The organism is Methanomassiliicoccus sp. (genome assembly GCA_033485155.1).
In the GTDB taxonomy this organism is placed as follows: domain Archaea; phylum Thermoplasmatota; class Thermoplasmata; order Methanomassiliicoccales; family Methanomassiliicoccaceae; genus UBA6.
This window is the reverse complement of sequence record JAWQJJ010000001.1, coordinates 454,731-512,401: the sequence shown is the minus strand read 5'-3', so window position 1 is coordinate 512,401 and position 57,671 is coordinate 454,731. Positions and strand designations below refer to the sequence as shown.

Here is a 57,671-nt window from a genome sequence, read left to right as displayed (position 1 = left end):
AGGGATAAGAATTCAAATGAAGGTAGCCGCTAGAATGCACTATTATGCTCCATATTGAGCGAAAAAGTGGTATGGGTGCCCATCGCCCGGCATCCCCCCTTACTTGTTGAGCACCGCCCTGAGGATGTCCCGGTCCTGTTTGTTGAGCCCTTTGAATAGGAACAGGGCGATGAAATAGAGCGCCGCCCCCAAGCCGATGGAGACAAACAGGCCGAGGTCCGGAAGGAGGAGGAGAACGGCAGCCATGCCGATGGCGGCCCCCACCGGCCGGGAGACAATCTCTACGAGATCGATCCTGAACACGTGCCGGCACAGGAACACGAAGGTGATGGCGACCATTACGAAGTAGGAGACGGTGAAAGCGATGGCGGCCCCCACCTCATGGTAGAACGGAACGAGGAGAAAGCAGAGGGCGATGTTCACCACCGCCGCGGCGCAGTTGGCCACGGTCAGCAGGCGGATGCGCTTGGCTGAGGCCAGGACGCTCCCCATTCCCACGTCGAAGAAGCTCAAGGCCACCGCCGGCATAAGAACAGCGAAGACCACGCCCGCCGGGGCATACTCCGGACCGTAGAAGAATAGGATTATCTTGTTCGCCAGGATGATCCCGCCGACCCCGATGGGCAGACCGAGGATGAACATATACTTCATGACCTTCTGTTGGGTCATCTGGGTCAGATCCTTCGATGACCTCAGGGTACGGGAGACCACCGGGACCAGGGATACGATGAGCGTGGTGGGCAGCGCCACCAGGGCAGTGACCATATTGAACGGCAGGTTGAACATCGCCGTGGAGCTGAGGGCCAGGGCCGTTCCGCCCCCCAGCCACAAAATGATCGACTGTAGGAGGACGGCGTTGACCGAGAAAAGGGAGTTGATCGCCAGGTCTAGGGTAGCATAGGGGACCGCCTTCCTGAGCTGGGCCTTCGAGTCGTCGATGCTCAGCCTCCTGGACGGCCGGACCACGAAACGCGAGCAGACGATGAGGCCGAGGACGAACTGCAGGACCGCCCCGGCCACGGTGACCAAGACGACCGCCGGCAGACCGAAGCCGAGGACCAGCAGTAGGATGGCCAGGGGGATGGTGAACATCCTCTCGGCGATGGAGGTCCACAGCACGTAGTGCATCTGCTCATAGGCCATGTACATCGAGGTGAAGGTCTTGTATAACCAGTTGAAGTAGGTGGCCACGGCGATGGCCATAATGGCGTAGATCACGTCTGGCGGGAGGCCCTCGAACAGAGTGACCGCCAGGGTGACGAACAGGGCCACCGCCCCCAGCATCACGCGCAAGAGGAGGGTACTGGTGAGGTACCGTGGCGCGATCTCCTTGTTGGGAGCGACCTCCACCACCAGCTGGAACCCCAGGTTGAAGTCTGCTATGAAGAAGATGAGGGTGGATAGGGAGAAGGCAAGGGTGTAGATACCATACCTCTCGGTTCCCAGATACCTTGCCAGAAAGATCGAGAGGATAAAGGTCGAGATAAGAGTGGTAGCCTGCACTAGCGCCATGGCCAATGCGTTCTTGGTGATGTCCCTAGCCAACCCCATACCATTACCTAAGACAACGAGTGAAGAGCTTGGAAGCGGCCGTATTTAGATTGAGGGGTCAAGCAAGCAGGCAACTGGAGACTATGGGCGCAGATACAGCGGTCCGGGCAATCGAGCGAGTGGCCGCCATGGCCGGGGTAGCATCATCCATCGTTCGCGCTCATTAAAAAAAAATGCAAGAGAGGGGGTGCGGCGGTGCTCGCAGCCCCCATCCTTCTTCACGGCTTATTACGATGATCGAAGCTCAGATGGCCTCATCGTCCTTCTCCCCGGTGCGGATGCGGATGCACTGCTGGACCGGGTAGACGAATATCTTGCCGTCGCCGATCTCGCCGGTGCGCGCCGAGGCGATTATGGCGTTCACGAAGGGGTCTACTTGTTTGTCCTCGACCACCACCTCGATCTTGACCTTGGGTAGCAGGTCGACGCGGTACTTACCGGCCCGGTTGATAAGCTCGATCCCCTTCTGCTCCCCGCGGCCCTTGACATCGGTCAATGTCATCCCGGTGGCTCCGGCCTCTTCCAGCGCCTTCTTTACGGAGTCTGCTCTCTCCGGCCTTACGAACGCTTCGATCTTCTTCATGGAAACACCTAGCTGTATGCGGTTTCCCCGTGCTGGATAAGGTCGGCTCCGATACGCTCTTCTTCCTTGGTCATCCTCAGCGGGGTGATAGCCCCAATCACTTTCAGGACAATGAAGGTTATTGCGAACGAGACCGCCCAAACCACGCCCACGGCCAATGCCTGCACGCCCAGCAGATAGGCGTCCCCGCCGTAGAGCAGACCGTTGTGGACCACGGCGTCGTTCACCGAGGAGGTGGCCAGCAGGCCGATCATCAACGCGCCGAAGGTGCCGGCTACGCCGTGCACGCCCCACACGTCGAGAGCGTCGTCGAAACCCATCCTCTTTCGCAGCAGGATGCCGCCGTAGCACAGCACGCCGGCACCAAAGCCGATGGCGATGGCTCCGCTGGTGTCCACGTAGCCGGCGGCGGGAGTGATCGCGGCGAGACCGGCGATGGCCCCGGAGATGAGACCGAGCACCGACGGCCGACCGAGGTGCAGCCAGGAGATCGTCCCCCACACCACCGTAGCGGTGGCCGCGGAGATCTGGGAGACGACGAATGCGTTGATGGCGACCGATCCGGCGCTCAGCGCGCTGCCCCCGTTGAACCCGAACCAGCCGAACCATAGAAGCGCCCCGCCCAGGACCACGGTGGGGATGTTGTGGGGGTTCTCCGATATCCCGTGGGACACCGAAGCCCTTTTACCCAGTATCAGGGCAGCGGCCAGTACCGACACCCCGGCGGTGATGTGGATGACGATACCGCCGGCGAAGTCCAGCACTCCGAGCGTCTGCAGCCATCCGCCGCCCCATATCCAGTGGGCGACAGGATCGTAGACAAGGAGGGACCACAGGATGACGAAGAGCACGAACGCCTTGAGCCGCAAGCGCTCCGCGGTGCCGCCGATGATGAGCGCCACGGTGATTATGGCGAACATACCCTGGAACATCATGAACAGCAGGTGGGGTATCGATGACGCCATGGGGGCCGGGGTCAACGCATCGACCCCGTGCAGCATCACGTAATCAAGTCCACCGATGAAGCCTCCGTAGTCGCTGTTGAAGACCAGCGAGTACCCCACGATCACCCAGAGCAATGTTATTACTCCGGTGATGAGCAGGCTCTGACCCAGCATGGACAGTACACTGCTCTTGCGGAGCATGCCTCCGTAGAAGAAAGCCACGGCGGGGACCATTAAAAGGATCATCGCCGTCGAGATCAAAACCCAAGCAATATTGCCAGCATCGAACACCATCGCTAACGAACCTCGTTCCCGGACAGACATAATGATAAAAATCACTTTCTGTTCCAGATGAATGTATATTCAATTTCTAAAATTCTGCACATTTGAAATGTAGGCTCTTTATGTTACAGAAGTACTCGCTTTTTAAAATAATAGAAAAATAGGGAGCCCACTCCAAACTCCCACGCCGCGCTTATTTTCTCTGTGGATCTCGACGGCCATCCTTGGATTTCGAAGCGCCGATGATGCGATATGCCGAACCTTGATGCAAGACTATAACTTCATGGTCGATTTCGGGTAGCTGGTGGGGAAATGAGGCATAAGTCTAGCCCATGCACCGATTCCAACAAGGCTTCGAAAAAAGGCTTGTCGGCCATCAACGGTCTTGACGGACCGAGCATATCGCCGCGCCTAAGGGTGGTAATCAGCTGCATGAGCTACGAGACCCTGAAGGTGGTTAAGCCCATAGGGGACCTCAGGGCCGAGAAGATCTACCTCATCTGCTGGAACGGCATTGGGTCGAACAGGAGATGTTCGGTGTTCAGTGATTTCTACGATGAGATCGTCAAACGGCTCCACAACATCGGGTTCGAGGCCGACGACATCGTGGTGCGGAGGATCGACGTCTATCAGTTCAAGAAGGTGATGGGCGAGCTGATGTCGATCATGTCCAGGGAGCGGGGTTTGGGCAACGACGTCTATGTCAATCTTTCGTCAGGGACGATGGAGTACGTGGCCGCGGCGACGGTGGCGTCGATGATGGTCGACGGAGTCAAGCCGTTCATCGTGCACTCCCAGCTCAACCAGAACTACGTGACCCAATTGGACGAGCTGTACCACTCGCAATATATACAGTTCAGCAAAAAGACAGAGCTCACCGATCCGGTGGAGCTGCCCTCGTTCCGCATCAGCCCTCCGCCCCGGGATCTCGTGATCGCCCTGAGGAGGTTCCGGATCAGGAGGGAGAACAAGCTGTCCACCAAGTATGCCGCCATGATCCAGGATCTCAAGGAGGCCGGGGTGTGGACCTATGATGGGGAGGCGATGGAGAAGTTCAAGGCTACGGACTCCCGGCGAGATAAACTGGCCCAGGCGGAGAAGATGTACTATTCCCGGCACTTTATCGACGGATGGATCAGGCAGGGCTGGGTCGACGGGAAGAACGGCCGGGGCAGCGAGCTGAGGCTCACTGATTCGGGCGAGAACGTCACCGACATATTCTATCTGGACGCCTAACTGGAATAACGGATATAACAAACATAACGCTACTATTTTTATCGTTGAACCAGGGCTTCTCGGCGCAATGCCCGGGGGCCGTCCCGAGAGCCGCTCCACATCTGGTGGGGAGGGTGCCGGCGGCGGTGATCGATCGCCCCCCGGCAGGTTCCGGTGTTCGGCGGGAGAGGTCGTTAGGCTTTTCCCGGCGAGCGATGTTATCTAAAAGGTCAGGCATCCCGGAGAAGTGACCTCTATGTTCGACCGCTTTCCGGCTGAATGCTCCTGGCCACTCGCAGGGCCAGGGCGGCGGTGGTCAGCATGGTGGGCAGACCCTGCGATCTGGGGAGAAGAGATAGATCGGCCACCCACAGTCCCTCCGGAAGGTATGATGGACGCATGCCGCTGACGTCCTCGCGACGCAGGGGCACCGTGCCCCCGAGATGACCGCCGTGCAATATGCCGTTGATGAAGGGTTCCTCCACGCCGGCGCGTCCCATCATATCCTTCACCTCGTCCGCGGCCCGGCGCAGGTATGACTGGTCCTCCGCGCTCACCGGCTTCTCCACCCTGCCGTCTTCCAGTACCCTGCCGTTCGCGGACTCGGCCAGCTTGACCATTACCCCTACTCGGTCCTGGAGGCCGACGTTTCTCCAGGGACGGTGGAACCAGTGCGAGAGGACGTCGACGTACGGTGAGATGATGTGCCTTTCCCGCTGGGCGAACCAGGCCATGGGCGGCTCCTCGAGCTGCCTCGCGGCCTTGCTCCTGCCACCCACGGTGAGGACGAGATCGGCCCACAACGTATCGCTGGGGGCGATACCCGAGGCCCTGAGGATCTGGGCGGTGCCTATCCCCCCGGCGGCGAGGACCACGACGTCCGCCTTCATGGTGCTCATCCGGCCGTCCACCTCCGCCCGCACGCCGACCGCTCTTTCGCCCTCCACCAAGACCTGCTTGACCGCCGATCCGGTTTGCACCCGGCATCCCCATCTTGCGGCCTCGTCCAGGAACCGGCGGGAGTCCCATCTCGCGCCGGTGGGACAGCCGACCTCGCACAGCCCGCAGGAGATGCACCGGGAGATGTCCAGCCCCTTGGGGGTCGGGCGGGGGTCCAGGCCCATCTCCGAGGCCGCGTCGAACATCCGCTGGGTGGTCGGTCGCCAGCGCTCCCGGGGAAGCGTCGCGATGCCGATCTGACGCTCGAGGCTCTCGTACTCCGGCGAGAGGTCCAGACCGATCTCCTTCAGTCCCGCCTCCGCCCGCACCAGGTTGCCGCAGGAGACCACCGAGCATCCGCCGACGGCCATGCCCCGCACCAGCAGCAGCTCCTTGCTCGACCGCGTGGTTCGGTAGGCGGAAATGAACCTCTCGACGTTAGCCTCGCCGCCCAGCAGGCCAGCACGCCTGAGGGGTTCGGTCCACCCCACCAGTCGGGTGAACGGCTTGAACCGCTCGCCGGCCTCCAGCACCACGACCTCCGCGCCCGTTCTTGACAGCTCCCGGGCGGCGGTCGCTCCGCCCGCTCCCGACCCGACCACGATGGCCTTCATGTCCCCTCCTTCAACGTTATCGATGCCAGGCAGCACGGGGCGCCCCCGGTCATGCGCTCGGTGAACCGCATCGACGCCATCGGGTTCAGCCCGCTCACCACCCCCTCGTCCACGGCGCTGAGCATCAGGCATGCATCATGGGAATATACCTGGGAGAGGGCGCACCGGCGGACCGCCATCCGTCGTCCGTCCGGGGTGTCGAGGACCGAGAATTCGATGCCCAGGATGCGGTACATCACCGCCGCCGCTCGCATGAGGTCCTCGGAGGAACCGCCGACCCCGAGGCTCGCCTTCGCCTCCCGTCCCAGTTCCATGCCGGTGTCGTTCAGCGCACTCCGGGCGGCACGGATCGCCTCCTCCCGGCCCAGGGCGTCGATCAGCGCCCGCACTCTGATCTCGTGTCCTCCGGCCATGGCCGCCCGGTGGCCCTCCAGGTCCTTTGCTCGGGCCTTGGTGCCCTCGGGCGGATGGGAACCGGCGCTCCGAAGAAGGGCGTCCAGCGTGGCGTTCGTCCTCGCTTCGATCCTCTGGACCTCCCGTGACATGAGGAAGCGGGGCATCCACCGCGAGGCGATGGTCAGCCGCAGGCTCATGTCTCCCTCCCCGCCCGACCCACGTGCAGCGCCTCTGGTGCCGACGACTGGCCCGAGTACAGCGACTCGATCACCGGCTGGTACCGCAGGACCAGCCTAGGCCTCCGGAGCTTCATGTTGGCAGTCAGCTCGCCCCTCTCCACGGACAGGTCGTTGGGTAGCACGGCCCAGGCCCTGATCTGCTCGGGGCGTGCCAGTTGCTCGTTCATGCTGACGATGGCAGCATCGATGTCGTCCACCGCCGGGCGTCCCCCGACCCACAGCAGGGCGACCCCGTACGGGCGGCCCTCGCCGACCACCATCGCCTCCTCCACTCCGGGAAGAGAACGCATCATCGTCTCCACCTTCAGAGGGTTGACGTACTTGCCGTAGGCGGTCTTGATCAGCTCCTTCTTCCGACCCTGAAGTACGAGGCTACCGTCGTCGGCAATGTGCCCGGTATCGCCGGTGAGCAGCCAGCCGTCGTGGAACGGATCCTCCTCGAGGCCGTCATAGCCCCTGGTGACCTGGGGTCCGCGGACCAGCACCTCGCCGTCCTCGGCGATGGCGACCTCCGTCCTGGGCAGCGGTGTGCCGACCGTGCCGATGACGTTGCATCCCCGGCGGTTGATTGTGACCAGCGGTGCCTCGGTCAGGCCGTAGGCGTTGTGCACCTCGATGCCCAGCACCCGGAGGTCCCGCAGTATCGCCGGGCTCATGACCCCCGAGCCGGAGATCAGGTAGGCACAGCGGTCCAGTCCTGCACGCCTCAGGGCCTGCCTCCCGATCGCCGACGCCAGGAGCTTGGAGGTCGGCTTGGATGGCCTTGCCATCACCCTCATGGCGTTGGGGTTGTCGACCAGGCCAGAGTGCAACTTCTCGAAGAAGCGGGGTACGGAGAAGAAGACGGTGGGCCGCACCTTGGGAAGTGCGTTCCGCAGCTCCCTGAACTCCTCGAGGAAGTAGAGGTCGACGGCCGCCGGAGCGTAGAACGGCGAGTAGGTCGCCAGGATGCCCTCGACCACGTGGTTCATGGGCAGGAACGATAGGTAAACGACCTGAGAGTTGCGCGCCTCCCACGGCGGCAGGGAGGCGGTGGATTCGGCCATGTACCGCAGGTTATCGTGATCGAACAGCACACCCTTGGCCGGACCGGTGGTGCTTGAGGTGTACCGCAGCGTGGCGATGTCCCCCAGCCCCGCCGGGGAGCGTGCCCTTTCCTCATCAACGCCCCGGTCGAGGAATTCCTCCCAAGATAGGGCCCGGGATCTCATTTCCTCGGGCACCGAACGGCAGAACGAGATCATGGGAACAGAGGTCTGCATCTCGCGCGCTCTTTTGAGCACCTGCCCTGAACCGATCAGCAGGAGGCGGGCCCCGCTGCTGGCGACCTGCTCGTCCAGCTCCCGGGGCGGGGAGGTGTAGTAAAGGGGAACGCTGATTCCGCCCACCATGCCGATGGCCACATCGAGGGTCAGGTACCGAGTGCTGTTCGCGCCGACGATAGCCACCCGGTCGCCCTTGCCGATGCCCATCTCGTGCAGGGCAGCTGCCGCCCGCAGCATGTCCCCCCGGACCTCGGCGGCGGGACGCTCCCTGGTCTCGCCGTCCACAATGTCGAACATCCGCACCGGCCTCCGCTTGCTGGTCAGGCGGAACAAGACCTGCTCGTGCACGGTCCGGTCACTGCGGTGCAGGAACCCGGTGTAGGTCCCGAACTCCAGCAGCTTCGGGAGCAGGAGATGCCAGTCCACCGGGCAGTGGCCGAGGAGGTCGTCCGCGTTCGTCCTAAGGAACTCCCGCCGCTCCTGCAGGTAGCCGGCCAGGGGAGCGAGGTCCTTGGCCGGCCCTTTGGCCCCCGTGCCCTGGAGTATCGGCAGGTAGACGGGACGGGGGAGGGACACCCCAAGATGCTCAAGGGCCCAGGAACGGGTGGCATTGACGAGCTCCCTCACGGTCGGCAGCGTCGCCGGATCGCCCACGGCATGGAAGGTCCTCCCTTCCGCCCGGGGATCGAGGGAAAGGCGGGCGATCATTTCGGCAACGTGATCCACGGGGACGAGGTTCACCCGCTGGGAGGGGGATATGGGAAGCACCTTGACCTTGCCGGCGAGGTAGAGGCGCAGGGGATAGTACAGCGTGTTGAAAGTTCTCACATAGCCGTCGTCCGAGGCCCCGACGACCATGCCCGGGCGGAAGATGGAGATCGGCAGTTCGTCCATCGCCCCGCGGACGACCGTTTCGGCTTCGTACTTGCTCCGCTCGTAGTTGCTCAGGAAGCCGTATTGATCTGTGAGCTCGTCCTCTCGCACCGCGCCCCTCCGCCCCCCGGCGACGTAGGCGGTGGAAACGTGCGCGAAGCGCTTCAGCCCGTGGTCACGGTGGACGGCGAAGGCGAGCTTGAGGACGTTCCGGGTCCCGTTGACGTTGGTCTCCCTCAGCTCGTCCAGCGGAGCGTGGAGGCGGATGTCGGCGGCGCAGTGGACGATGATGTCCACCTGCCGGGCCAGCTCCGCGTACCTCGATGGCTCCAGTCCCAGGTCCTCCTTGCACACGTCCCCGGCCAGCACCTCGACCCTCGAGCCGAGCGCGCTGGCGACCTCCGGGCGGTCCCCCCAAACTCGGGCCAACCGGTCTCTCGCTTCCCGGTCATCGCCCCCCCGCGCCAGCACGGTGATGTTATGGCCGGAGTTCGCCAGGAACCACCTGGCGACGTAGGTGCCGATGAAGCCGGAACCTCCGGTGAGCAGGATCACGGTCCCACGCTCCACCCCTTCTCCCTCAGTAGCTCGGCGACCCATCCGCTGGCGCTCTTCGCCCGGATGACATGCTCTTCGTGCGCTTTGGCCAGTTGGGCGCGCACCTCCCCGGGATCGTTCAGCAGGCGGTCGGCCTTAGCCCTTACCTGAGGCCACAGGCCCTCGGCCGAGCGCTCGAAGAAGAACTCATCCTTCATCCCGATCTCGTCGTACAGGTCCGCCAGGCGAACGTCGTGGGCGATGGCGATCTGGGGGACATGCCCCTCGAGGGAGAGCGCTCCGGCGTGGTAGCGGGAGGTGACCAGGAGGTCCAGGGACCGCAGGACCGAGGCCATCTGGGAGGCATTATGCTCCGTGGCCGAGAAGATCCTGGCGCGTTCAGGACATTTCATGCGGGCGAGGATGTCCTTGGCCAGGTCATCGTCGACCGACTCCATGCACAGCAGCGCCACGTTCCGGTCATGCTCCTTGACGAACCGGTCCGCCAGCTCGGCGAAGCGCTGGGCCAGCTCGGCGGCCGCCCGACGGCGCTCCCTGCTCCACGCGAAGTAGTAGGGCCACTTGTAGCACCTCGACCGCCGGCCCCACGGCCTGGGCACGACAGGGAAGAGGAAGAAATCCACCGCCGCGATGCCCACCGTCCCTCCTGGCAATGAACGTTCCAGAATGTCCGCGTCCCGGGGGTCCGTCCTCATCAGCAGCGCGGTGTCAGCGGCGACCTTGATCGGCGCAGTGACCCCCCACGCCCGCATTCGCTCCGCCCCGGTGCGAGTGCGCATGATGATTAGATCGGTCAAGCTCCCGTCCCGTCTCACCTTATCCACGCTCTCCTCGGTGCAGTGGCCGGAGTCGACGGCATAGGCCACACAGGGCTTTCCGAACTCGTGCGCGCACCTCGTGGCCCACAGGTAGGCGTCGAGCAGCGCCTTGGTGAAGGTCTCGATGTAGCACGAGCCCTCCACCAGGACGACGAGGTCGCTCTCCTTCACAAGCCGGCGCACCGTGCGTCGATAGGTCGTCGGCACGCGGACGATCCTCAGATCATCGGCCTCTCGAAGATAACGGCGCAGCCGATCGACGTCCAGGCTTGGGACCGTAAGCACGGCGTCAGGTATCAGCGCGCGCATCTCCTCTATGGTAGCGAGGAGCTTGGCCTCCGCGCCGGTGTTGTTGGCGCCGTTGTAGCCGAAGAGCAGAACCCTTGGACGCTTGATCTCGCTGACCGAGCTCATGGCGATCCCCTCCCGGCGGGCCATGGGTACGTCGCTTCCGCCGTCATTGAGGGCAGCACATCGATGCGTCGTGCAGGTCTCGATATCCGGTCAGCACATAAGGCAGGCATCGGCATCAGCTCTTGCAGCCGTCGGCCTCGGGCTTCAAGGCCCACACCATGTACCGGGTGTGCTCGGACAACTGATCCTCGTACTCCTGTCGATAGTTACCTGCGGTCCGCCCGTAACGGAAGAGGAAGTACTCCATCCAGGTGTGGCTGTAGAAGGAAAGGTACTCGCCCATCAGCACCCTGGGGTCCTTCTCCGTGATCAGCCCGTGCCTCATCATGATGGCGAAATTCTGTTCCCAGAACACACTGGCGGCATCGAGGACGGCTTTTCCGAAGAACTCCTTGATGCGGTCGTTATGGTACAGCTCGACGAAGATGATCCGCATTATCTTCTCGATGTAGGGCGTCTCCATCCAGCTGAGGACGACCTCCTGCGATCGGGCGAGAAAGCCTTCCAGGCCATCGGAGACGATCAGCTGCTCGTTGTACGCGCCCACCTCCCCGCCGATCTCACCCAGCCTTTGCATGGGGTAGCTGAGGATCTCATCGAGGATCCGGTCCTTGCTCTCGAAGTGATAGTACAGCGACGCTTTCTTGATACCGACCGCGTCCGCGATCTCCTGCATGGTGACCGCGTCGAAGCCTTTCTGGGCGAAGAGATCGACCGAGACATCGAATATCCTGGACCTCGTGCTCTTCTCCCCGGACGCGTCGGTCGGCGTCCCCTTGTTCCCGTTGCTCTTTCCGGCCATGTTCACCACGCCACTCCTGCTCCCTACCACCCGGCAGGTGATCTGTTCGAGAGTATGATGCGTCCTCTACTTATACCTACCGTCCGGTAGGTAGACAGGCGGCCACGTCCGAGGCCAGACATCTTCCGAGGATTACTGCCAGCGTGCCGATCGACGGGAAGATGAGCTTAAATGAAGTAGACGAAGGGCTCGGTCGGGACCTCGCACCGTCACGAGAACAATTGCTGCCCCGGATAATCGGGGGCGGCGATCCTGGGTCCGCCCTTCACTCTGCCTTGTATCCGGTATCCTTGATCTTCTGGCGCACCTGCTCCACGGTGGTCTTCGTCTTATCCAGCGACACCTTGACCTTGGCGCCCTTGAGGTCCACGGCCACCGCGGACACTCCCGGCAGAGTCTTGAGACCTTCCTCGACCCTCTTCGCGCAGCCGCCGCACTTCATGCCCTTGACGTTGATCGTTACCTCTTCCATGTGACCTTTCCTCGCGGCATTAAGCGACTCTGAACCATATTATCGTTGCCCATTTCACTTCGCTGTCTCGCCCTCGTCCGAAGCTCCGATCCGACCCCGATCGTGTTTAGAGGAATAGGTACGTTTCACCAGAGGGGCGGCGGAAATGCCGTGGGCGAAGACGCTGAGGACCACGGTCAGAAGGCCGGTGGTGACGACCGTGAGCATCCCCGGGATGTTCTCATACCCGCCGATGGCGATGATGACCAGCACGACCGACGCCAGCCCCCGCGGGCCGAACCATCCCATGAACAGCTTGTCCCGGACCCTCAGCTTCGCGCCTATGAGCGATATCCAGACCGGCAGCATCCTCACCAGGGTGAGGCTGAGCAGCGCGTACACCACTATCGTCCAGGTAACGTTGGGCACCAGTTCCACGAAGACCAGGCCGAGGATGAAGAAGACCCCGAGGCTCAAGGCTTCGCCCTCCACCTCGGCGTACTCGACCAGCTCCTCGGTGATCCTAGAACGGTAAGCGGCCACGGTCAGGCCGGCGACGTAGGCGGCGATGAATCCACTGCCTCCGACCATGTCCGCCATGAAGAATGAGAGCAGCGCGAGGACGATGAGGGCGATCGGACGGCGCCTCTGGTTGATCCAATTGTTATCGATCGAACGGTTGATGAGCGCCGCTCCAATGAAGCCGATGAGCGCTCCGACGAGAATGCCGAACCCTATCTGCTCGACCGAGAAAACGACCCAGGTCCCCAGCGATATTTGCCCGGCCTGCTCCTGGGCCAGAGAGATGAACAGGGCGAAGAACGGGATCGATCCGCCGTCGTTCAGGCCACTCTCCACGTCCAGCGCCTCGCGTATCCTCTCGGGGACGTGCTCGTCGTGCAGTATCGCCTGGCCCAGAGCTGCGTCGGTCGGGGCGAGGATGGCACCTATCAGTCCAGCCTCCCCGAACGAGAGGCCGGTGAAAGTGGCGAGCGCCAGGACCAGGCCCAGGAAGATGGAGAGGGGCAGCCCAATGAGCAGAAGCCTCACCGGCAAACGGTTCCGGCGGACAGCCTTGAAGTTCACCGAAGCGGCATCGCTGAACAAGGCGATGGATAAGGACAACTCGGCGTAGATGATGATGAGCTCACGGTTCTCGTTGAAGTGAAGCACCCCCAGAGCCAGGGGGCTCACCGCCAGACCGACCATTAGGAAGATCATCGGCGGGGTCAGGATGCCACCCTTGAGCCTTCCGGCCACCAGGCTATAGGCCAGCAGCGTCCCGAGCAGGACGGTCACGAGAAGGAAGGACTCCGACATCCATGATTATTAATTAAGGCCATGGTTATTCAATATTATGCAGCTTCGGACGATCGCCCTGGCACAGATGCTCAGCACGACACGCGACCCATTTTTTCGGCGATTATGACCAAGAGCAGCCGGGCATATCAATTCATTACCGATTAAGGACTATCGGGAGCGTCCAGGTGCCCGATGTCCGATTGGAACCCCACGCAATACCTCAGGTTCGCCGAAGAGCGAACCCAACCGGTCCACGATCTCATCTCCCGGGTAAGGTCGGATGCCCCTAAGCGCATCCTGGACCTAGGCTGCGGGCCGGGGAACAGCACCGCCGCGCTGCGGAACAGGTGGCCGACGGCGGAGGTGATCGGGCTGGACAGCTCGGCGTCCATGATTGAGAAGGCCAGGCACGACTGCTCAGGCATGGAGTTCCTGGTGCGGGACGCCTGTGGGGACCTCGGCGACCTCGGCAACTTCGACCTCATCTTCGCCAATGCCTCGCTGCAGTGGATGCCGTCGCATGATATTCTGATCCCTCGCCTGTTCCGCATGCTCAATGACCGGGGGGTGTTCGCGGCCCAGATCCCGCAGTACGACCATATGCCGATCTCACGGGCCATCGCCGACCTGGCCGCCTCGCCGCGGTGGGCGTCCCTGCTGGGCGAGGTCCGCACGGGATTCTCGTTCTATTCCGACATGTTCTACTACGACGTCCTGTCCCCGTTGGCCGATGAGGTCCAGATGTGGGCGACCGAGTACTTCCACGTGATGGATGATCATAATGACATTGTCGCCATGGTGGGGTCCACCGGCCTGCGGCCGTACCTTGATCGGCTGCCTGACGATCGAACCGAGGAGTTCAAGGCTCACGTTCTTGAGGCACTGAGGTCGATCTACCCGTCACGTGGCGACGGCCGTGTTCTCTTCCCCTTCAAGCGATTGTTCGTCGTGGCCAGCCGCTGACCGTCCAGGGCGGACATCTAAAGAATATATATTTGGATTCCAATGCCGGAGAACACATCACGCCATGATTGAAATGCTGTACGTGGACGATGAGGGGTACTCCCTCGACCTGGTCAAGACCTTCCTAGAGGAGACTGGGGACTTCACGGTCGATACTGCCACCTCGGTGAGGGAGGCCAAGGACATGATGGCCTCGAAGAGCTACGATGCGCTGGTCTCCGACTACAGCATGCCAGAGATCGATGGCCTTGAGTTCCTGCACATGGTCCGGGAGAGGGACGGGGGCATCCCGTTCATACTGTTCTCTGGCCGGAGCCGGGAGGAGGTTGTCATCGAGGCGTACAACGGGGGCGCGTCCTGCTACGTGCAAAAGGGCTACGACCTGGAGGTGCAGTTCGCCGAGCTCGCGCACAAGGTCCGGCAAGCGGTGGCCCGGCACGTGGCAGAGGAGCACTTGAGGGTGAGACAGCTGCAGGCCCGGATGGCCATCGACCTCGCCAAGATCGCGAGCTGGGAGTTCGACGTGCGGACGAACCTCTATGTGTTCGATGATATCTTCTACGAATTGCTGGGCACCACCGCGGAGTGCGAGGGCGGATACACCATGGACGCCGAGACCTACCTGCGGGAGTTCGTGCACCCGGAGGATGTCGAACGAGTGCTGGAGTTCATGATGACCGGCACGCGGTGGCAGTGCGATTACCTGCAGATCGAGCATCGCATGATGCGCCGGGACGGCGAGGTCCGGGACGTCATCGTGCGCGTGGGCCTTCTCAAGGACGCGTGCGGCAACGTCCTCAAAGTGGTCGGGATCAACCAGGACGTCACCGGGCGGTAGCGGTCGAGCCGCCCTGGGGTGAGGCACTCAAAGTGCGGTTCGCCGCCCCCGGACCATGGTGGACGTTTTTTTATCCCCGAATAATATCCGGGTGCGGAATGAAAAAGGATGCAGCGTGGAGGATCGTATCGGTAGCCGAACTGATAATCGCCATCGTCGTCATCGCTCTTGACCTGTTCGTCCCTACCCTGGTGTTGCTCGCGGTCTGTGCCGTCACGACGCTGGCCCGGGGCCAGGGGGTCAGGTCACTAGGGTTCAGGCGGACGGAGCGGCCGCTGAGGATGGCACTGATCGTTTTCGCCCTGACCGTCGGATGGACGATACTGCAGCTGGGCCTCACCATGCCGGTGCTGAACCACCTCACCGGAACGACCCAGGACCTGAGCGGGTTCGAGGGGCTGAAGGGCAACGTCGGCAGCCTAGCCTTCCTCCTGCTGGCGAGCTGGACGCTGGCCGCGCTGGGAGAGGAGATCGTCTATCGTGGCTACCTCCAGGTGAGGACACGGGACATCGTCGGCAGGGGCCTGCTCGGAGTGATCATCGCGGTCGTCCTGACCTCGCTGCTGTTCGGGGTCGCTCATACTGAACAGGGAACCATCGGCGTGGTGGTGACGACCCTGGACGCGGTCTTCTTCAGCTTGACCAGGTTGAAGTTCAGCGACAATCTGTGGGCGCCGGTGCTCGCCCACGGGTTCAACAATTCAATCGGATTGATCGCGTTCTTCTTCATCGGGCCGATATATGGGCTATGGTAGGGGCCAGATCAGGGCGTGACGGCGAACTGACCCGGACCGACCAGCTCGCACCATGGCAGGTTATTACCCCTAGAACGATGTTCGGGGGCCGGACATGGACGAAACGGACATCCTGATCACCAAGGAGCTGGCCGCTGACCCGCGGCTGCCGTACCGGGACCTGGCCGACCGCCTATCGCTTTCCGTAAACGGAGCGCACAAGCGCATCCAGCAGCTCATATCCAAGGGCGTGATCGTGGGGTTCCGGACCCGCCTTGGTCCCCAGGTGACCGGCGGGGGGTTCGTTTCCCTCTACGGCCGGTCCCTGACCACGAGCATGGCGGCGACGATGGAGCATATTGGGAACCATATCTGCACCTCCAGGCTTACCGCCGCCGGGGGGCAGTTCCTCTACGTGGATGCCCAGGTGCGCTCCAACGAGGAGATGCAGAGCTACCAGGCTTTCGTTCGGGAGGCTGGCAGGATCGAGGATCTGAAGGTCGTGTTCATGGCGATGGTCGGCCCGCCCCCGGTCAAGGATCCTCTCTCGAAGCTCGATCACAAGATCGTCCACGCGCTGTGGCAGGACTGCCGACGGCCTCTCGATGAAGTCGCCGAGGAGGTCGGCTCCACCCCCAAGACGGTGAGGCGGAGGTTGGAGAACCTCGAGGAGCAGCAGTCGGTATTCTATGTCCTCGACTGGGTCCCCACCTCTTCCGGGGATCCGATCTCCATTGTCCATGCCAAGCTGCGCCCGGACCGGTCGCCGCAGAAGGTGGGGGTGGCGATGATGAATCGGAAGGATCCGCATATCCTCGGCATTTCCGCTTCCAACGTCGAGCCGGGCTTGATGGTGTTCTCGATGTGGGCCCGGGACCTACGGGAGCTGCAGGAGGCGGAGAGTTCCATTAATTCAAACAGCGACTTCGAATCCCTGTACTCCAACCTGTTCTACGATATGCGCATTTATCCGACATGGGTGGACAAGCTCGTCGCCGACCGGGCGAGATGACTGGCTAGCTTCGCCGCGACCTGAAAATCAACCGATCGGTGGACGTTCAGGTCAGATCTTGGCGGAAGATGACCGCTTCCTCATCACCGCGGCGAACATCGGCTGAAGATCTCCGGCACAGTACGCTGACCTGCAAGCAGGTGTTCGACTTGGAATCGATATGCATCGAAGAATTGGTGAAGAGCTACGGACCGACGAGGGCGGTGGACCACGCCACGCTCAAGGTGGAGGCGGGAACGGTGTTTGGGCTGATCGGTCCGAACGGAGCGGGGAAGTCGACCATCATCCGCTCCCTGCTCGGGATCGCCCCCTACGACAGCGGTCGGGTAATGATCTCCGGAGTGGACATGAGCTTGAGGGATGCCCACCAGAAGGTCAAGGTCGGCTACCTGCCCCAGAAGGCGGCGTTCCAGGAGTGGAGGACCGCGGAGCAGGCGTTGCTCACTTTGGGGCGGCTTTCCGGGCTGGAGGGGAAGCGCCTACAGCAGCGGGTGGACGAGGTCATTAAGCAGCTGGGCCTCGAGGAGTACCGGGACCGGAAGGTCGGCAAGCTGTCCGGGGGGACGCAGCAGAAGCTGGGCTTCGCTCAGGCCATAGTGCATGAGCCGTCCGTCCTGGTGCTCGACGAGCCCATGGCCGCGCTCGATCCGGCGAGCCGCTTCCTGTTCAAGAACATCATCAGGGAGCTGCGGGTTTCGGGGACGACCATCCTGTTCTCGTCGCACATACTTTCCGACGTGGAGGACCTAGCCGACTCGGTCGGCCTGCTGCAGAGCGGGAAGGTCCGCTACACCGGGCCGATCAAGGGCCTGGAGAAGATCGTGTCCCTCCGCTCGGAGCTAGTGGTGGAGCTTGTCAACGACAAGGGGGAGTGGAGATCGGTTGCCCTCCCGGGAGTGGACCTGAGGCAGCCGTCCGCCGGCTGCCTGGTCGCTCACCTGAAGGACGAGGACGGTTGGGACACCACCGTGCCGCGGATCATCGAGGCGCTCATGAAGGCCGGATGCAACATTAGGTCGTTCAACCGCCACGACCCCAAGCTGGAGGACGTCTACCTGGCCTACGTGGGGGGATCGAACTGAGCCTCGCTCTTCTGGTCAAGGACGAATTGAACGGCTTCTACCGTTCCAAGGTTATGGCGGTCCTGTTCGTCGGCCTTCCCCTCCTGGCAGTGCTGCTGTACTTCCTTTCTCCAGACGTCGGCATGCCCCTGGGGGCGTTCACCGCCATGGTGGTGTCGTCCGCCGCCGGTCTGCTGGCCTCGACCACGCTCTCGGTCAGCATCATCAACGAGCGCTCCCAGGGCGCGTTCGACCTCTTCCTGGTGCGGCCGGTGAGGCGCTCGCACCTCCTCCTTGCGAAGTACGTTGCGGTGCTCGCCTGCGTCCTGGTGGCCGCGGCGTTGGCCCTGGTGCTGGCGAACGGCTACGACTGGGTCAGCAGCGGTGCGGTGGACCTGGGGGCGCTCTACGAGCCGTTCATGGTCACACTGGCCATGGCAAGCATTACCTGCGCCGCGGCGGTCCTCTTCGGCAGCCTGGTGAGGACGGTGCTGGTCGGGGTCATCCTGACCATCTACGGCGGTAACCAGCTCTCCGCTTTGGCGGTCCTGCCGGCATTGCAGGAGATGGCCCCCCTGGAGATAACGGTGGCCATCAGCCTCATCGCCTCGGCCGTGATCCTCGGAATCGCCGCGATCATCTTCAGCCGCAAGCTCGGAAACTGAGGTCACCGGAGCAGAGCAGCCGCGTCCCGGTGTGGCATCGGGACGGTAAACTTCTTCCATTTTATCTCGGTGTCATTCCCTCAGCCGATAGACCATCGCCACCACCAGCACGAACAACCAGATCAGCCCCTGGGCCCCACTTGAGGCGATAGGGGGGAAGAGCTGCACCAGGGTGGAGGCGTAGAATATCGCTGCGCTCAAGAGCATGGAATTGCGGCCCCTCCTCAGCTTGTCTAACCTAGCCTCGTCGGTAAGAGGGGTCTCCTTGCGCATGAAATGCCAGAAGAAGACGAAGACCACCATGACCGTCCCCAGATCGATGGCGTAGGCGGTCGCGCCGGAAACAGTATCGACAATGGTCAGCAGATAGGGCTCGATGACGACGAGGAACAGCAGAACGAAGTTCAATCCGTACTTCACCTGGCTGTTCATGACCATGCCCCTCATGGTCCGGATGTACAGCCACCAGAACCAAAGCAGGACAATGAAGGATAGAGCAAAGCTGCTCAGGATATGGAGAAGCTCGCCAAAGCTGTCCTCGGCCGGCTTGACCAGCGTTAGCGTTCCGACGGTCAGTGCCAGACCGAATATGATATTCGACAATTCCTCGATGTTCTTCTTCTCCACGCGGACCGGACAGCATTACCAGATAATAATCTCCTCTCCCCGATAAGTGAGGGACGATGGCGATTTCCTTGAAACGATCAACAGTCCAGCGATAATATCCTTTATCAACCTGAAGAACTTCGCATGGGATCGATGCGACCGGACGATCAAAGCTCCCAGGAACGGAATGCCAGATGTGAGGTTCCGGAACTAGCTTCTTTGAACTGCACACCCCGAGGGGCCCTCCTGATAAGGCACGCCGCGCGGTACGGTGCAGATGTGGCTTTGCACTCGGATGGTCTCACCTCCGCGGGAAGAGAGATGGCCAGAGCGCTGGGCAAGAGATTGGGCCATCGCAAGCACATTCGTCTGTTCTCATCCCCGGTGCAGCGCTGCGTGGACACCGCCTCCCTGATCGCCGAGGGTGCTGGCTTTGATGCTGCGGTCACCGTCACTACGATGTTGGGCAGGCCGGGGACCTATGTCCTCAACGAGGAGGAGGTGGACAAGCACCTGGCAGTCATGGGGCTGAACAGGTTCGCCGTTGAATGGGTCAACGGACGCATCCCGGCCAAGGCCATGGCTCCGGTGCCTCAAGGCACTGAGGCGCTGATCAGCTGGGTCCGTAAGAACCTTCAGGAGAGGTCCGATTGCCTGGACATCTACGTGGGACACGATCTCTTCCTGACACCGGTGCTGGTGAACTACCTGGACTACGATATCGCCTCAAAGGGCCTGCTGGGCTTCCTCGACGGATTCACCGTAACCTTAGAAGAAGGAAAGGCTGTTCTGTCCTATGGCAGAGAGCGAGCTTTGATCTGATCGCCCTTGAACTATGGATACATGCGGCCCCGATATGCTGAACTGAAGAGCGCAATGTACACTTCGGCCCTCTGATCCCTAGGTCCCTCGACACCGCGCTGGACTACAGGTGAGCGGATCGTGGTCCGGTACCGAATGGTTTCGCAGTCGGGTCCTCGCCCCACATGAGGGCGGTCGCGGCCCGGCTGCAGCTCCTGGCCAGCCCGGCCAATAGGCCGGTTTATATACTAGTAGCCCTTAGGTTGTTCCGTATCAGAGATCTCTAGGGATTTTTTGAGACAAAGTAGGTATAGTAATGTACGGAAACAACAGAGGCGGCTACAGCCGCGAACCCCGCGAAATGCATGATGTTAAGTGCTCCGACTGTGGATGCCAGACCCAGGTACCGTTCAAGCCCACCGAGGGCAGGCCGGTCTACTGCAGGGACTGCTTCCAGAAGCACAAGCCGAAGGACCGGTTCTAAACCGGCCCCAGTTTTTTATTTTCTTACTTATAATTGCTGAATCATCAAATGGGATCGTTCTCCCACTCGATTTTTCCAGTCTTCGAACTTAAGTGATGGCTAGGAAGAAGTAGCGCCCGCCGGAACTACCGTTCGACCCTCTTCTCCTTCATCAGCGGCATCTCGGCAATGCCTCCGCACACTTCCTCCGACGTATCAAGGTCCAGGAAGTCGGAGTCCTTCTTCACCTCTTCCACCGCCTTCTGCAGCACCTTCTCGGAGATCAGCTTCTTCCTATCCTCCCTGTTGGGGTTGAGCAATGTCGCCTTCTCGTACTCTTCTACCTTCAGAGCCATGTCCTCCGGCAGGCAATCGCACTCCTTGAGCGCCTTGAACGCCTCGTTGCAGAAGAAGGAGTCCACCTGGATGCGGCGCTTCGTTAGATGGCTGAACCTGCCGAGGACGCGGCAGATGTCGTCGCGCTCCTCCGGGCTCAGCTGTTCGAGGAACTCATACTCCTCGATCTTCTTGAGGCTCAGGATGATCGGTTCCAGGGAGTCGATGGTGACCACGAAGACTTTGAAGTCGCCGTGGTTGAAGGTGTGCTCCTCGAACAGGTCGATGGTGTTGGTCGGAACCACGAGGTACACGTCCTTCTTGACGTCCTTCTCCTTGACGTACTTCTGCACCTCGCCCGACTGCTTCTTTACGTAGTCGGGAAAGTTCGAGAGGTCATCGCCCTGCGGGCTCTTGGCATCGAAGACCACGAACTCCTCGCAGATCTTCAGCGTATTGTCCGGCTTGCCCTTGAACGGCACCTTGTCCTTGCCCAGGTACTCGATGGTATGCCTCTGGCACAGTGCCTTGAGCGTCTCCTCCACTCGGCGCTCGTGGTTCAGCCAGGTCTGCTTCATTTCCTCGAACCTGTAGGCGATCTCGTCCTCTCTCTCCTTTTCCAGCCGGGCCTTGTCCTCCTTGAGCGTACCCATGAAGCCCTGTACCTCGGCGAGCTTCTGGATGTGCTCCTCCTTCCTGGCCTCTTGTACGCTCTCGAACTGTGTTATCCTCTTGTCTCTCTCGGCCAGTGCCGAGGTGAGTTCATCGAGCTTGTTCTTACTGCTCGACAGCTCGGTTTCGAGCTCCTTGACACGGACGGATATGCTGTCTCTGGCGGTAGCGGCCTCGGCCAGCTTGCCCTCGTAGACAGTGATCTCGGCGTTCTTGTCCTCGATCTGACGGAGCAGCTTGACGATCTGGGCTCTTTGTTCAGCGATCTGGTTCAGGTTCCCGCTGACGCCGGCCTCTAGTTCCTTGATCCGCATCACGCGGTCGTTCAAGATGCTCCTTATCTCTTCCAGCGACGCTTGGGACTTGGCGAGCTCGTTCGAAATTCTAATGACCTCGCGGTTGCTGGTCTCTGATTCCTTCTTCGCCGATTCGAGCAGCAGGTTCAAGCTCGCGACCTGCTGGCTCGCACCGTCCCTTTGGCTTTTTAGAAGCGCGTACTCATTGCTCGCCTCGTAGCTGAGCTTTCTTATCCTGCCCCAAGAGAACAGGCGGCCTAAGAGGCCGACCTTCTGCACTTCGATCAAGAACGAGTCCATCGCCGAGCTGCACGCCGAAGCCATGTGCCCACCATCCCTTCCATGGCGATATCGCTCGTGTTGACTTTTAAGAATAATTGTAGCTGGATATAAGATTAGAATCCTTGAGCGCGTTGTGCTGCTTGTTAGCCCGCCATGATCAGTCGAAGTCCTTTTAGCCAATGGGCATTCAATCACAGCCCATTGAGAGAGGCGATGTGGAAAAATGGCCCGAAGGTGTAGATCATGTTCGTCGTGCTGGGGGCCTCCGGGCAGATAGGCTCGATGCTGGCCGGGATGTTGTTAAAGAAGGGCAAACCGGTCAGGGCAGTGGGGAGGGACCTGCAAAAGCTGGGTGAGATCCGAGAGCAGGGAGCCGAGGTACTCGCTGCGAACATGCTCGACCTGAAGTCCCTTAAGGAGGCGTTCAGGGGCGGGGATGCCGCGTTCGTGTTTACTCCCGAGAACCCACGCTGCGAAAACTGCATTGAGGACATCCGCACCATGATGGATAATTGCCGGGAGGCACTCATGTGGGCAGGAGTGACGAGAGTCGTTGGTCTCTCTTCACTTGGGGCGCAGAACGGTCGAGGAAAAGGCAATCTGGAAGCGTCTTATGTTTTGGAGAGAACGTTCTCCGATCTCGATATCGAGCATACCATCGTCCGCCCTGCTTACTATTACAGCAACTGGCTTGGATATATCGGGACGGTAAGAGATGATGGAATCTTACCGACCTTCTTTCCGGTCGATCTCAAAGTGCCAATGGTGGCCCCACCAGATGTGGCCGGTTTCCTCTCCGATGCCATGATCGGACATGCTCCAAGACAGAGCGTCCTTGAAATAATGGGCCCTCGTGATTATAGCTCCAATGATATCGCACAAGCTTTCGCCGAGGCCATGCAAAGGGATGTCCTGCCTCGACAGACCTTGCCTAGGGATTGGGAGAGTGTTTTGGTGCAGGCGGGATTCTCACCAGACGCTGCCAGGAACCTTGTGCTGATGACCAAGGCGGTCATCGATGGTGAGACGAAGGTGGAGACGGCCGAGCCCATCCGGCTCCCTACAGATTTTGAAACATATCTCATGAGCAAGCTTTAGGGAGCTGGGCCCCTTCCGGAGCATCTGACGTAGAGATTATGGTACCTTAAGAAGATGGCATGACTCCTCGCATCGCTCATTGAATTCTACTGGCCGAATCAGATGCTTGGCTACCAACATCAGGACGATGGTTTCTTCCTACCCCTCCTCAATGATACGATGATCGCCGCCAATACCGCGAATACCATCCCTATCGCCATTATCGTCACAAGCATCATTGCTTCTGGAGAGGTACCCCCATTGATGGCGAAAATGTTGCCGTTGGCAGCAACGTAGACTGTGCCATCTTCTCCGATGATAGTGTTGGAGTGTGCATAATCAACTACCTTGGTCTTCCATTTTAAGGAGCCATCTGGATTTAGTGCAAATACGTAACCCTGGTTGCCTTTATCGGGATCGTCGTGTCCTATCGATCCAAAGAAGATAGTCCCCTCCTTAGAAATGGAGGGCGTGGAGGCATGGCCGCGGTCGATGGAATAGTTCCACCTGAACGTCCCGTTGTGATTGATCGCAGCAATGCCATCACAGATCCCTATGTAGATCGTGCCGTCAGCGGCAATGACCGGGGGCGTGCCGTACATGCCCGACGAGTAATGGCAGATATTATTCACATTCAGTTGCCACGACACGCTTCCGTTCGGAAGGACTGCCTCCAGGTAAAGAAAGGGGTCGGCGGTATCATCGAAAATATCGCAGGTGTTCAGGTAGATCACTCCGTCATCACCGACCGCAGGGGGAAGGAAACTTCTATTGCCCAAAGGCAGCACCCAGTTGACGCTCCCATTCTGATCTATCGAGTATAGCGATCGAGCATTCTGATCCCATCTCGAACTGCTAGCCCCTGAGATCATGTAGATCGTGCCATCCTTTGACACCACGACAGCACTTTCCGAGCATGGGCCAGTCTCCACCTTCCACCTCAGGGTTCCGTTGGGATTGACCGCGTGAAGATAGTAGTGAAGACTTTCGTTCCCATCCCATCCGTTGACCGTCGTCCCTACGTACACGGTCCCATCAGGACCGACCGCGGGGGTAGAATCGATTAGATATCCTGCATCATACTTCCACAGAAGGCTGCCATCCTTGTCCAGGGCGACGAGAAATTTGTCGTAGCTGCCCACGTAAATATGGCCATTAGGATCAACGCAAGGCGGGGATATCGTCCTCCAGACTGGGCCTTGTTCGTCAGTAACATGATATTGCCAAACCAATGAGCCGTTCCTCACGGCATACAGGCTTCCCCCAACCTCGAGGATGACCGTGTTATCTGCCCCCATTGCTATGGGCGGCCTGAGGAACCAATCTAGGGTTACCCAATTATTTGAGTTACCGGACTCATACTTCCAGAGAAGGTGGCCATAGTTCGATGACGTGGAGTAATTGCTCTGGCCCGAGCTCTGAGGATCATTGTCGATGGCCGAAGAGCATTTTTCAATGGCCGATGGCTGGGCTATGACGTTGGCCGTACTGCCAAGCAGAATCACCGAAATAAGTGCGAAGGCAATGATCGGCAGGACTAAGCTTGCTTTGGACGTTAACTTCCCCCAGAAGGATATCTTGTCTTTGAAATAAATCGTTTGCGATTAATGTCCAGTCATAGAGTAATAAGTCTAGGAGTGCGGGGGATGGGATTCGAACCCATGAACCACTAAGGACGGAATCTTAAGTCCCGCGCCGTTGGCCGGCTTGGCTACCCCCGCGTGTGGTCGTGCCATGTCTGGCAAGATATTTCATCTTTTTCGAATGGGTCGAAGTGTCGGCCTCCGTCGGAGCCTTAGGCAATGGCGGCCTCAACTCTCCCCCGGGGCGGATTCCGGTCGTTAATGTATTATCCCGCACATCGTCATCCAGACCACCATGACCGACGGCAACGGACTTCTCACCATAGGGAGCTTCTCCCTGATCACCCGGCTCAGCGTCAAGGCGCTGCGCTTCTACGACGAGAAGGGCTTGCTCGTCCCGGCGAAGAAGGAGATCACCGGTTATCGAATGTACGCCTACGAGCAGATCCGGCGAGGCCTCCTGCTGAAAAAGCTGGCGGACCTGGGGTTCGCGGTCCAGGACATGAAGATCGTCCTTGATGTGATGGACGAACGATCGGACCGCGCAGCTTTGGACGATGCCGTCAAGCGGCGCACCGCAGAGGTCCAAAAACAGATGGACGAACTAAGATCGATCATGGTGGAGCTCGACAACAAGACCTTCGAAGAGATGATCGACATGAACAACGAAGAAGCGAAGATCAAGGAGCTCCCCCCGATTCGAGTTGTCTCCCGACGGGAGAAGGGAAAGTACGAAGAAGCGATACCACGCCTCATCAATGAGATCTGCGACATGCTCGTCAAGCAGCCAGAGGCGCGAATTTGCGGCCCGCCGATGGCCATCTATCACGACCACGAGTACAAGGAGAACGACGCCGATGTCGAGGTAGCGATCCCGATCAACGGCCGCGTCTCCGTTAACGATAGGTACACGATGCAGACGCTGGAAGGCGGCAGAGCGGTCACCATGCTGCACCGCGGCCGAATCCAGGACATCGGAAGTGCCTGGGGCCGCGTCCACGAATACCTGGACGCGAACGATTTGCGAGCACACCTGCCGGGCCGGGAGCTCTACCTCAGCGATCCCAAGGAGACATCGGAGAAGGACCTCCTGACCGAGGTCCAGGTGTTAATACGATGAAGGCGATGGAGCGAGCGTCCGATCGGCTACCTCGCCTCTAAACCATCTTTTTCTCAGCGTGTCGATACGACCTCGATGTCCGGCAGGTTCCTCAAGACCTCCAGGTAGCTCGAGTATTTGGTTAGCACCTTGACCACCGACGGCAGAGGCTCGTCCAAGATGTCTGGCAGGTCCATCTCCCCTTGTTGGGTTAGAGAGATGGCAAGCGATTCCGTCGGCGGGATGAACTCGCAGCGCACCTGTTCGTTGTTGCCCCTAGCATCCACGCGGTACCATCCGTGATCTTTCAGGAACACCGCGTTCAGTCCGTGGAGGCAGAATCCCCGGCCGCAGGCGATGCGCTGATAGCATAGCCCGGCCGGTATCCCGTTCGCCCGGAGCAGTGCCGCCAGCAGGTGAGCCTTGGCGTAACAGAAACCGGTCCGATGCTCCAGCACCTCCGAGGCACGGAGCGTCACCGGGTCCATGTGATGATCGCCGCTGTGATATACCTCGTCGCGCACGAACCCAAAGCACCGGCGTGCGATCTCAACATCGTTGTCCAAGCCAGCGGAGAGATCCTTCGCCTTGGCGAGGACAGTGGGATGGTCACAATCGATGATCAAGGACGAGGCGAGGTACCGGTCGTGCATGAGGTTCACGCTGAACCTAGCGAGGAGGGTCAAGATAACCGTTCCGTCCGCCTTTACACCTTACCGCCCGGCGGCGTGCAAAAAGCGACATTCGACCAGCAGCCCTTCTCGCCGCCAGCGTTATGCCTTCCTTACGCTTCCAAGCATCCTGCTGCTCCAGTCCTTGAGCAGCGAGAAATAGTGCTCAGGGCGGTCCCTTCGATCATCTTCCAGCTCGGCCCAGTGCATGCAGGTCTCCAGCACCCGCCGATCTTCTGCATCGAGATGCAGGAGCAGCTCCCTCTTGGTCGGCACGTACTTGCGCTCTTGAAGGAAGACCAGTTCCTGCATGGCGAAGAAGGCCACCTTGTACGCGTCCTTCATCCCCTCCGCCGCATCGTCGGTCTCTTCACTGAAGAGGTAGTTATGGCAGCACAGATGGTACACGGAGGAGGCCAGGTTCCTGATGCTGTCGGCGATGTCCTCCTCGCCCGGCGTAGCGATCAGACCGTCCAGCGAGCCGCGGAGCAACTTGCACCCCTGCGTGAACTGGAAGAGCTCATGCGCTGGCCACGCCTTCATCTCCTCCCTCCCGCAGATGAACCCACAGGCCTTGTCCCTGTGCGGCATGCTCCTAATGATATGCCGGTACGCGTCCAGGTCGTCCATGGTCAGCCGGTCAAGGACAATGTTGACATCGACGTCGCTCTCCTCCGTCGCCTCCCCCCGGGCGTAGCTCCCGGTGTGGCCGATGAAAAGCACCCTGTCTCCGAACTCTTCCTCCAGTCGCCCCACCAGCTCACCTATCCACTGCTCGCTGTCGAACCCCACGCTTGCACCGCCTCGGACCGCGGCCCAATGTCGGATGATGACCTTATACCTTGGCCGGACCCCTCTGTACGAATGCTCGGCGGACCCTGCAGAACGCAGCAAAGTGGGCTTGGTGAAAAAAGATCGCAGCATCCTCGCGGCGTCGCCAGCTCTGATGGCAGTGTATAAAATAAAAAATATTATATGAACAGTTCAGTGGGTGGTCATGACGAAGGTCAGTAGGTTAACGAGCATCGGTCAGTTCTTGATGATGGCGATGCTGTTCATCGTGGTGTCGAGCGTTTGTAGTATCGACATTTCTGTAGAGGCCGAGCGCGTGTAGGCTGACAAAACCGGTAACGTTTCATTGGTTTTGAAATGTCCTCGCGCTCAGGATCGGTCGCTCTCGATCCCCAGCCTTGCCAGCAGGTCCGGCCGGTGCGCTAGCTCACTCCGCATCTTGTCCAGGATCCGGCCCTCCCTCTCCGCGATATCCACCTTCTCCCAGTCGATCGGTCCCAGTGGCGGCTCAGGTTCGTACTCCAGCCCGATCTGGATCTTCCCTGCGGCCTCGCTTCCGACCAGCTCGGAAGCGAACTGCAGCGCCATATCGATACCTGCGGAGACCCCGGCGGAGGTGATGTACCGGCCATCTCGCACCCATCTCTTCCTTACATACCTAGCGCCCAGCCGTTCCAGGAATGAAGCGTAGCTCCAGTGCGTGGTCGCGTTCCTGCCATCGAGAAGACCGGCCGCGGCGAGGATCAGCGAGCCGGTGCACACCGAGCCGACCGCGCTCGCCGTTCTGTCAACCTCGAGCAGATAATCGCGGAGCCTCTGGTCGCCCATGGCCCGTATGGCCCCGCCGCTGCCGCCCGGGACAATGATCGCATAGGGGTGGGGCACCTCCTCGTACGTCTTGTGGGCAACGACTTCCAGGGGAAGGCTGGTGTCCATCGGCACCTTGCTTGAGCTGACCACCACTGCGCGGTAAGGCGGGGGGAGCTTGCTCAACACCTCCAGCGGCCCAACGAGGTCCAGCAGTGTTACTCCAGGATAGAGCACGAAGGCAATCGTCCTTTCCGAGACCCGAACCTCCATCGCCTACGGCCCCCCAGCCTCCGGGCTCCGTGGCTGAAGAAGGAAGTTTTTACACGCTTCGAGCGCCCCCCGGCCGACCTCGCTCCCCAGGACATCCATGTCCCCGTGGATTTCCGGCAGCACCATCGCCTTGCCGTCAATGCCCAGCATCCCGAAAACTTCCTCGTATCGCCTGACCATGTCCGCGTACAGCGTAGCACCGTTCCGCCGGCGGCAGGGAAAGATGGCGAACGCCCTCTTGCCCTTAGGCAATCTGGTGATAACACCCTGCGGGCCGTCCCCCGGCGCCAGGAGAGCATATATGCGGTCGAGGAAGCACTTAGTTATCCCGGTCTCTGCGCCAACGTATATGGGCGAGCCGATAATGAGGGCGTCGGCCTCCCTCAGCTCCCTGTAGATTGGGACCATGTCGTCGTGCAGAGCGCAGGCATCGATCCGCTTGCACCTGTTGCAGCCGATGCAATCGCGGATGTTCATGTCCACCAGATCTCGGTAGACCACGGTGTCCCCCCTGCCCTGCAGCCTCCCTGTCATCGCCATCAGCAGCGACGCGGTGTTTCCGTTCTTCCGCGGACTGCCGTTGATCACCAGGACCCTCATTCTATCGGGACCGGTGAACGCGGTCCTCACATAACTTGATTCCGTGGCTAGAACGGCTCATAGCCTGCTTCCCAGTCTGCTTTATTAACTATGTCATCCAATGAAAAACGGAGGAGGAAATATGAAGACCTCGTGGCTCGTGATCGGAGCGATCCTGGTGATCATCGCCTCGGCCATATTGATCGCTAACGTTGGCTACACCTATACTCTGATCAGCGGATGGTTCATGCTGGCGATCATCGGCACCCTCTACGGCATAGGGGCGATGATGATCGTGGGGGCGTTCCTGATGCCATCCCCGCCGAGGACCGCGGTCAAGTAGCTGGGAATAATCGCTCCCGACTCCCCGTCCGCCTTCACCGGCGAGGTTTTTCAAGTTCCTGGCACCGACCATCGAGAGATATATCTACGCGTTCCGACCAAGTGCGTGACGGTGAAGAAAATGGTCTACGCTAGAGTTGTGGACGTAAGGTTCAATCCCGGCAAGAGAGAGGAGGGATTGGACATCATCGCCAATGTGAGCAGAGAAGTGCGCGACGGTTTCGAGGGGATGCTCGTCCTCCTGTCCACGGACGACGAAGATAAGGCCACCTACGTCACGTTGTGGGATTCCGAGGACGCGATGACAGGGTCATGGATGAAGATCAACCCCAAGGCCACGCAGGCCCTCGAGGGCCTTTTGGCCGAGCCGGTCTCGATGCGGAGCAACGAGGTGCAGAAGATTCAGAGGATATCCATCCCCGTTGGCCGGTGACGATCACCGGCCAGGACGGCCGGGCGGATGGGCGTCACCCGCTCACAGCCATATCCTGCGGAGATGGCGGCGGGAAGCCCGTCATCGGGCCGGGTCCTGGCCGTCCTCCTTCGTCGGCCTGCCTTCCGCCATCGCCGCCTCCGTGCCCAGGACCTTCTTCAGGACGACGCTCAGGAGGAACAGGGCGATGCTGATCAGCACTATCACTCCTCCCGTCGCGACGTCGTAGATGAAGGAGAACACCAACCCCAGGAGCACGGCCATGATGCCGAAGGCCACGCTGATGGCCACTGTGCCGCGGAACGACTTCGACAGCTGCATGGCCGAGGACGCAGGGATTATCAGCAGCGCCGAGATCAGCAGCGAGCCGATGATCTTGATCGACACCACCACGGTGAACGCCAGGACGATGTTGAACACCAGGTCGATGATCCCCACGGGCACCCCGGACAGCCTCGCCCCCTGCTCGTCGAAGGTCATGTACATCAGCTCCTTGTAGAACACCAGGACGAAGACGAGGACGGCCGCCGACAGCACGAGGATTAGTTCGAGGTCACTCGACGAGATCGTCAGGATCGAACCGAAGAGATAGGAGAACAGATCAACGCTGAACCCCCCGGCCATGCTTGCCAGCACGGCCCCCAGGCCGAGCCCGAAGGAGATCATGATCCCAATGGCCATCTCCGAGTATACGATCCTCTTCCGCTGAAGGTACGATATCCCCAGGGTCCCAATTAGCGAGAGCAGGAGTGCGGTATCCAGCGGGTATACGGAGAGGAACAGGCCAAGGGCGATGCCCCCGAACGATAGGTGGGCTACACCCTCCCCGATGAGCGCCGAGCGCCGGAGCACGATGAACACGCCGAGGATCGAGCATAGCACCGCCGCGCACAGCCCGCCCAGGAAGGCGCGCTGGAAGAATGCGTAACCGAACATGGAAACGATGTCAATCATCACATCACCCGTGGTTGTGGATCAGGCATCCGTCCCGCTCGTGGTGGAACACAAAGGTGAAGTGCTCCCCGTACGCGTCGCGCAGCGCCTTGGTCGGGTCCATGCCCTCAACGATCTCGGTGACCTCCAGCCGACGGTTCACCACCGCCAGCTTGTTGGCCTGGCACATCACCCCGGAGAGGTCGTGGGACACTGTCACCACGGTGACCCCGGTCTCCTCGCTCAGCCTCTTCAGGAGGCCGACGAAACGGTCCTGGACCGTGACATCGAGGCCACTGGTCGCCTCGTCCAGCACCAGTAGCTCCGGCCGCTTGACCAGGGCCTTGGCGATGAAGATGCGCTGCTTCTGTCCCCCGGAGAGCTCGCTTATTTTTCTCTTCCGGATCGAGGTGATCCCGACGAGCTCCATGGCTTCCTCCGCCGCTTTCCGTCCGGCGACGTCGATCCTTCGACCGAGCCGCCCGCGCGACACGCAGCCCAGACGCACGATCTCCTCTACCGTGGCCGGGAAGAGGGGATCGAACTGGATGGCGTGCTGCGCCACGTAACCGACCTTCTGGAAGTCCTTGAACTTCGAGAGTTCGGTGCCGAACAGCCGGACCTCCCCCCCGGCAAGCTTGACGTTGCCGAGGATCGCGTTCAGCAGAGTGGTCTTGCCCCCTCCGTTCGGCCCCACGATGCCCAGGAAGTCCCCCTTCATCACGTCCAGAGACACGTGGTCCAGCACTGATACTCCGTTGTACCGTACCACTATATCCCTTACTTCGATGACTTTCTGTGCCATGAGATCACCGATCAGGCCTGGGCGCGTGACCGTTTCATGACGAAACCTCCAGCCCAGTCTGCAATGCCTGCAGATTGGCGTACATGATCTGGAAGTAGTCCATGTTCGCATGGACGCCCGTTCGACCGTGCACCCCGTCCAGCACCAGCACCGTCGTCCCGGTCTCCGAGGCTATGGTGTTGATGACCGAATCGCTGTAGATCGGCTCGGAATATACATACTTCAGATTGAGGGTCCTGACCAGATCGACCAGGTTCGCAAGGTCCTGGGCGCTGGGCTGCGAGTCGGCCGAGATGCCGGTGGCACCGTAGGCCTTGAAGCCGTAGCGGGCGGCGAGGTAGTTGAATCCCTCGTGGGTGGTGACGATGGCGCCCTTGGTGCGGTTGGCCAATCCGTCGACATAGTCCTGGTTGAGCTTGTCCAGCCGCTCGGTCAGGTTGGCGGCGTTCCCCTGATAGACGGACGCATGGTCTGGATCGGCCTTGATGAACCCGGCCAGGATGTTCTGCACCTGAACCTTGGCGCTCATTGGGTCGAGCCAGAAGTGCGGGTCATTGAGGCCGTGATGGTGTTCCTCTCCTCCCTCGCTCTCCTCGACCCCGGCTACGGATATCAGGCCCGTGCTGGCCGAGGTGTTGGAGGTGAAGTGGAAGGTGTATTGTTCCCCGGCCTCCAGCTCCACGAACTTGGAGCTGTTAAACATCGGGTACGAGCTCACGGCACCATTGTTCATTTCATACTCCACTTCCGTTCCGTTGACATCGGTGATAGTGAGATTCGCTGAATCGGTGATGAAGAAGCGCAGGTCGCCGCCCTCGGCAGATATGACCTTGACATACCCACCGTAGCCGTCTGACAGGTGGGCAAGATCGACCTTGAGATAGCCGGAGGCACTGACCACCGGTGCAGCCGTTGCATCCGCGGTGGCGGTGACCGTGGCGTTGATGCCAGCATTGTAGGCCTCGACCGCCGCGTCGTACATCTCGCGGACCTCATCGGACATCATGAGGCTGACGTTCTTACTGGTATCGACGACCACCATGCCCGAGGTGTTCACGGCGTCGAGCACCGTTCCGATCCAAGGCTCGAAGCCAGCCCCGTTATACACCAGGACATCAGCTTTGTCCACCGATACCATGTCCGATGCAGTGGGCTCCCAGGAGTGGGGGTCCGCGTTGTCGGGGATGAGCATCGACGCCTCGACCAGGTCTCCGCCGATCTGCGATGAGAAGTAGTACAATGGATAGAAACTGGTAACCACCTGCAGCTTATCTGAGGAGGGTGATCTCGCCGTCGACAGGACCATGGCTGAGCCGGCCAGCACTATGGCCGCCACCAAGGCCACGGCCACTATGGTCCTTGATCTCTTGGTTAAGTTCATATTAATATCACTGCCGCTATGATAAGATAATAACGAATATAGAGTTCACTATTAACAAAATAGCATCGTTTTTTATATATGCTATTAACGATGCCTTCTCATGCGCAACATGTCCGTCATCAGCGTCTCTCTTACCGACAAAAACATCGAGGACCTGGATCGCCTGCAGGAGATGCTGGGTCTGGCAGGTAGGAGCGAAGCCATCCGGATGTGCCTCCGCTCGGCCGAGGCGGAGATAAGGGAACGGGAGAAGCTGGAGGGGGAGGTCGAGGGCATCATGATCTCGGTCCACAAGACCGATGAAGGGCATGGTCTTGACGAGATGCGTCACATCTTCCAAGATAATATCCGGACGCAGGTCCACTCCCACCTTAAGAACGGAAAGTGCCTGGACATCTTCCTGGTAGGGGGTCCGGCGGGGGACCTTAAGAACATGCTGGCCGCGTTCCAGAAGGACGAGTCCCTGGAGTACATCAAGTTCGTGAGGTCGTGAACAGGAAGGCCAGGGCATACATCATCGACCTCCGGCGGCAAGCGGGAGATCCTCTGACCCCTCCAGGTCAGCCTATCTAGTTTGATAACATAAGTGGAAATTTATATTAATGTATAATTTCTTAACGCCCTTTAGGTGCGACCTCACGCTCGCCTACTCACCTCTACTCTGGCTGCTAATCGGAACATCGCTCATCGGTGTGATGCTGTACTTGTACAGCCGCCGGTTCGAACCCATGCCGGAGACGAAGTTCTTTCAGATGCTCATCATTCTCGCCACCGGGTGGTCGGTGCTGCAGGCACTCTGCACTATCGTCGACACGCTGGATGGTAAAATATTTCTTAACGATCTCAAGTTCCTCTTTGCCCCGTTCATCAGCGTGGCGGTGTTCGGCCTGCTCATCGGCCTGGATGGCCGGGGACGATGGTTCACCAACAGGAGCCTGATGGCCATCTCCATCGTGCCTCTCATCACCGCCGCCCTGGCGCTGACCTCGCAGTGGCATACCTTGTTCCTGTACGATTACTCGTTGAGCGCCGGCACCCCGGCGATCCTCCAGACATCCGAGGGCGTGTGGTACCCGTTCTACCTTGTGTACTCGTACGGCATCATGATCGTGGCCATCATCGATCTGGTCGACTCGACCATCGGGGCCAACGCGCTGTTCAAGAAGCAGGCCGCGATCATCGGCCTGTCGTTTATCCCGCCCCTGCTCTCGGACGCCGCCCAGAATTACTTCGGCATCTTCGGATCGGTCGACTTCGCCCCCGCCACCTTCGTGTTCAGCGGGGCCATCATGGCTTGGGGGCTGTATCATTATCAGCTGCTGGATGTCCGCCCCATCGCCCGCGGAGAGGTCGTGGAGAGCATGCCCGACGCCATGCTGATCATCGACCTAAACGGCCGGCTGGTGGACGTGAACCCCTCGGCCGAGCCCCTGCTGATCTTTCCGTCGAACAAGGCCTTCGGCCTGCCGGTGGAGCTGACCTTCTGTGCCGGTGCCGACCTGAAGACCTTGCTGGACAGGGGGGCGCCGCGTGGCGAGCTCACTGTCGGTAACGGCTCCGAGCGCCGGGTGTTCGACGTCTCCATCATGTCCATCAGGGTCCGGAGCGAGATGCGCGCGAGGATGATCCTGTTGCGCGACATAACCGATCGGCAGAACGCGGAGGAGGCCCTGCGTGCCGCCAACGCCCGTCTGGACATTCTCTCCTCACTCACCCGACATGACCTGCTGAACCGCCTGGCGGTGATCGATGGATATGTCTCCCTGGGGCTCAAGAGCGATGACCTGGAGAAGATCAGGATCTATCTGGAGAAGACCGAGCGGTCGTCGGAGGCAGCGCGATCGCTCATCGAGTTCACCGGCGACTACCAATGCATCGGCATCAAGGCTCCGGCATGGATACGGGTGGACGAGGCCTTCCGGCGGGCCGTTTCCCAATTGGCCCTGGAGAACCTCGAAGTGGCCTGTGAGGTCGAGGGGCTGTACGTCTACGCCGATGCCATGCTGGAGAAGGTGTTCTACAACCTCATCGACAACTCGTTGAGCCACGGAGGCGAGATCACCACGATCTCGCTCCGCTATGAGGAGCACAGCGACCGTCTGGTGCTTGTGTACCGCGATGACGGCGTCGGCGTGACCGGCAAGGAGAAACCGCTCATCTTTCTACGCGGCTTCGGGGCCAAGACCGGGCTGGGCCTTTTCCTCGTCCGGGAGATCCTTGCCATCACCGAGATCGAGATTATCGAGAATGGGGTGGAGGGAAGGGGGGCGAGGTTCGAGATGCTCGTTCCCCGAGGGAGCTACAGGCTCGATCACAATGGTACGGTCTCTCACCCGTCCGCTCACTCGGAGAAGGCCAGCACCGAGCATTAGTCCGCGATGATCATTCCCTCCCGACCATGCGGCCCCACCATTCCGTCAATATCTCTTCGAGGCCTGGCCGCCCGATCTCTGCCACCTCGTACCGGGCCCGGACGATGGGTTTGGTCACCCGGAGCACCCGGCGCAGGTCGATGGGCGTACCGGTTACCACTACCTCGCAATCGGCGTTGTTTATCGTCTCTTCCAGCTCCTTGACCTGTTCCGGAGAGTAACCCATCGCCGGCAGCACTCGGGAGATGTGCGGGAACCTGTCCAAGGTCTTGCGGATGGACCCGACCGCGCTGGGTCTCGGATCGCATATGATCGCCCCGTTGTCCTCGGCGGCGATGAGCCCGGCGCCGAAGGCCATCCCTCCATGGGTCACTGTGGGGCCGTCCTCCACCACCAGCGCCCTCCTCCCACGCACTTCCGCCGGCCGGTCGACCGAGATCGGCGAGGCGGCCTCGATTATCGTTGCCCGAGGGTTAAGGCGTTTGCAGTTCTCCTTGACCCGGAGTATGGCGCTCCTGTCAGCGGTCTGCACCTTGTTGACGACGATGACGTCCGCGGTGCGCACATTCACCTCGCCCGGATAGTACGACGATTCGTGGCCCGGGCGATGGGGGTCGGCGATCACGATCTTGAGGTCACTTCTGTAGAACGGCAGGTCATTATTCCCGCCGTCCCACACGATGACGTCCGCCTCCCGCTCCGCTTCCCTCAGGATCGCTTCGTAATCGACCCCGGCGTACACTATTATGCCATTATCGATCAGCGGTTCGTATTCCTCCCGTTCCTCGATCGTCGTCTCGTAGCGGTCGAGGTCCTCGTACGACGCGTAGCGCTGCGCGATCTGCTGGCACAGATCTCCGTATGGCATGGGATGGCGGACCGCGACGACCTTAAGCCCTCTGCCCCTCAGGATGCGGCACACCTTCCGCGTTGTTGGCGACTTCCCCGAGCCGGTGCGGACCGCACACACGCTCACCACCGGAACGCTGGACCCGAGCATGATGTGGGGGTTGCCCATGAGGCGGAAATCAGCCTCGTTGGCGAGTACCAGCGAGGCCTTGTGCATAACCTCGTCGTACGAGAGGTCGGAGTACGCGAGGACCACCTGCTCCACCCCGTGCTCGCGGATGAGCGAGGGCAGCTCGCCCTCGGCCACGATAGGGATGCCTTCTGGGTACCGCTCTCCGGCCAGCTTCCTCGGGTATCGGCGCCCCTCGATGTCCGGTATCTGCGCGGCGGTGAAGGCCACCACCTCGTATCCCGCGTTGTTCCTGAAGTATGTGTTGAAGTTGTGAAAATCCCGCCCTGCCGCGCCCATGATGATGACCTTAACCGCCATGCTGTCCCTCGCCGATGATTTGGAGCGGCCGGTAGATATGCGCTGTGCCGAGCTCACGGTTATACCGGGCGGGGACGGTATATCTCGTGAGTTAGGATTAGAGGAGGGCGCATGAAGGGCATTGTCGCATACGACACCGTGAACGGCAACACCAAGCAGGTTGCCGAGGCTATCGCCGCCGAGCTGATGGCCGAGGGACATGAGGTCGAGCTGGTTTTCCTGAAGGACGGAGCGGAGAGCCCGATGGGCGACGTCATGTTCATCGGCTCGCCGACCCGGGGGATGAAGATGACCAAGGGGACGGCAAAGTTCCTCGAGACGCTGAATGTGGAGTACTGGAGGTCGAAGCCGATCATCATGTTCGACACCGTCGGCCCCCTGTCCAAGGAGGACGCCAAGAGAAAGCACCAGCTGGAGATGGTAGGGAAGGGGGACAAGAACGCCGCATCCAAGATGCGGGACATAGCTACCGCGCGCGGTCTCCACGTGCGTCCGGATCTCCTGCACTTCGCTGTCACCGGCATGTGGGGCCCTCTGGCCGCGGATGCGCTGTCGTTGGCGAGAGAGCATACGAAAAGCGTGCTGGCGGAGCTGATGAGGTAGCCGACAATAGCAACCATCATTAAGGTGCCACGCGATGATGTGGCATGAGCTATCGCGTCCCGAATGCCGAGATGCTAGCGGTAGCCATTGCCGATGTGCTTCGTGAGCACGGCGCGATCGGCTCCCAGCGCTTGCTCGCCCGATTCGTGCGCGAGAAGCTCGGATGCATCGACAAGGACTACAAGGTCACCGAGGAACGGGTCCGCCGTCTTGCCATCCAGTCCGGTCTGGTGACGGTGGAGGTGGAGACCCGCGACACTGGCGTGAGAGTCAAAGGAGGCCGGTGCCCGGTGTGCGACTCCCGCATGCGCAAGATCCGCAACGAGACCATCTACGGTGGTTCCGTCATTCTTGGCTACCGGTGCACCTCCTGCCCCTACAAGATGGGCACCACCCAGCGCATCCCGGTCAAGTACATCTTCCACGATGCGCTGCCCAAGCCGCGCTGCCGTAAGCAACCGCGGGGAAAGCAGAGGACGCTGTGAGGCGATCTCCTTAATATCGCATCCGGCGATTTATCGTCCATGTGCGAGTCGACGGTGTTCCTCAACGATGACGGGAAGATCATCGAGATCATGAACGGCGCCACCAGGATCGTGATGCATGGCAACAGCGCGGTGCTCACCAACATCGTGGGTGAGCAGATCACTATGGAGAATGTCGCGCTGGCCGAGGCCAACCTGCTCAGCCACGGCATCGTGTTCGTTCGGAAGAGTTTGTGATCTCTCGCTCGTGATCGACGATTCCCGCTCCCAGGCATTTCGTCCCGGAACGTACTGGTATCGGACGATGGATACCTTCCAAGTCTTCGTAACACCATTTTAAATATCGTGTTACGCATCCCTCCGCAGGATGAACGAGAGAATCAGGGAACATTGGGACGCCGATAGCCGGAGCTACAACGAGTTCGTCACCAAGGGATTCTCCATACATCGCGAGAGGAGAGCATGGCAGGGTCTCTTCGCCGAAGTCATCGGCCCCCGGGGGCTGAGCGTCCTCGACGTCGGCTGTGGCCCGGGGATCGTGTCCATGCAGCTGGCGGACATGGGCCACCGTGTCACCTCCCTCGACTTCTCCGAGAAAATGCTGGAGGCCGCCAGGAAGAACGCCGCGGACAACGGGCTGAGCATCGACATCCGTCATGGGGATGCGGAGGCCCTCCCCTTCGATGACAACGCCTTCGACGCGCTTATCAGCGACTATGTCCTCTGGACCCTGCCCCATCCCGAGCGGGCGTTAAGGGAATGGTACCGCGTGGTGCGACCAGGAAGCACGGTCGTCTACGTTGACGGCAACTGGAGGTCCGATCCCCGCAGCACCTGGTGGAGGGTCCGGCTTTCGAACATGGGGGTGTTCCTGGACTCCCCGCCCAAGTATCTGAGGACGAGGGGGCGGGGGGTGGAAGCAGAGAAGGCCATGGACGAGCTTTGGTCGACGCGGGCCTCCAGGCCATCGACGGACGTGGACATGATGCGCGCGGCCGGCTTCGGGGACGTCCGGGTCATCCATAATATCCAGGACCGGGTCCTCCATGGCGTGAGGCACCTTGCGTACGGGAGCACCAACGACCACTTCATGGTCATGGGGGTGAAGCCCGGTGTCAGGTCCGCTTGATCCTCGCAACAGCTCCGAACAGATGGATCGAACCGGAGCCCGGGAGCCTGATCGTTCCTACCTCCCGGGCTCGATCCCCTGCCAAGAAGAGGGCGAGCTGAGGCATCTCGAGGCCATCAGGGACTACTGGACAATGAGGGCCGATGGCTACTCCCGCTCGATCCTGGATGACCTGGGGTCGGAGGATTGGGGCCGGTGGATGGGCGTCATCAAGAGGCATGCGACCTCCGAGGGGGCCCTCGAGGTGCTCGACATCGGCACCGGGCCGGGGTTCTTCCCCATCCTCATGGGGCGGGAGGGGCACCGGATTACCGCCGTCGACTACACCGAGGCCATGCTGGATATGGCGAGGAAGAATTGCCAGGAGTTCGGGGTCACTGCGACCTTTCGCCGCATGGACGCTCAGGATTTGGCCTTCCCCGACAACACCTTTGACCTGATCCTCTCCCGGAACCTGGTGTGGGACCTGGAGAAGCCCCGTCAAGCGTACCGCGAATGGCTGAGGGTCCTTCGTCCCGGCGGGCGCATGATAGTCTTCGACGGCAACCACTACCTGCACCTGTACGACCAGGCTTACGCCCTGGAGGAAGGCATGAGGAAGGGAGGCGACCACCGCTACCTGGACGGGGTGGATACCAACATCATCAAGGAAATCGCCAGGGATCTCCCCCTGAGCAGGGAGAGACGGCCCCAGTGGGACATGAGCGCCCTGGTGGAGCTGGGGGCGAGGCTCGTCCTCGTCGACATGCAGGGCATGGACCCGTTCCAGCAATCGATCGACGGGGAGGCGATCTCGCTGCCTCGCTCCTTCATCGTCGTCGCCGAGAAGTGATCACACCGCTCCGGAAGGCCTTCTGAATGCGACCGTAGCGAATGCTGGATGCGGCCGCCAGGTCGTGGTTTCCTTATTCCGACAATATTAATTTATAGAGCGTATGCATACGAATTGTAAATTCGTATTACTAAGGCCAACAGCATCTTGAGGTCGCTTACCATGGAATCCTTGGAGAACGCTCGAACGAAGGAGAGGTCCGCTCTCCAGGTGGCGTACCGCAAGAGCGTGGTGAAGAAGCTGGCCTTCATGCTGTTCTGCGTGTTCGTGGTCATCCTCACGGGAGGGTACTCGGCCACCATCGGCTCGTACCCGATTGCGGTTGGTGATGTCTACGCCATCATCTGGAAGCAATTCACGGGGTGGGGGCAGGTCGATCCCCAGGCAGCCTACATCGTTCTCCAGCTGCGTCTTCCCCGCATCGCCGGAGCTATCGTATGCGGCTTTGGCCTAGCGGCCTGCGGAGCGGCCATGCAGAGCATGATGAAGAACCCTCTGGCCGACCCTTACACAATGGGCATATCCTCAGGCGCCGGATTGGGAGCGGCGATCGCCATCATCCTGGGATTCGAGCTGTTCGCAGGAGCGGGCATCGTCACCAACGCCTTCATCTTCGCCATTATCCCGGCGATGGTCGTCCTCATCCTGAGCCAGGTGAGAAGAGCATCACCCACAATGATGATCCTCTGCGGCATATCGCTGATGTACATCTTCAGCGCCATCACCTCGCTCCTGATGTTGCTGGCCACCCCTGATGATCTGGCCGCCGTCTATACCTGGACCATCGGCTCGCTGAGCAAGGTGAGCTGGGAGAACCTGCCGATCATGACCGTGGTGGTGATCCTCGGTTCCGTCTATCTGCAATATCTCGCGAACCAGCTCAATATCATGAGCATCGGAGACGAGAGCGCCAAGTCCCTGGGGGTGAACGTGGAGCGCAGGAGGCTGATCTGTCTCCTGGTCATCACCCTCATGGCCGCGTCGATCGTGAGCTTCACCGGCATCATCGGCTTCGTCGGGCTGGTTTGCCCGCACATCGTCCGCATAGTAATGGGCTCGGACAACAAGTTCCTCATTCCTGGATCGGCCATCTTCGGGTCCGCCATGCTGATAGTCTCCGATCTCGTCGCCCGCACTGTCGTTTCGCCCACGATGCTGCCGGTCGGGGTGATCACCGCGTGCATCGGCGGCCCGCTTTTCATGTACCTTATCCTGAAGAATCGGAAGGAGGCGTGGTGAGCGTGGACCTGAAGGTCGAGAACATATCATTCAGCTATGGTGCGACCGAGGTCCTCAAGGGCGTCAGTTTCGAGCTGAGCGAGCCCAATCTGACCTGCATCATCGGCCCCAACGGGGTCGGCAAGACGACACTGGCCCGGTGCGTTAACCGCCTCCTCCGCCCCCTCAGTGGCAGGGTGACCCTCGATGGCACGGACATCAACGACATGACCCTCAGGGAACTGGCGGTCCGCATCGGCTATGTTCCGAACTCGTCCGGGGACACCTTTCCCATGAGCGTCATGGACACAGTGCTAATGGGCCGTCATCCCCGGGCGGGTTGGACGACCTCCGATCACGACCTCGAGGTGGTCGAGGAGACCATCAGGACCATGGGTCTGGAGGAATACATGATGCGTGATTTCAACGAGCTGAGCGCAGGGCAGCATCAGAGGGTCATGATCGCCCGGGGCCTGGCCCAGGAGCCGGACCTCCTGATACTGGACGAGCCGACCTCAAACCTGGACGTCAGGCATCAGATGGAGGTGATGGAGCTTCTCCGGCGCCTAACGCGGGAGAGAGGGATCACCATCCTGATGGTGTGCCATGACCTGAACATCACCGCGCGGTATGCCGACAGGATCCTCATGATGTCCGAGGGGAAGATCCATTCCGATGGGACCGCGGCGGAGGTCATGACTGAGAGGAGCATCATGGACGTGTACGGCGTCAGGTCTCAACTGATAGAGGTCGAGAGACGCCCCCACATCATTCTGTTATCGACGCTGGAAGATCAATATCAATCGAAGGAAAGACTAGAGGGATACGAATGAGCAAGAAAGTGATAGCAATAGCCCTGGTGGCGGTGATCATCGTGGCAGGAGTGGGGGCAATGTTCCTCATGAAGAATGCCAAGAGCTCCTCCAACAGCGGGGCCGTTCAGGGCAAGCACTTGATCGAGAGCGAGTACCCCAGCGCGTCATCGCGCCTTTGGGTGTACGGGAACGCGAACGAGGATGATTACATCAATGACGCGGATGTGACCTATCTCCAGGGGATCATCGACGGCAAGAACTCCTCGACGACCCTGGCCGATGCCAACTGCGATGGGATCGTCGACCAGAACGATGTCGGTTATCTCAAGAAGATCATCAACGGCGACGACATGGAGGTCTTCTACATCAACAACTACAACAAGATCGCCGTCGTCCACTGGCCAGTGAACAAGATCGCCACCGCGTACTGCAGCGGAGCGCAGGCGGTCGAGGTGGCCAACGCCACGAGCAAGATCGCCATCGCCGACAATTTCATCACCAAGAACTATGTGGCTTTCAACCCGGCCTATGCGAGCATACCGAGCTTCGGAGAGCCCAACGACCCGGACTACGAGGCCATTATCAAGGCTGGCATCGATGTCTACATCATCGGCTACTTCAACAGCGGCGTGGATGATGTTCTGGAATCGAAGCTAAACCCCCAGGGCATCGACGTCATGTTCCTTACCTGTGCCGACCAGGCGGGAGTGAACCAGCCCAACGAGAACATGGACCGTACTCTGCTGATGATCTCCTACCTTATCCAGGGAGATATGGACCGTGCTTACTCGTACCTCGCCTGGCATGATGGTATCATCTCCAAGGTGACCGCGGCATCGGCGACCCTGGCCGCCAGCGAGAAGCAGACCTTCCTCATGTCGAGGACCTCCCCCAACGACAAGACCTCGGACATCAGCATCACCGGCAAGAACAACATCAACAACATCCACGCCGAGACCGCCGGGGCGGACAGCATCGGTCAGCGCGATCCAGGACTGACCGACATGTACCAGACCGTGTCGGTAGAGCACATCATCGGCCTCAACGCGGCCTACTACGTGGACAACAACCACGCCGGCTTCCGGTACGGTGGGAACGAGAGCGCGGTGAGCAAGCTGCGTTCGTACATGGTGAACGACGACAACCGGTACAACGGGACCGCCTACAACCCGCACATCCTGGGGATGGCGAGGGAGGCAGGCAACGGACCGATGTACGTGATCGAGGTGGTGTTCTATCAGGATACCTTGTATCCGAACCTGGACAACGGTGTGGATGACTACGGCACCTTGTTCCACTACTACCTGAAGCACTTCACCTCGGTGGCCAACCCTGATTCGGTGGACGTCAATGCGTTCTTCCAGGTGTACTCCTGAACGAGCGCCGCTGGTGCAATGCTAGGTCTTTACCCCTAGGGGAAGCGGCCCGCCTCCGGGCGGACCGCTCATTTTTTTACTCTGGTAGAGAGATCGTTGCCGTCGCAGATATCAAGGTTCAGACGGAACGGTGAAATTTTCGTCGAGCCCCAGGTCAGAATATCTCGGTCGTGCCTTTGCTTCTCGCCATCTTTTCGAAGACGTAGAACATCGCCATTCCGATCAATATCATAATGAATCCTATGACGACCATTGCGATAAGGCTGGGGAGGATGGACAGTACATTCGATCCGCTGACCGCCAGTGATAGAGACCTGACCCCGTATGATAACGGAAGGACATATGATATCGGCTGGAGGAAGCTGGGCAATTGATCTATTGGAAAATTCACTCCGCAGAAGACCAGACCCACGTACATGAAGAGGCTGGCCAACAGCGTGGATGACCGCAGATAGATCCCAAAGCTGCCCAGCATCAGGCCGAAACCGGCCATCGCGAAGCATGTGACCAAAATCACGGCACAAACGGCCAAGAGGTTTACCTGGGCGAAGCTCACGCCAAAGAACGTCGCGGCGATGAGGAGTGAAAAGGCCACGGTTATTATTCCAGTCACTATTTGGAAGAGGGATTCTCCCAGGACCACGGTGAATATCCTGCTCGGGGTCATCATTATGAGCGGCAGGGTCCCGGCATGCTTCTCCTCGCCGGGTATGCTGCAGATGCTGAACACGGCGGAATATGATACCGTTTGAAGAGCATTGCCCAGGGCGACCTGGTCCACTGTCATCTTCGCTGTCCCCGAGACCTGAGTAACGTAGACGAAGAAGGCCATCTGACTTATGCTCATCACCAGCAATTGGACCGCCCATAGCCATTTCGGGACGGTGGTAAAGTATGAGCGCATCGATACCATCGATGCGCCCCTCATTACCGGCAGATAGTGCCCGATGCCCATAGTTCACCACATCCCCAACTGCCCACTTGCCCGGGCCTTGCTATCTAGGCGGCTGAACAGAGCGATCGCCACGAGCATGTAGCACGCCCCGAGGATCGATGCCACGATGAGGTCTCCAACCACTCCCAAGCCAACCGGATTTCCGCTCATCAGACCGCTGGAAACCTGTAGGGCGTCAACGCTCCAGGTCGGGGGGAGGATCATCGATAGCGGCCATGTCCATTCTGGGAGTTCCGATATCGGTATGAGGGCCCCACTGATCACGAACACCGGGAGTTCAATTATCTGGACGAGGGTACCAGAGGCTCGGGTGAGAACGAAGAGCGCAGACAGGAGCACCCCGATAGCTCCCAGCGACAACAAGGTGATCACCAGCGATAAAAAGAATAACACGGGGTCCGACAGGCTGACCTCAACATTGAAGGCCAATATGGCCAGGATGAAGATGAGGCCGGCATTCAACAGGCCGATGAACGTGTTCCAGAGCGCTCGCCCTGCCACTATGTTTATGATCGGGGTGGGGGTCATCATGAGGGGTTCCAGGGTCCCTATCACCCGGTCGTACGTAATGCTGAATCCCGAGGACCGGATCATATTGCCCCACATGCCGAGAATGCCCCCTCCCAGGATGGCATATAGCACCACCAGCCCGCTCTTCTCGGGGTAGATCATCAACGTGACCATGGTAAAGGTGAAGGGAGCGACGATGCTGGGAATGATCCACTGGGGATCGGCAAGGAACGTCAGGGCCTGTTGGACGAAGCCCTGGCTGATGGCCCGGGGGTTAATCAACTTGTCTCACCAGGCCCAAGTAAGCATCTTCCAGGGTCGGCTCCTCGTTGCTTATCCTTTTGATGTGACATCCGTCCAGCCTGGAGATGATGGCCGGAATGTTCACATCCCCATGGTCCGCCCGCAATCTCATGATGCATTGGGACTGATCGGCGCGAACCGAGACGTCGATTATTCCATCCATCTGCCTGACCCTCTCGACCGACCGGGAGGGAATGTCACGCGCGACTATCTCTATGACGGTCGCATCCTTGATGAGGTCCTTGAGCTCCGATACCGTGCCTTTGCCCACCATCCTTCCCTTGGAGATTATACCAATGCTGTCGCAAAGCTCCTCCGCCTCCCGCATGTAGTGGGTCGTCAGAAGGATTGTTTTGCCTTCTCGCCTAAGCTCATCGACAAGCAGGCGGACCTCATGAGCGATCTCCGGATCCAGTCCGATCGTCGGCTCATCGAGCAGGAGCACATCGGGATCGTTGATCAATCCGCGGGCGATGTGCAACCTTTGTTTCATCCCCCGCGAGTATTCCTCGACCTTCTTGTCGGCTGATCTCTCTAGGCCCACCCGATTCAGCAGCTCATCCACCCTGAGGTCCCTCGTTGCCCGAGGCAGGCGGTAAAGATCGGCGAAGAACCGGAGGTTCTGCCTCCCCGATACCCTGTAGTAGAGTCCTCTCTCGCCTCCGGACACCAGGTTTATCCTTTCCCTGATCTCGCGGTAGTCGTTGACAACGTCCATCCCGAAGAGAGATACATTCCCGGATGTCGGGGTTAGGAGGGTCGAGATGACCTTAATGGTGGTAGTTTTCCCGGCGCCGTTCGGTCCCAGCAAACCGTAGATCTGGCCCCGCTCGATCCTAAAGCTGATGCCATTCACAGCCCGTACTGGGTCGGCCTTCCTCGCGTTCCCTAGAGCCGGCTGATACTCCTTAATGAGATCCTCCACCACCACCTCTGATCGCCCGTTGCTTGACATCTTCCCTCACTCTGCCCCTTGGGCCTTACCATGCGCGTTCGTGGTAGTGTCATAATGCGACACCATTTAAAGGAGATATCATCCAATATATTTATCATGTTGGAGTATATATCCAACAAAGAACCGACCTTGCTATCATCGTTCGATGATCAGACCGAACAGTACACAACCGAATTCGTCTGGCACCCTTGATAGCAATTTCTGGTTTTCGAAATGGGGGGATGAGGCGCGTTAGTCGTCAATCTGTCTGCAGGAACGAAAGATAGTGCCGTGATGCTATCGGCATTGGAGGATTTTTTACCTAAAGCCGGTCAGGTCCAGTTGGTCTGTGTTGACTCCGAGGATTTGGATTCCAAGGAAAAGGAGTTTCTTTCTTTCCAAAAAATTGTAAAAAAGGCGGACCTGCTGATCGTCCGCATTCATGGAGACCCGTCCTATTTCAAAAAATTCGATCGTTTGAAAGAAACCGTCCTTGCTAACAAGGTATGTTGCCTCGTTGCTTGCAACGAGAATGATGTCGCCTCCCAATATCGTGATCTCTTCCCCTACTCAGATGCCGACTATCACCTCATTAGAGCCTTCGTCGAGCTCGGAGGGAAGGAGAATGATATGGGCATTCTGGCATGGGCTTGCAAGACGATCGACGGTATGACCTCCATCGAGGTGCCGGAGCCATCAAGGCCCCGTACCGAAGGAATATACCATCCTGACCATGGCACGATGATTGATCCGATCGAATATTTATCAACCTTAAAACCGGGCCGGCCGACAATCGGCGTGATGTTCCATCAGACCACCTGGCTTTCCGGCAACCTTGAAGCCATCAATGAGATCATATGGACACTGGAAAAGAAAGGCGCCAATGTCATACCGGTGTTCTTCGTAACCTCTCCGAGCAGTACAACAGGCTCGATCGGAATCCGAAGCGTATTTGAGAAATATTTCATGGATGGTGACCGCCCCCGCGTCGACTCCGTCATAATGAACATGGGCTTCTCGCAGATATCCCTATCCAACCCCGGCGATGGAAGCAGCAGGATGGAGGTGCACAATTTCTTCCAGGACCTTGATGTACCGATCCTTCAGACCATGTCGGTCTGGAAGGACCGAGAAGCATATGAGGGCGATATCAACGGCCTAAGCGCCATGGAAATATCAGTGAACGTGGTCTGGCCCGAATATGATGGCCAGATAATTACCGTGCCCATCTCATGCAACGAGCGGACAAGGGACGGCCGCCTCGTGGCCATACCCATGGCCGATCGCATCGAAAGGGTCGCTACATTGGCCAAGTCATGGGCGGAGCTAAGGCGCACCGCTGTGGACCGGAGGAAGGTCGCCATACTTCTGTATATGTACCCCCCTAAGAACGACCGAGTGGGCGGCGCTGCAGGCCTAGACACCTTCCAGAGCATATCTGATATCCTGAAGGAGATGGAAAAGGCAGGCTACTATCTCGATCATGTACCATCAGATGGTAAGGAGCTGCTGGATGAGATCATGGCAGGGGTCACGAACGATACCGAGTGGCTTTCTCCCCAGGAGATCAAGGAAAGGGCTGCCGATTCGGTGGGAAAAGACCGGTATCGTGATTGGTTCGACAACATCCCGACTGAAGCTCAGGATGCCATCTGCCGTAACTGGGGAGAACCTCCAGGAATTCTGTATAACATCGATGGCCGGCTGATGATCCCGGGAGTAAAAAACGGCAATGTCTTCATTGGACTGCAACCGAATCGAGGGTATCACGCCCAGGCGGAGACCCTCTACCACAGCACCGATGTGGTGATGCCCCATCAGTACCTGGCATACTATCGATGGTTGAAGGACGTGTTCGGAGCTCAAGCTGTCATCCACATGGGCTGTCATGGGACGCTGGAATGGCTCCCGGGCAAGAGCGTCGGGCTGTCCGCGAAATGCTACCCCGATGTTGTGCTGGGAAGCATGCCCAATCTCAATCCATATATCATGGAGAACCCAGGGGAGGGCATCCAGGCTAAAAGAAGAAGTGGGGCAGTCATCCTGGACCATCTGATCCCGGCAATGACCCGGGCGGGGAGCTATGATGACCTGATGGACCTAGAGTCCAATGTCCAAGCTTACCTGCGAGCGTCAAATACCGGCCAGATGGAAAAGCTGGCGGTCCATAATCAGAACATCTATGCTATTGTGAAGAGACTGTCCATGTTCGAAGAGATCGGCCTTCCCATGGACGCTGCCCCTGAGGACTTTGACAATAAGATCGACAAGCTCTACGATTATCTTCTGGAGATGAAGGATGCCCTGATCAAGGACGGTCTCCACATCATGGGACGGCCGCCCGAGGACAAGAGGCTCGAAGAGATGCTGTACTGCCTTACCCGTCTCCAGAACGGTTCGGTGCCATCGCTGAGAGCGGCGGTCGCCGAGACGAGGGGGCTGGAGATAAGGGAATTGCAGGATAACCCGTCACAAATGCACCCCACGCTAGGCAAGGTGAACGGAAGTCTCCTCGACGAGGTGGACGGCCAATGCCATGATATTATCGACAGGATGATGGGGGTCGGTTTTACAAAGGCAGAATGCCAGGAGATTGTGCGCGAGATTACACCCGGCAACAATGCCGATCTCGCGGAGGTCGTGACGTTCCTGTGCGATGAGGTCTACCCGAATGTGATGGCTACCTCGAACGAGGTCCGATATCTCCTGCACGGACTGGATGGCGGATACGTACCCCCTGGTCCATCGGGATGCCCCACCCGTGGGAACGCACACCTGTTGCCTACCGGCCGTAACTTCTACTCCATCGATCCAGATTCCATACCCAGCCCGGCGTCCTGGGAGATCGGTAAAAAGATGGCCGACCAGATGGTCGAGCGCCACGTCAAGGAGATGGGGTGCTATCCCATGAACGTAGGCATGGTGGTGTGGGCGACCGACACGATGAAGACGGGCGGGGACGACATCGCCTATATCTTATGGCTAATGGGCCTGCGGCCGAAATGGAGCGCCACGGGGAGCCGGGTCATCGGCTTGGAAGTTATCCAATTGAAGGATCTCGGCAGGCCGAGGATCGACGTGACCCTCAGGATCAGCGGCCTGTTCCGCGATACTTTCCCTAATCTGGTCGACATGATCGACGAGGGGGTGGAGACCATTGCCTCGCTGGACGAATCAGAGGATGAGAACTTCATCGTCAAGCACCTAAGGGAGGACATTCAGCAATCGATCCGCGAAGGGTTATCTCCCAAGGACGCGCAATCAAAGGCACTGGTGCGTATCTTTGGAGATCCTCCTGGCGAGTACGGGGCAGGAGTAGATGTCCTCATCGAGTCCTCGAAGTGGTCCACCACCAAAGATCTGGCCGATACCTACGTCACCTGGGGATGTCACGCCTATGGGCGGGGGTGGAAGGGGGAGAAGTTGCCTGATTCGTTCAAACAGAGGATGGGTGCCCTCGACGTCACCGTCAAGAACCACGAGGACAGGGAGTTCGACCTACTGGATATCGATGACGATTATACTATCCTGGGTGGAATGAACGCCACGGTCAGGGTGTTCGGAGGGAAGAAACCGCTGTCCGTGATGGGCGACAGTTCCGATCCACAGCGTCTCAAGACCAGGACGCTGGAGGAGGAGAGCAAGTTCGTCTTCCGCAGCCGGGTGCTCAACCCCAAATGGCTCGAGGGCCTCAAGCAGCACGGGTTCCGAGGCGCACAAGAACTGTCGAAGCTGACCGAGTACGTCCTGGGCTGGGACGCCACCTCGGATATCATCGAACCGTGGATGTACGAGTCGTTGACGGAGCACTTCCTGTTCGACGAGGAGAACCGGAAGTGGATCGAAGAGAGCAATCCGTACGCGCTCAGGGAGATGGCCAGCCGATTGCTGGAAGCGATCGAGCGGGGGCTCTGGGAGGCCAGCGAGGAGATCAAGGAAAAGCTGAAGCAGATCTACCTGGACGCGGAATCGGTACTGGAAGAGGCGAACGAAGGAAGGTGAGCCGATCACATATCGTTCATCGTATCGTCGTCTTCACCTGGTCCACGCGATGGATTATTTTGTGCTGCACATCCAGCCGGGACACGCCTGGGCCGGACGGCCGATAGCTCTTGACCTTGCACCTAAGTGAAAATGTAAACATATGGATATCGAGAAGAAAAACGAAGGAGGGCGTGGGTATGGAAGACATCATTCAGATCGAGAGACTTACAAAGCAGTATGGCAAGGTCACAGCGGTCAATGGCCTTAACCTCACGGTCCGGTCCGGTGAGATCTATGGGCTCCTCGGCCCCAACGGGGCGGGAAAGACCACTACCATACGGATCATGACGACCCTAACAAAACAGACCTCTGGTAGGGTCAGGGTCGGGGGGTTCGACGTCTTGGAAGAGGCCGACAATGTAAAGGAGCTTATTGGCGTGGTGCAACAGCACACTAGCCTGGACCGGGATTTAACGGTAAGGGAGAACATGGAGCTCCATGGTCGTCTCCATCGCATCCCCGCCGCCGAACGAAAGAAGCGCATCGATGAGCTTCTGGACTATGCGGGATTGACCGAACAGTCCGACAAGATGGTCGAGACCTTGTCCGGAGGCATGAAGAAAAAGCTGACCATCGTTTGCTGTTTGATCCACCGTCCGAGGGTGCTCTTCCTGGACGAACCGACAGTCGGCCTGGACGCTCAATACCGGCGGAAGTTATGGGATTTAGTGCGCTCCTTGAACAAGGAGGGCACGACCATTCTGCTGACAACCCACTATATTGAGGAGGCCGAGGCACTGTGTCAGCGCGTCGGCATCGTCGATCATGGGCGGATCATCGCACAGGGCTCGCCCATCGATCTCAGAAAACGACTGGGAATGACGGCCGTGGAGATGCTCTATGAGAGCAAGGAGACCCGTTATCAGTATTTTTCGGACCGGGTCGAGGCGGTGAACTACCTCAAGGACGTCGGTGCTGCGGACAAGACGGTAATCATCCGGGATTCCAATCTTGAGGATGTGTTCGTTGAGCTTACTGGTCAAAAGGTCGGTGATGCTTGATGATGAACTTGTACAAAGACACGTTCACCGTACTGTGGGTGGACCTGAGATTCCTGAGGCGCCATGTCGTGTCCACTGTAGCCACCAGCCTCGTCAATCCAATATTGTACCTCCTGGCGTTCGGGTATGGTCTAGGACAGGGGATCACTTTCGACGGGGTTGACTACATCGCGTTCGTGATCCCGGGCATCATCGCTCTTACCTCGATGTCCGTATGCTTCGGTGGAGCTGCTATGAAGCTCAACGTCGATCGATTGTACTATAAGAGCTTCGATGAGATGCTCATGTCCCCGATAAGCCTAGCGTCGATCGTCGTAGGGAAAGCGCTCATCGGAGTGGTCAGAGGCTTGTTGAGCTGCTTCGCGCTACTTGCTGTGGGTCTGCTGCTGTCACCACAACTGGCAATAGGGCCCCTATTCTTCCTCGCGTTGTTAGCCTCATGCTTTACCTTCTCCCTGATGGGGGTGCTCGCTGCGCTGATGATCAGATCGCATGCCGACATGGCCACCTTCAGCAACCTAGTGATATTGCCGATGAGCTTTCTCTGCGGGACATTCTTCTCGCTCAGCCAGGTGCCCGACGCATTAAGAGTGATATTGAATGTTCTGCCGTTGACGCATGCCAGCCAATGCCTTAGAGCGGCTGCTTTAGACCAGTCGTTCCCCTGGGTCTCCCTGGTGGTGCTAGTCGGCTTCGGGATCGCCTTCTTCATCGGGAGCCTGAAAGTGCTGAAGAAGAGCAGTACATGAGGCTAGATCGGCGCATGAAGGGGGGATGAATAAAGCGGATGAAAAACGGAGGATGATGGGGACGACAGATGCTCTTCAGTGGGTGGGCATCGGGATGCCACTTCTCTACCGCCCAAAGAGAGGGTGGCATCTTCCATTTCCTCTGTCAGTATCAGTGAGATCGGCGGAAGGTGAGTATTTGAAGCCTGCGTTGCTAGTCATAGATGTCCAGAATGGTTGGATGGAGATATCCAGAGGATTGAGGGCATCGGTTGATGTTCACATGGATGCAATGAATGAAGCGATATCGATCTTCAGAAGGTGTGGGGCGCCCATCATCCTGTCCTACCATTCATACGAAGAGAAAGGGATGGTGACTGGGAGCTCCGCATTCGAGTACCTGTCTGAGATAAAGACAGAGAAGAACGATATCGTGATTGTCAAGCGCTACATGAACGCTTTTAATAAAACCGAACTGGAAGCGATTCTTCGAGACAGGGGCTGCGATACTTTGATGATTGTCGGACTGAGTGCACTGCACTGCGTGCTCTCCACATACATGGGGGCTTACGACCGGGATATATTGCCATATCTCGTAAGGAACGGGGTAGCCGGTCCGGACGAGGATTCTGTTTCTATCGCCGAGCGGATCTGCGATACCTTGAGCCTCAGGGCTATTGCCCAGATTCTCGATGATTGAGCTGATCGGCCGGTCCTTCGATTGGTCCCGGATCTCCTCCCCATTTTATCACAAGCTGTTGATTATCTCGTCCAGAATATGCATCGTTCCCTGGGGCCCCATCAGCGGCCGGGGGATGAAGTCGAATCTATCCAATGACGGAAGCCCTAGGTCTACTCCTCCCTGGCAAGCTCCCATTCTTTTTAAGAGCCTGACCGAATGCCCGTCAGCCAGGACGATGTCCGCGCGATCATGGGTAATGTCTCTGTCCCACGCGCCCCCGAACCCACTCTCCTCGAGTAGGGATCGTAGACGTTCTGCCATAGGCAGATACTCGCCTGGGTTTACTCGCACCGCTACGGGGATCATTCCGAGGTAGTTCATGAGGAACTCGGTCAATGGCAGTGCCATCGAGCTGTCCGCCTTGATGGCGAAGGTCGCGCCCTTTGGAAGAGTAGTATGGAATTGGAACCTTGTCAGAAGGCGGCATGCCTCCACCCGGCGGGAAGATAATGACAGAGTCGCGCCGATCGGGTCCGACCCCGTAGCCTTGGCAACCTGCTCGATCCAGTTCCTGACCGCCTTGAAGCCCACGGGAGCGCCATCAGAGGGTATGATATACGGGATGCCATACCTCTCCTTGTAGAGCTCAGCGGTCCTCAATCCGAGTTCAGGGCTTACGACGATGTTGCAGGACGCTTTCACCGAGTCGGTGATCTTTGACACTGTGCTCCCTGCCCCGGGCGTCGAAAGGATCTTTACTCCCATCTGAGTCAGGATCCGACGCAGCTCCATGACGTCGTCCCTCCACCCTTTGTTCAGGATGGACATCCCCAGCAGATTGACCGTTTGGCTTACTCTATCCGCCGGCGAAATATCCAAAGAGGCTATGATGGAGCGTACGGTGGCATCATAACTGCTGGAAACTGGCGTCGACACCAGCACGTCCTCCAGGGATAGCATCTTACCCGAGAGCCCGTTGCGCACGATCGCTCCGCCGATATCATCCCCGATGAGGGCAGCACCGGGGGAGTTGATGATGACGGACAAAGTATCTCCTTTGTCCCTCACTACTCCGATAAGATCCTCCACCTTATCTATCGCACCACGAATATAGTCCTCCTCGTCGAGGTAAGTGCAAGGTATCCTAGACTGGCCGAAGAAATATTGCTCCTGGAAGGTTGGCTCGTCCCTCACCATAGGTCTGGGATAATGCAGCTCGGAAAGGAAGGAATGGTAGTTGCGGCAGCCTCCAGGGCCGTTCAATATCGCACGGGCATCGGGAAAGCTCTCGATCGCCATTAGACTGCCAGTAAGGCCATCGGCGTCGATGCTCAGCATGCTCTCACTTCCACTTTCCATTCTTCGACCGCCGGCAGACGGATGATGCGGCTCCAGCGTTCGGCCATTTCGATGGATGAAGAGATGCCCACATCCGGTCGATGAACGATATCATGGTGGCAGGGGCAAGTCTGTGACATCCGGCAGTCGGTCAGGAGAAGGTCCGGTCTTTCGGATTCGAGGATGGCCATAGTCTCGGTCACCGAAAGGTTCTGTAGGATCTTCGCCGATTCCATCTTCCCTAAAGAAAGCTCACCTGCGACAGAGGATAACCTTCTATCCAAACCAATCATCTGTATGCGGGCGCCCACATCCTGAATGAGGTCTAGTAGCCACTCGACGTCTTGGGTGAAGCGAAGATAGACGGCCACCTTCTTCCCCTCCAGGTTCGGACGGACCCTCGATAGCCTCGAATGATATTCTGATCGCAGCTCATCGATGGCCTTCCCCACACCTTCTGTGCAGCTGGTATATTTTGCCAGCTCGATCATCCATCTCTCCGTTTCGCTCAAACCGACCGGGAGCGGAAGGTCGAACGTCTTGATCCCCGACTTCTCCCTGATTTTTTCTGCCATCCGATTTGACAGCTGATCATTCTGGGCCTTGATGTTCAGCGCACCCTTCCTTAAGTCCTTGATCGCAGCCGTGGTGGTCTTGCTGACCAAACGGCAATTGACCCTCAGACCAAGCCGCCCCAGCAGTTCCTCGGCCTTCTTGTAGCTGCTGTCTCGATTGTAGATAAAGAAATCCCGCTCTCCAACGACATTTACCATGTCGGCCTCTGGCTGCACATTCATATCGGCCAGATCGATGACCTCGGCAAGTGCGTCCAGGTACCCCTGGTCGAACTCTCCGGTGATGTTGCCGTCAGCATAGACCACCTTGACAGTCGTGTCTGGACATCTCTCTTCTATGCGCCTTGCCACGGGCGCGACGTTGTCACCTATGATGCCTGAGGCGCAGGTCGTGACCACGAATATGGTCCTCCATCCCTCGTTCACCTTATCACGAATCACCGACTCGAGCTTCCTGACCCCTCCGAAGATGGACATGCTGTCGTCCATGTCTGTTGTGACGACTCTACGGCCGATGGTCCGTTCCGGGTTCGTACCGTTTCGCTTGCTCGAGGAAAGCGCATAGTAGTCCATGCTCGCAGACATGAGGTGGCCACAGCTCCTCGGGCCGTGGATGATAATGGCCGCGTCGAGGACCTGGGACGCACAGTTGACCGCTCCGTTCGTCGCGCATGTGTGGATCACGGCCCTATCGGCCGTGCATCTCTTCTTGCGGCCTTCACCCTCGACGGGCTTGTTGCCGGTCTCAGCATCTGAATGAAAATGAAGGAACCTTCTGCTTCCCAACTTCTCGAAATGGCCCATGGCGAGGCCGTTCATATCTTCATCGTCCAGGGGGGTCCCCTTTCTAAGCATCGATGGGTCTTTTGATACCTTGGCGACATGATTGGCCAGGTCCATGAGTATCCTGGCCGGGGCAGAGTCGTGATATAGTTCGACAAGGGTGACGGCTTTCCTTTCCGATCGGATGAATAGCTCGCTTCGAGGTATCCTGGCGACGATGGGTATCCCTACCGCATCAGCATAAGCGCTCACCGTCTGATCTTCCCGTTCGATTCCCCGACCATTGAGTATCAGCCCCGCCACCCTCTTCGCGTTTCCGTCGAAGTTATTGATCCCTCTAAGGATATTGTTCGCCGCATAGAGGGACATGAACTCGCCCGAGGTAACGATGTATACGGCATCCGCGTAATCCTTCCGCAGGGGAACGGCGAAACCTCCGCAGACCACATCCCCCAGTACATCGTACAGCTTGATGTCGAAGCTCTGCTCCTCTAGCCCCAATTTCTTCAGTGCTTCGAAGGTGGTCAGAATTCCTCTTCCGGCACATCCAACACCTGGCTCGGGACCTCCGGCCTCAACGCATTTTATATCGAAGGACCCAGTACGCAGGATGTCATCCAACCTACGCTTTTCCTCCGGGACAGTCCTCAGGTACTCAAGAACGGTGGTGGGAGTCTGTCCTCTCAACAACAGTCTCGTCGAATCATGTTTGGGATCACACCCTATCTGCAGTACCCTCTGACCAGTCTTGGCCAGTGCTACCGAGAGGTTGGCCGAGACGGTGGATTTTCCAATTCCTCCCTTCCCATAAATTGCGATTTGGAACATGTTGCACCTTCCGATTGCTCATTCATCTGCCAACAATCGCCCTCACCGAGGATGCCAAATAGCTGGCGTCCAGCTCTTCCAGCCGGAAATACGTCCCTTCTAATGCCATGCACAATCTGAGCGCCAGGTCCAGCCGGGGGAAGGCTGCCCCCGTATCCACCACTACGAATCGGATACCCGTGGCGGAAACCTTATGCGCGAAGTCGATCGCCTCTTGTACTGGCTTTCCCCCGTTCATTGGAACATTCGCTCGACCATCGGTGAGGATGACCATGACCGGATCGCATCCTGAACGAGGTGATGCATCCTTCAGAAGCATCTCGCAGCCCTTGGCAAGGCCTTGGGCCAGCGGAGTCCTGCCGCCCGTAGGCATCTCTTCCAACTTCCTTGATGCAATCAGTACGCTCCTGGTCATAGGAAGGGTCACCTCCGCGGCATCCTTGCGGAAGGAGACCATTCCGACCTCATCCCTCTTCTGATATGCATCCTTGAGCAGGGCGAGTATCGCTCCCTTGACGGCGATCATGCGCTGCTGTGCACCCATCGATCCACTGGCATCCACCAGGAAAAGAATTCTTGTGCCACGCTTTCTTTCCCTTACCTTCTCCCGGATGTCGGATAACTCCAGTGCCACGGCCACACCGTTCCGATGCCTGGACCGCTGGTAAGGTGCAGCGGCCCTGATACTGGCGTCGAAAGCCACATCATGAAGCTTTCCCTGAGGTACCTGGAAAGAGGTATATCTCCCTGAACGGTCCGATGTGACGATGCGGTCCCTCCGACCGTGGGCTGAGGTCAGAGCCTTCCGCCGCCTATCCTCGCCGATATAATCCACGACGGCGAAAGGCCTCCCCACGGAGAACACCTTGTCCTCCATCTTGCCATCCGAGGGGGGAGGCTGCATGCTTTCTGGGACCTTATCGTTCGAAGGTTCGTCCGGCCTTTCTGGAGGCCGCTCACCCTCATCCTGCCTTTGGTCCTCGGCCGAAGGAGGGGGTGAGCTCTCAGGAAACGGGGGTTGTTCCTCTGGGCATTGATCTCTCCTTCTATGTTCAAGGCAAAGCGGTACGGCCTCTTTGAGGTCTTCGAGGGTTATCTGGTCATGTCCATGGAGGGCAGCGAGCGCCGATACGGTCCGGGCTAGAGCGATATCCCCGCGATGACCTTCCACACCCAGGTCCTGACATAGCCTGGCGATCGCATCATAATGGCCGGGAGGGATCAGCACATAGGGAGCCTTCTCCCTGGCGACCAGGACCATATCCCTCAGCTCCTCCTCACTTTGCTCATAATCTTGCTGAAAACCGGCGGGATTTGAATCGTATCTGAGCCCGCGGCGAAGGATTTCCACCCTTTGCTCGACATCATTCGCGGCCGCAATGCTGACACAGACATCGAACCGATCCAAAAGATGTGGTGATAGCTCGCCTTCCTCCGGATCCATCGTTCCTACGAGGAGAAAACGGCATTCGTTGAGGGATGATATCCCCTCCCTTTCCACGAGAGACCTGTGCTCGATCGATGCGTCCATTATCGTGTGGATTAGGCGCTCGGGAAGCAGGTTGATACTATCGATGTATAGGATGTTACCATCGGCACGATCAAGAACTGAGGACAAGGACCTCTTCTTTCCGGTGGTGAGCGCTACCTCCAGATCCAGCCCCCCGATGATCTGCTCTTCGGTAGCGTTCAGGGGGAGATTGATGATCTTCCGCCCAGGTATCAAATCATCGAGGGCCCTGGCCAGGGTGCTTTTAGCCGTTCCGACCGGTCCCGTGATTAGGACTCCGTTGATGCTGTCCGATGCGAGAGCGCAGAGCAGAGCCTTCTTGACGTTCTCCTGACCCACGACCGCAGACAGGGGAAAGGTCTTCCTCATGCCGATTGGATATGTTCCTGCAGCCAACTACTGAATTCCCCCTTGTCGAACTTGGAATCCTGGAACGGGCCCCTCCGCATCCGATGCGGCAGGACCAGGTTGGAAACCTTTATCACGTCCTCCTTGCCCACGGCGCACTTGCCCCACAGTGCGGCCGAGGCCATGGCTGCCTTCACCAGGGTGAGGTCGGCA

At 59.1% G+C, this 57,671-nt stretch carries 56 protein-coding genes and 1 tRNA gene (1 of these 57 only partly in view); 28 read left to right on the top strand and 29 right to left on the bottom strand.

The annotated features are described in order from the left end of the window. Nucleotides 1–99: 99 nt before the first annotated feature. The 3 genes from SA339_02615 to SA339_02605 form a co-directional block, all read right to left on the bottom strand. Nucleotides 100–1,551: a flippase gene (locus SA339_02615; protein MDW5562092.1), complete on the bottom strand. Its 1,452-nt coding sequence runs from the start codon at nucleotides 1,549–1,551 to the stop codon at nucleotides 100–102. A gap of 244 nt (nucleotides 1,552–1,795) precedes the next feature. Then, complete coding sequence (locus SA339_02610) at nucleotides 1,796–2,134, bottom strand: P-II family nitrogen regulator (protein MDW5562091.1); 339 nt, start codon at nucleotides 2,132–2,134, stop codon at nucleotides 1,796–1,798. An 8-nt stretch (nucleotides 2,135–2,142) separates the two neighbouring features. Then, nucleotides 2,143–3,372: an ammonium transporter gene (locus tag SA339_02605; protein MDW5562090.1), complete on the bottom strand. Its 1,230-nt coding sequence runs from the start codon at nucleotides 3,370–3,372 to the stop codon at nucleotides 2,143–2,145. Between the two features lie 300 nt (nucleotides 3,373–3,672). Between SA339_02605 and SA339_02600 the strand changes: the two genes are divergently transcribed. Then, a complete protein-coding gene (locus tag SA339_02600) occupies nucleotides 3,673–4,596 on the top strand; it encodes a DUF6293 family protein (GenBank protein MDW5562089.1) in 924 nt (307 codons plus the stop codon). A gap of 233 nt (nucleotides 4,597–4,829) precedes the next feature. Here SA339_02600 and SA339_02595 read toward each other — a convergent pair whose 3' ends face one another. The 7 genes from SA339_02595 to SA339_02565 all read right to left on the bottom strand — a co-directional run bounded on the left by SA339_02595 (nucleotide 4,830) and on the right by SA339_02565 (nucleotide 13,264). Beyond that, entirely contained in the window at nucleotides 4,830–6,128 is a 1,299-nt protein-coding gene (locus SA339_02595; protein MDW5562088.1) for an FAD-dependent oxidoreductase, read from the bottom strand. Further along, on the bottom strand, nucleotides 6,125–6,721 hold the full coding sequence (locus tag SA339_02590) for a hypothetical protein (GenBank protein ID MDW5562087.1): 597 nt from the start codon (nucleotides 6,719–6,721) through the stop codon (nucleotides 6,125–6,127). The genes SA339_02595 and SA339_02590 overlap by 4 nt, the downstream gene beginning before the upstream one ends. Further along, nucleotides 6,718–9,471, bottom strand: a complete 2,754-nt coding sequence (locus tag SA339_02585) for an AMP-binding protein (GenBank protein MDW5562086.1) — start codon at nucleotides 9,469–9,471, stop codon at nucleotides 6,718–6,720. Before SA339_02585 ends, SA339_02590 begins: the two co-directional genes overlap by 4 nt. Then, nucleotides 9,453–10,715 carry a polysaccharide pyruvyl transferase family protein gene (locus SA339_02580; protein MDW5562085.1) on the bottom strand — a complete coding sequence of 421 codons (1,263 nt, stop codon included), beginning with the start codon at nucleotides 10,713–10,715 and terminating at the stop codon, nucleotides 9,453–9,455. The genes SA339_02585 and SA339_02580 overlap by 19 nt, the downstream gene beginning before the upstream one ends. Before the next feature lie 91 nt (nucleotides 10,716–10,806). Then, nucleotides 10,807–11,523 (bottom strand): TetR/AcrR family transcriptional regulator, encoded by a 717-nt coding sequence (locus SA339_02575; protein ID MDW5562084.1) that lies wholly within the window; start codon nucleotides 11,521–11,523, stop codon nucleotides 10,807–10,809. A gap of 235 nt (nucleotides 11,524–11,758) precedes the next feature. Further along, nucleotides 11,759–11,965 (bottom strand): heavy-metal-associated domain-containing protein, encoded by a 207-nt coding sequence (locus SA339_02570; protein MDW5562083.1) that lies wholly within the window; start codon nucleotides 11,963–11,965, stop codon nucleotides 11,759–11,761. A gap of 54 nt (nucleotides 11,966–12,019) precedes the next feature. Continuing rightward, nucleotides 12,020–13,264 (bottom strand): sodium:proton antiporter, encoded by a 1,245-nt coding sequence (locus tag SA339_02565; GenBank protein ID MDW5562082.1) that lies wholly within the window; start codon nucleotides 13,262–13,264, stop codon nucleotides 12,020–12,022. A gap of 174 nt (nucleotides 13,265–13,438) precedes the next feature. Between SA339_02565 and SA339_02560 the strand changes: the two genes are divergently transcribed. From SA339_02560 to SA339_02535, 6 genes are all read left to right on the top strand, one after another. Further along, complete coding sequence (locus SA339_02560) at nucleotides 13,439–14,209, top strand: methyltransferase domain-containing protein (GenBank protein ID MDW5562081.1); 771 nt, start codon at nucleotides 13,439–13,441, stop codon at nucleotides 14,207–14,209. Nucleotides 14,210–14,273: 64 nt separating this feature from the next. After that, complete coding sequence (locus SA339_02555; GenBank protein MDW5562080.1) at nucleotides 14,274–15,047, top strand: response regulator; 774 nt, start codon at nucleotides 14,274–14,276, stop codon at nucleotides 15,045–15,047. A 98-nt stretch (nucleotides 15,048–15,145) separates the two neighbouring features. Then, the gene (locus SA339_02550) at nucleotides 15,146–15,802 is read left to right on the top strand and encodes a type II CAAX endopeptidase family protein (protein ID MDW5562079.1); all 657 of its coding nucleotides are present in this window, start codon (nucleotides 15,146–15,148) and stop codon (nucleotides 15,800–15,802) included. Between the two features lie 94 nt (nucleotides 15,803–15,896). Continuing rightward, the gene (locus SA339_02545) at nucleotides 15,897–16,793 is read left to right on the top strand and encodes an AsnC family transcriptional regulator (GenBank protein MDW5562078.1); all 897 of its coding nucleotides are present in this window, start codon (nucleotides 15,897–15,899) and stop codon (nucleotides 16,791–16,793) included. Between the two features lie 149 nt (nucleotides 16,794–16,942). After that, nucleotides 16,943–17,875: an ABC transporter ATP-binding protein gene (locus SA339_02540; GenBank protein MDW5562077.1), complete on the top strand. Its 933-nt coding sequence runs from the start codon at nucleotides 16,943–16,945 to the stop codon at nucleotides 17,873–17,875. A 26-nt stretch (nucleotides 17,876–17,901) separates the two neighbouring features. Continuing rightward, nucleotides 17,902–18,519: an ABC transporter permease subunit gene (locus tag SA339_02535; GenBank protein ID MDW5562076.1), complete on the top strand. Its 618-nt coding sequence runs from the start codon at nucleotides 17,902–17,904 to the stop codon at nucleotides 18,517–18,519. A 72-nt stretch (nucleotides 18,520–18,591) separates the two neighbouring features. On the opposite strand, the gene SA339_02530 is transcribed toward SA339_02535, so the two are convergent. Then, nucleotides 18,592–19,146, bottom strand: coding sequence for a TMEM175 family protein (locus tag SA339_02530; protein MDW5562075.1), 555 nt, complete (start codon nucleotides 19,144–19,146; stop codon nucleotides 18,592–18,594). Nucleotides 19,147–19,269: 123 nt separating this feature from the next. Here SA339_02530 and SA339_02525 point away from each other — a divergent pair, with 123 nt between their 5' ends. Both SA339_02525 and SA339_02520 read left to right on the top strand, forming a co-directional pair. Further along, nucleotides 19,270–19,947 (top strand): histidine phosphatase family protein, encoded by a 678-nt coding sequence (locus SA339_02525; protein ID MDW5562074.1) that lies wholly within the window; start codon nucleotides 19,270–19,272, stop codon nucleotides 19,945–19,947. Between the two features lie 295 nt (nucleotides 19,948–20,242). Further along, nucleotides 20,243–20,410, top strand: a complete 168-nt coding sequence (locus tag SA339_02520) for a CxxC-x17-CxxC domain-containing protein (protein ID MDW5562073.1) — start codon at nucleotides 20,243–20,245, stop codon at nucleotides 20,408–20,410. Between the two features lie 125 nt (nucleotides 20,411–20,535). On the opposite strand, the gene SA339_02515 is transcribed toward SA339_02520, so the two are convergent. After that, nucleotides 20,536–22,017 carry a hypothetical protein gene (locus SA339_02515; protein ID MDW5562072.1) on the bottom strand — a complete coding sequence of 494 codons (1,482 nt, stop codon included), beginning with the start codon at nucleotides 22,015–22,017 and terminating at the stop codon, nucleotides 20,536–20,538. 201 nt (nucleotides 22,018–22,218) lie between these two features. Between SA339_02515 and SA339_02510 the strand changes: the two genes are divergently transcribed. After that, on the top strand, nucleotides 22,219–23,073 hold the full coding sequence (locus SA339_02510) for an NAD(P)H-binding protein (GenBank protein ID MDW5562071.1): 855 nt from the start codon (nucleotides 22,219–22,221) through the stop codon (nucleotides 23,071–23,073). A gap of 119 nt (nucleotides 23,074–23,192) precedes the next feature. Here SA339_02510 and SA339_02505 read toward each other — a convergent pair whose 3' ends face one another. Beyond that, on the bottom strand, nucleotides 23,193–24,557 hold the full coding sequence (locus SA339_02505; protein MDW5562070.1) for a PQQ-binding-like beta-propeller repeat protein: 1,365 nt from the start codon (nucleotides 24,555–24,557) through the stop codon (nucleotides 23,193–23,195). Between SA339_02505 and SA339_02500 the strand changes: the two genes are divergently transcribed. Next, nucleotides 24,487–24,645: a hypothetical protein gene (locus SA339_02500; protein ID MDW5562069.1), complete on the top strand. Its 159-nt coding sequence runs from the start codon at nucleotides 24,487–24,489 to the stop codon at nucleotides 24,643–24,645. The genes SA339_02505 and SA339_02500 overlap by 71 nt on opposite strands. A gap of 45 nt (nucleotides 24,646–24,690) precedes the next feature. Here SA339_02500 and SA339_02495 read toward each other — a convergent pair. Next, a tRNA-Leu gene (locus tag SA339_02495) sits at nucleotides 24,691–24,773 on the bottom strand. Nucleotides 24,774–24,930: 157 nt separating this feature from the next. On the opposite strand from SA339_02495, the gene SA339_02490 reads away from it, so the two are divergent. Continuing rightward, complete coding sequence (locus SA339_02490; protein MDW5562068.1) at nucleotides 24,931–25,755, top strand: MerR family transcriptional regulator; 825 nt, start codon at nucleotides 24,931–24,933, stop codon at nucleotides 25,753–25,755. Between the two features lie 53 nt (nucleotides 25,756–25,808). Here SA339_02490 and SA339_02485 read toward each other — a convergent pair whose 3' ends face one another. From SA339_02485 to SA339_02470, 4 genes are all read right to left on the bottom strand, one after another. After that, nucleotides 25,809–26,420 (bottom strand): transglutaminase-like domain-containing protein, encoded by a 612-nt coding sequence (locus SA339_02485; protein ID MDW5562067.1) that lies wholly within the window; start codon nucleotides 26,418–26,420, stop codon nucleotides 25,809–25,811. An 87-nt stretch (nucleotides 26,421–26,507) separates the two neighbouring features. Further along, nucleotides 26,508–27,197 (bottom strand): nucleotidyltransferase domain-containing protein, encoded by a 690-nt coding sequence (locus tag SA339_02480; protein ID MDW5562066.1) that lies wholly within the window; start codon nucleotides 27,195–27,197, stop codon nucleotides 26,508–26,510. A 369-nt stretch (nucleotides 27,198–27,566) separates the two neighbouring features. Next, a complete protein-coding gene (locus SA339_02475; GenBank protein ID MDW5562065.1) occupies nucleotides 27,567–28,277 on the bottom strand; it encodes a DJ-1/PfpI family protein in 711 nt (236 codons plus the stop codon). Nucleotides 28,278–28,280: 3 nt separating this feature from the next. Further along, complete coding sequence (locus SA339_02470) at nucleotides 28,281–28,907, bottom strand: flavodoxin family protein (protein MDW5562064.1); 627 nt, start codon at nucleotides 28,905–28,907, stop codon at nucleotides 28,281–28,283. 91 nt (nucleotides 28,908–28,998) lie between these two features. Here SA339_02470 and SA339_02465 point away from each other — a divergent pair, with 91 nt between their 5' ends. Together SA339_02465 and SA339_02460 are read left to right on the top strand one after the other, a co-directional pair. Continuing rightward, nucleotides 28,999–29,199 (top strand): hypothetical protein, encoded by a 201-nt coding sequence (locus tag SA339_02465; GenBank protein MDW5562063.1) that lies wholly within the window; start codon nucleotides 28,999–29,001, stop codon nucleotides 29,197–29,199. 105 nt (nucleotides 29,200–29,304) lie between these two features. After that, a complete protein-coding gene (locus SA339_02460; protein MDW5562062.1) occupies nucleotides 29,305–29,631 on the top strand; it encodes an antibiotic biosynthesis monooxygenase in 327 nt (108 codons plus the stop codon). Between the two features lie 81 nt (nucleotides 29,632–29,712). On the opposite strand, the gene SA339_02455 is transcribed toward SA339_02460, so the two are convergent. From SA339_02455 to SA339_02445, 3 genes are read right to left on the bottom strand one after another with little or no spacing between them, the layout of a single operon-like run. After that, a complete protein-coding gene (locus tag SA339_02455; GenBank protein MDW5562061.1) occupies nucleotides 29,713–30,585 on the bottom strand; it encodes a metal ABC transporter permease in 873 nt (290 codons plus the stop codon). Between the two features lie 4 nt (nucleotides 30,586–30,589). Further along, nucleotides 30,590–31,369 carry a metal ABC transporter ATP-binding protein gene (locus tag SA339_02450; GenBank protein ID MDW5562060.1) on the bottom strand — a complete coding sequence of 260 codons (780 nt, stop codon included), beginning with the start codon at nucleotides 31,367–31,369 and terminating at the stop codon, nucleotides 30,590–30,592. Between the two features lie 34 nt (nucleotides 31,370–31,403). Continuing rightward, entirely contained in the window at nucleotides 31,404–32,750 is a 1,347-nt protein-coding gene (locus tag SA339_02445) for a zinc ABC transporter substrate-binding protein (GenBank protein MDW5562059.1), read from the bottom strand. 100 nt (nucleotides 32,751–32,850) lie between these two features. On the opposite strand from SA339_02445, the gene SA339_02440 reads away from it, so the two are divergent. Beyond that, nucleotides 32,851–33,243: a ribbon-helix-helix protein, CopG family gene (locus SA339_02440; protein ID MDW5562058.1), complete on the top strand. Its 393-nt coding sequence runs from the start codon at nucleotides 32,851–32,853 to the stop codon at nucleotides 33,241–33,243. A 109-nt stretch (nucleotides 33,244–33,352) separates the two neighbouring features. Further along, on the top strand, nucleotides 33,353–35,122 hold the full coding sequence (locus SA339_02435; protein MDW5562057.1) for a histidine kinase N-terminal 7TM domain-containing protein: 1,770 nt from the start codon (nucleotides 33,353–33,355) through the stop codon (nucleotides 35,120–35,122). 10 nt (nucleotides 35,123–35,132) lie between these two features. Here SA339_02435 and SA339_02430 read toward each other — a convergent pair whose 3' ends face one another. Next, nucleotides 35,133–36,518, bottom strand: coding sequence for a cyclic 2,3-diphosphoglycerate synthase (locus SA339_02430; GenBank protein ID MDW5562056.1), 1,386 nt, complete (start codon nucleotides 36,516–36,518; stop codon nucleotides 35,133–35,135). A gap of 54 nt (nucleotides 36,519–36,572) precedes the next feature. On the opposite strand from SA339_02430, the gene SA339_02425 reads away from it, so the two are divergent. The 8 genes from SA339_02425 to SA339_02390 all read left to right on the top strand — a co-directional run bounded on the left by SA339_02425 (nucleotide 36,573) and on the right by SA339_02390 (nucleotide 42,919). Continuing rightward, nucleotides 36,573–37,064, top strand: a complete 492-nt coding sequence (locus SA339_02425; protein ID MDW5562055.1) for a flavodoxin domain-containing protein — start codon at nucleotides 36,573–36,575, stop codon at nucleotides 37,062–37,064. 44 nt (nucleotides 37,065–37,108) lie between these two features. Beyond that, on the top strand, nucleotides 37,109–37,549 hold the full coding sequence (locus SA339_02420) for a hypothetical protein (protein MDW5562054.1): 441 nt from the start codon (nucleotides 37,109–37,111) through the stop codon (nucleotides 37,547–37,549). A 39-nt stretch (nucleotides 37,550–37,588) separates the two neighbouring features. Then, the gene (locus tag SA339_02415; protein ID MDW5562053.1) at nucleotides 37,589–37,786 is read left to right on the top strand and encodes a CooT family nickel-binding protein; all 198 of its coding nucleotides are present in this window, start codon (nucleotides 37,589–37,591) and stop codon (nucleotides 37,784–37,786) included. Nucleotides 37,787–37,916: 130 nt separating this feature from the next. Next, nucleotides 37,917–38,678, top strand: coding sequence for a class I SAM-dependent methyltransferase (locus SA339_02410; protein MDW5562052.1), 762 nt, complete (start codon nucleotides 37,917–37,919; stop codon nucleotides 38,676–38,678). Further along, on the top strand, nucleotides 38,662–39,510 hold the full coding sequence (locus SA339_02405; protein MDW5562051.1) for a class I SAM-dependent methyltransferase: 849 nt from the start codon (nucleotides 38,662–38,664) through the stop codon (nucleotides 39,508–39,510). Before SA339_02410 ends, SA339_02405 begins: the two co-directional genes overlap by 17 nt. Before the next feature lie 162 nt (nucleotides 39,511–39,672). Then, entirely contained in the window at nucleotides 39,673–40,749 is a 1,077-nt protein-coding gene (locus SA339_02400; protein MDW5562050.1) for an iron ABC transporter permease, read from the top strand. Next, nucleotides 40,746–41,561, top strand: coding sequence for an ABC transporter ATP-binding protein (locus SA339_02395; GenBank protein ID MDW5562049.1), 816 nt, complete (start codon nucleotides 40,746–40,748; stop codon nucleotides 41,559–41,561). Before SA339_02400 ends, SA339_02395 begins: the two co-directional genes overlap by 4 nt. After that, nucleotides 41,558–42,919 carry an ABC transporter substrate-binding protein gene (locus tag SA339_02390; GenBank protein ID MDW5562048.1) on the top strand — a complete coding sequence of 454 codons (1,362 nt, stop codon included), beginning with the start codon at nucleotides 41,558–41,560 and terminating at the stop codon, nucleotides 42,917–42,919. The genes SA339_02395 and SA339_02390 overlap by 4 nt, the downstream gene beginning before the upstream one ends. A gap of 154 nt (nucleotides 42,920–43,073) precedes the next feature. Here SA339_02390 and SA339_02385 read toward each other — a convergent pair whose 3' ends face one another. The 3 genes from SA339_02385 to SA339_02375 form a co-directional block, all read right to left on the bottom strand. After that, nucleotides 43,074–43,766 (bottom strand): ABC transporter permease, encoded by a 693-nt coding sequence (locus tag SA339_02385; protein ID MDW5562047.1) that lies wholly within the window; start codon nucleotides 43,764–43,766, stop codon nucleotides 43,074–43,076. 111 nt (nucleotides 43,767–43,877) lie between these two features. Next, nucleotides 43,878–44,666, bottom strand: coding sequence for an ABC transporter permease (locus SA339_02380; protein MDW5562046.1), 789 nt, complete (start codon nucleotides 44,664–44,666; stop codon nucleotides 43,878–43,880). Further along, nucleotides 44,659–45,642, bottom strand: coding sequence for an ABC transporter ATP-binding protein (locus SA339_02375; protein MDW5562045.1), 984 nt, complete (start codon nucleotides 45,640–45,642; stop codon nucleotides 44,659–44,661). Before SA339_02375 ends, SA339_02380 begins: the two co-directional genes overlap by 8 nt. Nucleotides 45,643–45,885: 243 nt before the next feature. Between SA339_02375 and cobN the strand changes: the two genes are divergently transcribed. From cobN to SA339_02355, 4 genes are all read left to right on the top strand, one after another. Continuing rightward, the gene (cobN, locus tag SA339_02370; protein ID MDW5562044.1) at nucleotides 45,886–49,623 is read left to right on the top strand and encodes a cobaltochelatase subunit CobN; all 3,738 of its coding nucleotides are present in this window, start codon (nucleotides 45,886–45,888) and stop codon (nucleotides 49,621–49,623) included. Nucleotides 49,624–49,802: 179 nt separating this feature from the next. Continuing rightward, a complete protein-coding gene (locus SA339_02365; protein MDW5562043.1) occupies nucleotides 49,803–50,666 on the top strand; it encodes an ABC transporter ATP-binding protein in 864 nt (287 codons plus the stop codon). Nucleotides 50,667–50,668: 2 nt separating this feature from the next. Then, entirely contained in the window at nucleotides 50,669–51,415 is a 747-nt protein-coding gene (locus SA339_02360; protein ID MDW5562042.1) for an ABC transporter permease, read from the top strand. A 25-nt stretch (nucleotides 51,416–51,440) separates the two neighbouring features. Next, nucleotides 51,441–52,094: an isochorismatase family cysteine hydrolase gene (locus SA339_02355; protein ID MDW5562041.1), complete on the top strand. Its 654-nt coding sequence runs from the start codon at nucleotides 51,441–51,443 to the stop codon at nucleotides 52,092–52,094. 48 nt (nucleotides 52,095–52,142) lie between these two features. Here SA339_02355 and SA339_02350 read toward each other — a convergent pair whose 3' ends face one another. The 4 genes in view from SA339_02350 to SA339_02335 are tightly spaced (at most 22 nt apart) and all read right to left on the bottom strand, a layout consistent with a single transcriptional unit that may run on beyond the window. Beyond that, entirely contained in the window at nucleotides 52,143–53,435 is a 1,293-nt protein-coding gene (locus SA339_02350; protein ID MDW5562040.1) for a nitrogenase component 1, read from the bottom strand. Further along, entirely contained in the window at nucleotides 53,408–55,600 is a 2,193-nt protein-coding gene (locus SA339_02345) for a nitrogenase component 1 (protein MDW5562039.1), read from the bottom strand. Before SA339_02345 ends, SA339_02350 begins: the two co-directional genes overlap by 28 nt. 22 nt (nucleotides 55,601–55,622) lie before the next feature. Further along, nucleotides 55,623–57,506, bottom strand: coding sequence for a VWA domain-containing protein (locus SA339_02340; protein MDW5562038.1), 1,884 nt, complete (start codon nucleotides 57,504–57,506; stop codon nucleotides 55,623–55,625). After that, a protein-coding gene (locus SA339_02335) for an AAA family ATPase (protein ID MDW5562037.1) crosses the window boundary here: on the bottom strand, nucleotides 57,476–57,671 show its final stretch. The gene runs 851 nt beyond the window's last position; the window shows 196 of its 1,047 coding nt (coding positions 852–1,047); its start codon lies off the right edge, out of view; the stop codon is at nucleotides 57,476–57,478. The genes SA339_02340 and SA339_02335 overlap by 31 nt, the downstream gene beginning before the upstream one ends.

Bases quoted from the DNA above. Each gene is read 5' to 3' on its own strand.
- SA339_02375 (MDW5562045.1), bottom strand. From the start codon at position 45,642: ATGTCAAGCAACGGGCGATCAGAGGTGGTGGTGGAGGATCTCATTAAG.
- SA339_02360 (MDW5562042.1), top strand. From the start codon at position 50,669: ATGAACTTGTACAAAGACACGTTCACCGTACTGTGGGTGGACCTGAGA.
- SA339_02465 (MDW5562063.1), top strand. From the start codon at position 28,999: ATGAAGACCTCGTGGCTCGTGATCGGAGCGATCCTGGTGATCATCGCC.
- SA339_02580 (MDW5562085.1), bottom strand. From the start codon at position 10,715: ATGGCCCGCCGGGAGGGGATCGCCATGAGCTCGGTCAGCGAGATCAAG.
- SA339_02545 (MDW5562078.1), top strand. From the start codon at position 15,897: ATGGACGAAACGGACATCCTGATCACCAAGGAGCTGGCCGCTGACCCG.
- SA339_02415 (MDW5562053.1), top strand. From the start codon at position 37,589: ATGTGCGAGTCGACGGTGTTCCTCAACGATGACGGGAAGATCATCGAG.
- SA339_02500 (MDW5562069.1), top strand. From the start codon at position 24,487: ATGGCCGAAGAGCATTTTTCAATGGCCGATGGCTGGGCTATGACGTTG.
- SA339_02450 (MDW5562060.1), bottom strand. From the start codon at position 31,369: ATGGCACAGAAAGTCATCGAAGTAAGGGATATAGTGGTACGGTACAAC.
- SA339_02400 (MDW5562050.1), top strand. From the start codon at position 39,673: ATGGAATCCTTGGAGAACGCTCGAACGAAGGAGAGGTCCGCTCTCCAG.
- SA339_02420 (MDW5562054.1), top strand. From the start codon at position 37,109: ATGAGCTATCGCGTCCCGAATGCCGAGATGCTAGCGGTAGCCATTGCC.
- SA339_02560 (MDW5562081.1), top strand. From the start codon at position 13,439: ATGTCCGATTGGAACCCCACGCAATACCTCAGGTTCGCCGAAGAGCGA.
- SA339_02615 (MDW5562092.1), bottom strand. From the start codon at position 1,551: ATGGGGTTGGCTAGGGACATCACCAAGAACGCATTGGCCATGGCGCTA.
- SA339_02345 (MDW5562039.1), bottom strand. From the start codon at position 55,600: ATGTTCCAAATCGCAATTTATGGGAAGGGAGGAATTGGAAAATCCACC.
- SA339_02390 (MDW5562048.1), top strand. From the start codon at position 41,558: ATGAGCAAGAAAGTGATAGCAATAGCCCTGGTGGCGGTGATCATCGTG.
- SA339_02425 (MDW5562055.1), top strand. From the start codon at position 36,573: ATGAAGGGCATTGTCGCATACGACACCGTGAACGGCAACACCAAGCAG.
- SA339_02520 (MDW5562073.1), top strand. From the start codon at position 20,243: ATGTACGGAAACAACAGAGGCGGCTACAGCCGCGAACCCCGCGAAATG.
- SA339_02595 (MDW5562088.1), bottom strand. From the start codon at position 6,128: ATGAAGGCCATCGTGGTCGGGTCGGGAGCGGGCGGAGCGACCGCCGCC.
- SA339_02550 (MDW5562079.1), top strand. From the start codon at position 15,146: ATGAAAAAGGATGCAGCGTGGAGGATCGTATCGGTAGCCGAACTGATA.
- SA339_02515 (MDW5562072.1), bottom strand. From the start codon at position 22,017: ATGGCTTCGGCGTGCAGCTCGGCGATGGACTCGTTCTTGATCGAAGTG.
- SA339_02610 (MDW5562091.1), bottom strand. From the start codon at position 2,134: ATGAAGAAGATCGAAGCGTTCGTAAGGCCGGAGAGAGCAGACTCCGTA.
- SA339_02525 (MDW5562074.1), top strand. From the start codon at position 19,270: ATGGGATCGATGCGACCGGACGATCAAAGCTCCCAGGAACGGAATGCC.
- SA339_02455 (MDW5562061.1), bottom strand. From the start codon at position 30,585: ATGATTGACATCGTTTCCATGTTCGGTTACGCATTCTTCCAGCGCGCC.
- SA339_02385 (MDW5562047.1), bottom strand. From the start codon at position 43,766: ATGAGCATAAGTCAGATGGCCTTCTTCGTCTACGTTACTCAGGTCTCG.
- SA339_02565 (MDW5562082.1), bottom strand. From the start codon at position 13,264: ATGTCGGAGTCCTTCCTTCTCGTGACCGTCCTGCTCGGGACGCTGCTG.
- SA339_02440 (MDW5562058.1), top strand. From the start codon at position 32,851: ATGCGCAACATGTCCGTCATCAGCGTCTCTCTTACCGACAAAAACATC.
- SA339_02365 (MDW5562043.1), top strand. From the start codon at position 49,803: ATGGAAGACATCATTCAGATCGAGAGACTTACAAAGCAGTATGGCAAG.
- SA339_02605 (MDW5562090.1), bottom strand. From the start codon at position 3,372: ATGGTGTTCGATGCTGGCAATATTGCTTGGGTTTTGATCTCGACGGCG.
- SA339_02445 (MDW5562059.1), bottom strand. From the start codon at position 32,750: ATGAACTTAACCAAGAGATCAAGGACCATAGTGGCCGTGGCCTTGGTG.
- SA339_02435 (MDW5562057.1), top strand. From the start codon at position 33,353: ATGTATAATTTCTTAACGCCCTTTAGGTGCGACCTCACGCTCGCCTAC.
- SA339_02475 (MDW5562065.1), bottom strand. From the start codon at position 28,277: ATGGAGGTTCGGGTCTCGGAAAGGACGATTGCCTTCGTGCTCTATCCT.
- SA339_02590 (MDW5562087.1), bottom strand. From the start codon at position 6,721: ATGAGCCTGCGGCTGACCATCGCCTCGCGGTGGATGCCCCGCTTCCTC.
- SA339_02355 (MDW5562041.1), top strand. From the start codon at position 51,441: ATGAATAAAGCGGATGAAAAACGGAGGATGATGGGGACGACAGATGCT.
- SA339_02600 (MDW5562089.1), top strand. From the start codon at position 3,673: ATGAGGCATAAGTCTAGCCCATGCACCGATTCCAACAAGGCTTCGAAA.
- SA339_02410 (MDW5562052.1), top strand. From the start codon at position 37,917: ATGAACGAGAGAATCAGGGAACATTGGGACGCCGATAGCCGGAGCTAC.
- SA339_02570 (MDW5562083.1), bottom strand. From the start codon at position 11,965: ATGGAAGAGGTAACGATCAACGTCAAGGGCATGAAGTGCGGCGGCTGC.
- SA339_02350 (MDW5562040.1), bottom strand. From the start codon at position 53,435: ATGGAAAGTGGAAGTGAGAGCATGCTGAGCATCGACGCCGATGGCCTT.
- SA339_02555 (MDW5562080.1), top strand. From the start codon at position 14,274: ATGATTGAAATGCTGTACGTGGACGATGAGGGGTACTCCCTCGACCTG.
- SA339_02510 (MDW5562071.1), top strand. From the start codon at position 22,219: ATGTTCGTCGTGCTGGGGGCCTCCGGGCAGATAGGCTCGATGCTGGCC.
- SA339_02490 (MDW5562068.1), top strand. From the start codon at position 24,931: ATGACCGACGGCAACGGACTTCTCACCATAGGGAGCTTCTCCCTGATC.